51 protein-coding genes (1 of these 51 running past the window's edge) are annotated in these 57,671 nt (G+C 63.7%); 27 read left to right on the forward strand and 24 right to left on the reverse strand.

The genetic code is table 11. The features are described 5' to 3' along the window. The 5 genes from polA to ACH196_RS25850 all read left to right on the forward strand — a co-directional run. Positions 1-2,005: DNA polymerase I (gene polA, locus ACH196_RS25830; RefSeq protein ID WP_396649798.1), on the forward strand; the 2,005-nt coding region annotated here is incomplete at its 5' end. A gap of 1 nt (position 2,006) precedes the next feature. Then, a complete protein-coding gene (locus ACH196_RS25835; protein ID WP_396649799.1) occupies positions 2,007-2,621 on the forward strand; it encodes a LysE family translocator in 615 nt (204 codons plus the stop codon). Between the two features lie 178 nt (positions 2,622-2,799). Then, positions 2,800-2,961: a cysteine rich repeat-containing protein gene (locus ACH196_RS25840; RefSeq protein ID WP_396649800.1), complete on the forward strand. Its 162-nt coding sequence runs from the start codon at positions 2,800-2,802 to the stop codon at positions 2,959-2,961. 36 nt (positions 2,962-2,997) lie between these two features. Next, positions 2,998-3,249, forward strand: coding sequence for a hypothetical protein (locus ACH196_RS25845; protein WP_396649801.1), 252 nt, complete (start codon positions 2,998-3,000; stop codon positions 3,247-3,249). A 188-nt stretch (positions 3,250-3,437) separates the two neighbouring features. Next, on the forward strand, positions 3,438-3,668 hold the full coding sequence (locus ACH196_RS25850; protein ID WP_396649802.1) for a hypothetical protein: 231 nt from the start codon (positions 3,438-3,440) through the stop codon (positions 3,666-3,668). Here ACH196_RS25850 and gcvA read toward each other — a convergent pair. Beyond that, positions 3,665-4,627: a transcriptional regulator GcvA gene (gene gcvA / locus ACH196_RS25855; protein WP_396649856.1), complete on the reverse strand. Its 963-nt coding sequence runs from the start codon at positions 4,625-4,627 to the stop codon at positions 3,665-3,667. The two genes, ACH196_RS25850 and gcvA, sit on opposite strands and share 4 nt — an antisense overlap. Before the next feature lie 250 nt (positions 4,628-4,877). On the opposite strand from gcvA, the gene gntF reads away from it, so the two are divergent. Next, complete coding sequence (gene gntF, locus ACH196_RS25860) at positions 4,878-6,173, forward strand: guanitoxin biosynthesis pre-guanitoxin forming N-methyltransferase GntF (RefSeq protein ID WP_396649803.1); 1,296 nt, start codon at positions 4,878-4,880, stop codon at positions 6,171-6,173. A 93-nt stretch (positions 6,174-6,266) separates the two neighbouring features. On the opposite strand, the gene ACH196_RS25865 is transcribed toward gntF, so the two are convergent. From ACH196_RS25865 to ACH196_RS25900, 8 genes are all read right to left on the reverse strand, one after another. Continuing rightward, entirely contained in the window at positions 6,267-7,877 is a 1,611-nt protein-coding gene (locus tag ACH196_RS25865; protein ID WP_396649804.1) for a glycoside hydrolase family 43 protein, read from the reverse strand. Positions 7,878-7,882: 5 nt separating this feature from the next. Then, entirely contained in the window at positions 7,883-8,929 is a 1,047-nt protein-coding gene (gene mgrA / locus ACH196_RS25870) for an L-glyceraldehyde 3-phosphate reductase (RefSeq protein ID WP_396649805.1), read from the reverse strand. Positions 8,930-9,262: 333 nt separating this feature from the next. Next, the gene (locus ACH196_RS25875; RefSeq protein ID WP_396649806.1) at positions 9,263-10,405 is read right to left on the reverse strand and encodes a Gfo/Idh/MocA family protein; all 1,143 of its coding nucleotides are present in this window, start codon (positions 10,403-10,405) and stop codon (positions 9,263-9,265) included. A gap of 13 nt (positions 10,406-10,418) precedes the next feature. Further along, the gene (locus ACH196_RS25880) at positions 10,419-11,162 is read right to left on the reverse strand and encodes a sugar phosphate isomerase/epimerase family protein (protein WP_396649807.1); all 744 of its coding nucleotides are present in this window, start codon (positions 11,160-11,162) and stop codon (positions 10,419-10,421) included. A gap of 37 nt (positions 11,163-11,199) precedes the next feature. Next, on the reverse strand, positions 11,200-12,285 hold the full coding sequence (locus ACH196_RS25885) for an ABC transporter ATP-binding protein (protein WP_396649808.1): 1,086 nt from the start codon (positions 12,283-12,285) through the stop codon (positions 11,200-11,202). 4 nt (positions 12,286-12,289) lie between these two features. Then, positions 12,290-13,231 (reverse strand): carbohydrate ABC transporter permease, encoded by a 942-nt coding sequence (locus tag ACH196_RS25890; protein WP_396649809.1) that lies wholly within the window; start codon positions 13,229-13,231, stop codon positions 12,290-12,292. A 1-nt stretch (position 13,232) separates the two neighbouring features. Continuing rightward, on the reverse strand, positions 13,233-14,135 hold the full coding sequence (locus ACH196_RS25895; RefSeq protein ID WP_396649810.1) for a carbohydrate ABC transporter permease: 903 nt from the start codon (positions 14,133-14,135) through the stop codon (positions 13,233-13,235). Between the two features lie 68 nt (positions 14,136-14,203). Next, positions 14,204-15,442: an ABC transporter substrate-binding protein gene (locus ACH196_RS25900; RefSeq protein ID WP_396649811.1), complete on the reverse strand. Its 1,239-nt coding sequence runs from the start codon at positions 15,440-15,442 to the stop codon at positions 14,204-14,206. Positions 15,443-15,836: 394 nt separating this feature from the next. Here ACH196_RS25900 and ACH196_RS25905 point away from each other — a divergent pair, with 394 nt between their 5' ends. The 5 genes from ACH196_RS25905 to ACH196_RS25925 all read left to right on the forward strand — a co-directional run bounded on the left by ACH196_RS25905 (position 15,837) and on the right by ACH196_RS25925 (position 19,704). Continuing rightward, entirely contained in the window at positions 15,837-16,880 is a 1,044-nt protein-coding gene (locus tag ACH196_RS25905; protein ID WP_396649812.1) for a LacI family transcriptional regulator, read from the forward strand. Between the two features lie 181 nt (positions 16,881-17,061). Beyond that, positions 17,062-17,547, forward strand: a complete 486-nt coding sequence (locus tag ACH196_RS25910) for a hypothetical protein (RefSeq protein WP_396649813.1) — start codon at positions 17,062-17,064, stop codon at positions 17,545-17,547. Next, positions 17,544-18,776, forward strand: a complete 1,233-nt coding sequence (locus ACH196_RS25915; RefSeq protein ID WP_396649814.1) for a hypothetical protein — start codon at positions 17,544-17,546, stop codon at positions 18,774-18,776. Before ACH196_RS25910 ends, ACH196_RS25915 begins: the two co-directional genes overlap by 4 nt. Beyond that, positions 18,776-19,261, forward strand: a complete 486-nt coding sequence (locus ACH196_RS25920; RefSeq protein ID WP_396649815.1) for a hypothetical protein — start codon at positions 18,776-18,778, stop codon at positions 19,259-19,261. Before ACH196_RS25915 ends, ACH196_RS25920 begins: the two co-directional genes overlap by 1 nt. Beyond that, on the forward strand, positions 19,258-19,704 hold the full coding sequence (locus tag ACH196_RS25925; RefSeq protein WP_396649816.1) for a hypothetical protein: 447 nt from the start codon (positions 19,258-19,260) through the stop codon (positions 19,702-19,704). The genes ACH196_RS25920 and ACH196_RS25925 overlap by 4 nt, the downstream gene beginning before the upstream one ends. Before the next feature lie 222 nt (positions 19,705-19,926). Here the strand turns inward: ACH196_RS25925 and gndA are convergent, their stop codons facing one another. Then, the gene (gene gndA / locus ACH196_RS25930) at positions 19,927-21,363 is read right to left on the reverse strand and encodes an NADP-dependent phosphogluconate dehydrogenase (protein WP_396649817.1); all 1,437 of its coding nucleotides are present in this window, start codon (positions 21,361-21,363) and stop codon (positions 19,927-19,929) included. Between the two features lie 104 nt (positions 21,364-21,467). Continuing rightward, positions 21,468-21,923 carry a manganese-binding transcriptional regulator MntR gene (mntR, locus tag ACH196_RS25935; protein ID WP_396649818.1) on the reverse strand — a complete coding sequence of 152 codons (456 nt, stop codon included), beginning with the start codon at positions 21,921-21,923 and terminating at the stop codon, positions 21,468-21,470. Positions 21,924-22,147: 224 nt separating this feature from the next. Here mntR and ACH196_RS25940 point away from each other — a divergent pair, with 224 nt between their 5' ends. Together ACH196_RS25940 and ACH196_RS25945 are read left to right on the forward strand one after the other, a co-directional pair. After that, positions 22,148-23,506: an Nramp family divalent metal transporter gene (locus ACH196_RS25940; RefSeq protein WP_396649819.1), complete on the forward strand. Its 1,359-nt coding sequence runs from the start codon at positions 22,148-22,150 to the stop codon at positions 23,504-23,506. Positions 23,507-23,591: 85 nt separating this feature from the next. Beyond that, a complete protein-coding gene (locus ACH196_RS25945) occupies positions 23,592-25,523 on the forward strand; it encodes an adenylate/guanylate cyclase domain-containing protein (RefSeq protein WP_396649820.1) in 1,932 nt (643 codons plus the stop codon). A gap of 90 nt (positions 25,524-25,613) precedes the next feature. On the opposite strand, the gene ACH196_RS25950 is transcribed toward ACH196_RS25945, so the two are convergent. The 5 genes from ACH196_RS25950 to ACH196_RS25970 all read right to left on the reverse strand — a co-directional run bounded on the left by ACH196_RS25950 (position 25,614) and on the right by ACH196_RS25970 (position 32,515). Continuing rightward, complete coding sequence (locus ACH196_RS25950) at positions 25,614-26,723, reverse strand: ABC transporter ATP-binding protein (RefSeq protein ID WP_396649821.1); 1,110 nt, start codon at positions 26,721-26,723, stop codon at positions 25,614-25,616. Between the two features lie 30 nt (positions 26,724-26,753). After that, positions 26,754-28,421: an alpha-glucosidase gene (locus ACH196_RS25955; RefSeq protein ID WP_396649822.1), complete on the reverse strand. Its 1,668-nt coding sequence runs from the start codon at positions 28,419-28,421 to the stop codon at positions 26,754-26,756. A 3-nt stretch (positions 28,422-28,424) separates the two neighbouring features. Continuing rightward, a complete protein-coding gene (locus tag ACH196_RS25960) occupies positions 28,425-29,591 on the reverse strand; it encodes a carbohydrate ABC transporter permease (RefSeq protein WP_396649823.1) in 1,167 nt (388 codons plus the stop codon). A gap of 270 nt (positions 29,592-29,861) precedes the next feature. Then, a complete protein-coding gene (locus ACH196_RS25965) occupies positions 29,862-30,875 on the reverse strand; it encodes a carbohydrate ABC transporter permease (RefSeq protein WP_396649824.1) in 1,014 nt (337 codons plus the stop codon). A 284-nt stretch (positions 30,876-31,159) separates the two neighbouring features. Beyond that, positions 31,160-32,515, reverse strand: coding sequence for an ABC transporter substrate-binding protein (locus tag ACH196_RS25970; protein ID WP_396649825.1), 1,356 nt, complete (start codon positions 32,513-32,515; stop codon positions 31,160-31,162). A 364-nt stretch (positions 32,516-32,879) separates the two neighbouring features. On the opposite strand from ACH196_RS25970, the gene ACH196_RS25975 reads away from it, so the two are divergent. Beyond that, positions 32,880-33,902 carry a substrate-binding domain-containing protein gene (locus tag ACH196_RS25975; protein ID WP_396649826.1) on the forward strand — a complete coding sequence of 341 codons (1,023 nt, stop codon included), beginning with the start codon at positions 32,880-32,882 and terminating at the stop codon, positions 33,900-33,902. A 6-nt stretch (positions 33,903-33,908) separates the two neighbouring features. Here the strand turns inward: ACH196_RS25975 and ACH196_RS25980 are convergent, their stop codons facing one another. Next, positions 33,909-34,214, reverse strand: coding sequence for a DUF982 domain-containing protein (locus tag ACH196_RS25980; protein ID WP_396649827.1), 306 nt, complete (start codon positions 34,212-34,214; stop codon positions 33,909-33,911). Positions 34,215-34,318: 104 nt separating this feature from the next. Further along, positions 34,319-35,209: an FCD domain-containing protein gene (locus ACH196_RS25985; RefSeq protein WP_396649828.1), complete on the reverse strand. Its 891-nt coding sequence runs from the start codon at positions 35,207-35,209 to the stop codon at positions 34,319-34,321. Positions 35,210-35,422: 213 nt separating this feature from the next. On the opposite strand from ACH196_RS25985, the gene ACH196_RS25990 reads away from it, so the two are divergent. Next, positions 35,423-36,928, forward strand: a complete 1,506-nt coding sequence (locus ACH196_RS25990) for a UxaA family hydrolase (protein ID WP_396649829.1) — start codon at positions 35,423-35,425, stop codon at positions 36,926-36,928. 49 nt (positions 36,929-36,977) lie between these two features. Here ACH196_RS25990 and rhaI read toward each other — a convergent pair whose 3' ends face one another. Beyond that, complete coding sequence (rhaI, locus tag ACH196_RS25995) at positions 36,978-38,270, reverse strand: L-rhamnose catabolism isomerase (RefSeq protein WP_396649830.1); 1,293 nt, start codon at positions 38,268-38,270, stop codon at positions 36,978-36,980. Between the two features lie 185 nt (positions 38,271-38,455). Further along, entirely contained in the window at positions 38,456-40,546 is a 2,091-nt protein-coding gene (locus ACH196_RS26000; RefSeq protein ID WP_396649831.1) for a bifunctional rhamnulose-1-phosphate aldolase/short-chain dehydrogenase, read from the reverse strand. Positions 40,547-40,702: 156 nt separating this feature from the next. Between ACH196_RS26000 and ACH196_RS26005 the strand changes: the two genes are divergently transcribed. The 7 genes from ACH196_RS26005 to ACH196_RS26035 all read left to right on the forward strand — a co-directional run bounded on the left by ACH196_RS26005 (position 40,703) and on the right by ACH196_RS26035 (position 48,012). After that, the gene (locus ACH196_RS26005; protein WP_396649832.1) at positions 40,703-41,536 is read left to right on the forward strand and encodes a DeoR/GlpR family DNA-binding transcription regulator; all 834 of its coding nucleotides are present in this window, start codon (positions 40,703-40,705) and stop codon (positions 41,534-41,536) included. Positions 41,537-41,609: 73 nt separating this feature from the next. Beyond that, the gene (gene rhaS / locus ACH196_RS26010; protein ID WP_396649833.1) at positions 41,610-42,626 is read left to right on the forward strand and encodes a rhamnose ABC transporter substrate-binding protein; all 1,017 of its coding nucleotides are present in this window, start codon (positions 41,610-41,612) and stop codon (positions 42,624-42,626) included. Between the two features lie 159 nt (positions 42,627-42,785). Next, positions 42,786-44,288 (forward strand): sugar ABC transporter ATP-binding protein, encoded by a 1,503-nt coding sequence (locus ACH196_RS26015; RefSeq protein WP_396649834.1) that lies wholly within the window; start codon positions 42,786-42,788, stop codon positions 44,286-44,288. Next, the gene (locus ACH196_RS26020; RefSeq protein ID WP_396649835.1) at positions 44,285-45,277 is read left to right on the forward strand and encodes an ABC transporter permease; all 993 of its coding nucleotides are present in this window, start codon (positions 44,285-44,287) and stop codon (positions 45,275-45,277) included. The genes ACH196_RS26015 and ACH196_RS26020 overlap by 4 nt, the downstream gene beginning before the upstream one ends. Positions 45,278-45,282: 5 nt before the next feature. Further along, positions 45,283-46,320 (forward strand): ABC transporter permease, encoded by a 1,038-nt coding sequence (locus ACH196_RS26025; protein WP_396649857.1) that lies wholly within the window; start codon positions 45,283-45,285, stop codon positions 46,318-46,320. 4 nt (positions 46,321-46,324) lie between these two features. Beyond that, positions 46,325-46,639 carry an L-rhamnose mutarotase gene (gene rhaM, locus ACH196_RS26030; protein WP_396649836.1) on the forward strand — a complete coding sequence of 105 codons (315 nt, stop codon included), beginning with the start codon at positions 46,325-46,327 and terminating at the stop codon, positions 46,637-46,639. A 5-nt stretch (positions 46,640-46,644) separates the two neighbouring features. Next, positions 46,645-48,012: an FGGY-family carbohydrate kinase gene (locus ACH196_RS26035; RefSeq protein ID WP_396649837.1), complete on the forward strand. Its 1,368-nt coding sequence runs from the start codon at positions 46,645-46,647 to the stop codon at positions 48,010-48,012. Positions 48,013-48,339: 327 nt separating this feature from the next. Here ACH196_RS26035 and hemE read toward each other — a convergent pair whose 3' ends face one another. Then, entirely contained in the window at positions 48,340-49,371 is a 1,032-nt protein-coding gene (gene hemE, locus ACH196_RS26040; protein WP_396649838.1) for a uroporphyrinogen decarboxylase, read from the reverse strand. 202 nt (positions 49,372-49,573) lie between these two features. Beyond that, positions 49,574-51,799 (reverse strand): calcium-binding protein, encoded by a 2,226-nt coding sequence (locus ACH196_RS26045; protein ID WP_396649839.1) that lies wholly within the window; start codon positions 51,797-51,799, stop codon positions 49,574-49,576. Positions 51,800-52,028: 229 nt separating this feature from the next. Between ACH196_RS26045 and ACH196_RS26050 the strand changes: the two genes are divergently transcribed. Next, positions 52,029-53,003 carry an AraC family transcriptional regulator gene (locus ACH196_RS26050; protein ID WP_396649840.1) on the forward strand — a complete coding sequence of 325 codons (975 nt, stop codon included), beginning with the start codon at positions 52,029-52,031 and terminating at the stop codon, positions 53,001-53,003. 14 nt (positions 53,004-53,017) lie between these two features. On the opposite strand, the gene ACH196_RS26055 is transcribed toward ACH196_RS26050, so the two are convergent. Continuing rightward, positions 53,018-53,152: a hypothetical protein gene (locus ACH196_RS26055; RefSeq protein WP_396649858.1), complete on the reverse strand. Its 135-nt coding sequence runs from the start codon at positions 53,150-53,152 to the stop codon at positions 53,018-53,020. 174 nt (positions 53,153-53,326) lie between these two features. On the opposite strand from ACH196_RS26055, the gene ACH196_RS26060 reads away from it, so the two are divergent. The 4 genes from ACH196_RS26060 to ACH196_RS26075 all read left to right on the forward strand — a co-directional run bounded on the left by ACH196_RS26060 (position 53,327) and on the right by ACH196_RS26075 (position 56,513). After that, complete coding sequence (locus tag ACH196_RS26060) at positions 53,327-54,265, forward strand: helix-turn-helix domain-containing protein (protein WP_396649841.1); 939 nt, start codon at positions 53,327-53,329, stop codon at positions 54,263-54,265. A gap of 406 nt (positions 54,266-54,671) precedes the next feature. Next, on the forward strand, positions 54,672-55,073 hold the full coding sequence (locus ACH196_RS26065) for a heme-binding protein (RefSeq protein WP_396649842.1): 402 nt from the start codon (positions 54,672-54,674) through the stop codon (positions 55,071-55,073). Positions 55,074-55,116: 43 nt separating this feature from the next. Next, positions 55,117-55,926: an SDR family oxidoreductase gene (locus tag ACH196_RS26070; protein WP_396649843.1), complete on the forward strand. Its 810-nt coding sequence runs from the start codon at positions 55,117-55,119 to the stop codon at positions 55,924-55,926. A gap of 161 nt (positions 55,927-56,087) precedes the next feature. Next, entirely contained in the window at positions 56,088-56,513 is a 426-nt protein-coding gene (locus tag ACH196_RS26075; protein WP_396649844.1) for a nuclear transport factor 2 family protein, read from the forward strand. A 126-nt stretch (positions 56,514-56,639) separates the two neighbouring features. Here the strand turns inward: ACH196_RS26075 and hemA are convergent, their stop codons facing one another. Beyond that, positions 56,640-57,671: the 3' portion of a 5-aminolevulinate synthase gene (hemA, locus tag ACH196_RS26080; protein ID WP_396649845.1), read on the reverse strand. Its footprint extends 183 nt past the window's final position; 1,032 of the gene's 1,215 nt are visible here — the last part of the coding sequence; its start codon lies off the right edge, out of view — the gene reads right to left on this strand; the stop codon is at positions 56,640-56,642.

Genomic DNA, 57,671 nt, shown 5'->3' on the forward strand with positions numbered 1-57,671 from the left:
GCCGGGCATCTCCCCTTCAAGGGGGGAGATTGGCCAGTCGCCGACCTCGAAGCTGCCGATCTCCCCCCTTGAGGGGGAGATGCCCGGCAGGGCAGAGGGGTGTGCGACACCAAAAACCCTCGCCGCTTTGCGCACCGAAGCGGCCGCGGCGCAAAAGATCGACACGACCGCCTATACCTGCATCCGCGACGCCGACATTTTGCGCGCCTGGGTGGCGGAGGCGCAGGCGGCGGGCGTCGTCGCGGTCGATACGGAATCGACCTCGCTCGACCCGATGCAGGCTGAGCTTGTCGGCTTCTCGCTGGCGATCCGGCCGGGTTATGCGGCCTACATACCGCTGATCCACAAGTCCGGCTCCGGCGACCTGCTCGGCGGCGGCATGGTGGAAGGCCAGATTCCCGTGCGCGAGGCGATGGCGATCATCAAGCCGCTGATGGAGGACCGCTCGGTCCTGAAAGTGCTGCAGAACGTCAAATACGATCTCGTCATCCTGCAGCGCTACGGCGTCGACATTGCGCCCTATGACGACACGATGCTGATGTCCTATGTGCTCGACGCCGGCGTCGCCAACCACAATATGGACGCGCTGGCGGAGCGGCTGCTCGGCCACAAGACGATCTCGTTCAAGGAGGTGACCGGCAGCGGCAAGGCGCAGGTGACCTTCGACTATGTGCCGCTCGACCGCGCCACGGCCTACGCCGCCGAGGACGCCGACGTTACGCTGCGCTTCTGGCTTGCGCTGAAGCCACGGCTTGTCGCCGAAGGCATGGTGTCGGTCTACGAGCGGCTGGAGCGGCCGCTGGTGCGGGTTCTGGCGCGCATGGAACAGCACGGCATCTCGATCGACCGGCAGATCCTGTCACGGCTCTCGGGCGAACTGGCGCAGCGCGCCGCGGCGATCGAGGACGAGATCTACCAGCTCGCCGGCGAGCGCTTCACCATCGGCTCGCCCAAACAGCTCGGCGACATCCTGTTCGGCCGCATGGGTTTTGCTGGCGGCTCGAAGACCAAGACCGGGCAATGGTCGACCTCCGCGCAGGTGCTGGAAGACCTCGCAGCCGAAGGCCACGAACTGCCGCGAAAGATCGTCGACTGGCGGCAATTGACCAAGCTGAAATCCACCTACACCGACGCCCTGCCCGGCTATGTGCATCCCGACACCAAGCGCGTCCACACGTCCTACGCGATGGCGGCAACCACGACTGGGCGGCTCTCATCGTCGGAACCCAATCTCCAGAACATCCCGATCCGCACCGCGGAGGGGCGAAAGATCCGCACCGCCTTCATCGCCGACAAGGGCAACAAGCTGATCTCGGCGGACTATTCGCAGATCGAGCTGCGCGTGCTTGCGCATGTCGCCGACATCCCGCAACTCAGGCAGGCGTTCGCCGACGGCATCGATATCCACGCGATGACGGCGTCGGAAATGTTCAACGTGCCGGTGGAAGGCATGCCGTCCGAAGTGCGGCGGCGCGCCAAGGCGATCAATTTCGGCATCATCTACGGCATCTCGGCCTTCGGCCTCGCCAACCAACTGTCGATCCCGCGCGAGGAGGCCGGAGACTATATACGCAAATATTTCGAGCGCTTCCCCGGCATCAAGGGCTATATGGATTCCACAAAGGCCTTCTGCCGCGACAAGGGTTATGTCGAGACGATTTTTGGGCGGAAGGCGCATTATCCCGAAATCCGGTCGCCGAACCCGTCGGTGCGCGCCTTCAACGAGCGGGCGTCGATCAACGCGCCGATCCAGGGCTCTGCGGCAGACATCATCCGCCGCGCCATGGTGCGCATGGACGACGCGCTGGAAAAGGCCGGGCTGTCGGCCCGTATGCTGCTGCAAGTGCATGACGAACTGATCTTCGAGACCGCCGACGAAGAGGTGGCCCGCACGCTGCCGGTGATCCAGCATGTGATGGAGCAAGCGGCGATGCCGGCCGTGTCGCTGGCCGTGCCGCTGAAGGTCGATGCGCGCGCGGCGGACAATTGGGACGAGGCGCATTGAGTTGCCGGTCGACCTGCCGACGCTGCTCTCCTTCACTCTCGCCTCTTTCCTGATCGAGCTGACGCCCGGTCCCAACATGACCTATCTGGCGTTGGTGGCGGCGAGCGACGGACGGCGCGCCGGCTTCGCTACTGTGGCCGGAGTGGCGCTCGGGCTCGGCATTGTCGGGCTGGTGGCGGCGTTCGGTGTGGCGGAGATCATCCAGGCCTCGACGCTGCTTTACGAGGGACTGCGCTGGGCGGGGGTGTTGTTCCTGCTGTATCTCGCCTGGGAAGGCTGGACCTCCGGCACAGACGTCGTAGCGGCCGGGCAGGACCATGGCCGCTATTTCCGGCGAGGGCTAACAACCAATCTGCTCAACCCCAAGGCGGCCGTCTTCTATGTCGCCGTGCTGCGGACTTTCATCGACGCGGCAAAACCGCTGCTGCCGCAGACCTTGACGCTGACAGCCGTCTATGTGGCCGTGGCGACGGCGGTGCATGCGGCGATCGTGCTTCTGGCCGGCACGCTGGAGCCGTTCCTCAACGATCTGCGCCGCGAACGCGTCGCCCGACGGGTACTCTCGGCACTGCTGGCGGCTGTCGCCATCTGGTTCGGTTGGTCGACCGCGCGGTAGAACGCCTCGAGTGGATAACCTACGGCTTCGAAGAAAAACAACGGTGGCGGGACAGAGACGCTTTAACTTGACTGGCCGTTGTTTTGGCAGTCAAGTAAAACGACTTTCTCGGGGTGGATCGATGCGCGCCGCAAAAATTGCCGCTATCGTTTTGTTTGCAATGGCCGCCGGCGATGTCATGGCCCAGACCGCCGCCGAACAGGCCGCCTGCAAGGCCGACTACCAGAAATTCTGCTCCGGCGTCATGCCCGGCGGCGGGCGCGTGCTGGAGTGCCTGGCCAAGCAGAAGGACAAGCTGTCGCCCGCCTGCCAAAAGGTCATCGAAACCCACCAGAAATAGGCTCAGCTCGATATCCGGCGGCTGCCGGCAAGGGGAATGAATATGGGACATCGCGTCTATCGCTGGCTCTGCGCCGCAGGCTTCGGGTTTGCCCTCATCGCAGCCGACATCAGCGGACTGCCGCTGGTCACCGAGGCACAGGCGGCGGTGGTGCGCACCACCACTTACGTCACGACGCTGCCCAAGGGTTGCGTGCGTACCAGGGTTGGAGGCGTCACCGTATGGCGCTGCGGCACGACCTACTATCAGTATTACAAGAAGCGTTACGTCGTCGTCATCATCAAGTGACGGCCGGTTGCCCGCTGCTGCTTCGCGCCTGATCGGCAGGACGGCCGTGCGGGTGGGGACTGGCGCAAGGCTGATGCGGCGGCCTCGGCGACGAAAAACATCGTTTTCCGTTAAAATTGCCATGGCCGCGTTCGCAGGAAAGTGACGGGACGGCTTTATGGTGCCGCGCATTGTCCGGAGGACCGATCATGATCCGCGCCGCTGCTATTTGCGCCCTGCTCGCCTGCCTGAGCCTGCCGGCCTTCGCCGAGGACGTGCCGGCGGTGTCCTGCGAAGGCCAGAACTGCATGCAGGACCAGGGCCGGGAGACGAAGGAATGCGAGGGTGAGGACTGCGCCCCGCCCGCCCCTGCGCAGGCAGAGATTGAATGTGTCGGACAGGACTGCGCGCCGATACAGGACCAGAACCAGTCCAACTAGGATGCCGGAACGGTTCGGATCGCGAGATAGCTCGACGGCGATATGGAAAGTTTGTGCGCCGAAAAAAGCGCGATGGTATCCTCCACCTCGCTGATCAGCCACTGCTGGAACGCCTGGGATCGGCGGGTTGCCGGCATGTCCCTGGCATGGACGAGGTAATAGCCCCACTCTTCCTTCTGCTCCAACGCGAACGGGCGGACGAGACGGCCGGCGACCAGGGCGTCGGTCACCAGCATGAAATCTCCCAGGGCAAAACCCTGCCCCGCCTCCGCGGCCTCGATCGCGAGATGGGCCTCGAACACGGTCACGTTCCAGTCCGTGATGCGTGCCAGACCGGCGCCGGCCAGCCAATCGATCCACCATTGCTTGTTGCGCTCCACAAGCAGCGGACACGACGCCATATCAAACGGCCGGCCGGGTTCGTAAGCGGCCAGGAAGCTCGGCGCGCAGACGGGGAAGCTCCATGAATCCGTGAGCTTGACGGCCTCGACACCCGCCCAGGCACCCGGCCCGTAGCGGATGCCGAAATCCGCTTCCCCGGCGGCGAAGTCGACCAGTTCGGTGCTTGGCACGATGGCAAGCTCGACATCCGGATACCGGTCCTTGAAGCGGCCGAGCCGCGGGACCAGCCAGCGAGAGGCAATGGCGGGCTCGACCGAAATCCTGAGGCCTTTCGACTGGCTGCCTTTCCCGACATCCTTCAGGGCGACCGCGATCCTGTCGAAGGGTTGCACCAACGCCTCGCCCAACCGCCTGCCTTCCGGCGTCAAGGCAACGCCGCGTGCGCCGCGCGTGAACAGATCGGTGCCGAGCCATTCCTCCAGCGCGCGGACATGCCGGCTCACGGACGCGTGCGTGACGGACAGCTCGTTCGCGGCGGCGGTGAGGCTTTGATGGCGTGCGGCCGCTTCGAACGCCTTGAGCGCATTGAGCGACGGAAGTCGGCGGCTCATCAACACCCGCCCCAACGTGAAGTCATGCTCAGCCTAACATAACGGCAATTGTTCCCCAGGCGAGGAAAATCTACCGTCCGGGAACGTCCCTCGCCGCTCACGCCCAGACCTTCTTCGTCCGCGAAGCCAATCGCGGAGGATTGCACGCGCTCGGGCCGAGCTATGCCGGTGAGCGCGCGCGAACAAACCGCACGGCGCGAGGGTGCGGAGGCGAACCGGCCGGATCTTCGGCCGGCGACAGGAGAGCGCGTCAGAATTGATCTTCCTCAGAATCCCGGCGGGCTACGCCCGGACCAAAAGCTGGCTGATTTCGGGCCTGGCGACCGTGGCCTCGACCTACGCCCTTGACGTGCTCGCCACGGTCGCCGGGGCGAGCCTGCTCGTGTCCGGCATGTTGGCCGGCGCGAATCGCATTCAGCTCATCGTCTTCCTCGCGCTGACCTATCTGGTCTGGGGTGCGGGATTGCGGGTCAATCTTGCGGCGAACTGGCGGCTGATACGCGAGACCGGCACGAGTTCCAGCATCCTGTCGAAGGCCGTGCACGACCTTGTGGCAGCAAGAAGCGACAGCCGGCTCGCCCGCAGGATCGCAGCCGATACGGGTTATGTCTGCTTCGAACTCGCCAAGGAGGCGCCTTATTATGTCGGAGCGTTCGGCGCGGCCATCCTGACCGAGACCATCTCGTCCAACGAAGCGATCATATTCCTGGGCGGCGCCAACCTCGGCGCGGCCGCCTATGAATACGGCCTGGCGCGGCTGGTGAGGACTTTTTTCCTGCAGGCGGACGAGCCTGCCTATGCCTCGTTCGACGCCGACTGGAGACCGGATGCATATCTCGAGGAGTATTATGATTGCATCGCGCAGGACGAACGGGAGACCATCGCGTTCTTCGTCGAGGCAATGGGCGGGTCGAAATCTTACGAACCGATCCTGTTCTTTGGGGTCGGTCCCGCCCTGCATCACGTCTTCCTGGCGGGCGAGGCCGCTTCGGAGATTCACCTCGGCGAGTATCTGGAAGCAAATCTCGACGAGATCCGCCGCTGGCTGCGCCAGGAGGATGGCGCGCATGACTGGCGGCCTTTCGTCAGATACACGCTGCAATGCGAAGGCATTGTGCGACCGACCGACGCCGATATCGACATGCGAGAATGGCTGGTCCGGCAAAAGACGCGCAAGCTGTTTCGCTGCGACCTTCGTCAGGCGAACCCGCTCGGCAGACATTTGCGCCGGCAATACGGCATGGTCGTAAGCGCCTACTGCGCGGATTCGGCTACGGGATCGAAAGACCAATGGTTCACCTTTATGCAGCGCATCATCGGACTCGTGCGGCCGGGCGGCACATTGATGACGGCAGCGCTCTGGAACTGTCATGGCTATCTGGTCGGCGGGCAGACCTTTCCCAGCCCGCGCATCGGGGAAGAAGACCTGCGCGCGGCGCTCAAATCGGCATTCGATGAGGGTGACATGACCATCAGGATGCATGAGCTCGGCGACACATCGACGAAAGGCTATCCGGGCATTCTGCTCGCCTGTGCAAGATGCAGGAAGTGAAACCGAGCATGAGACGGGCATCCAAAGCCGGCTAAAGAGATGCACAGCCGCTTTGCGACGGCTGCCATGGCCTGCCGTTTCCGGTCTCGATATTCAGGCCGGCAAATAGTGGAAATAATCGAAATCAGCCGGCATCCCGGCGCCGCTGGTGTCGAAGGCCATCATGCCGACGAAGGCGCCGGTGAAGGAGCCGTGCTCGCCGCGCCCGGCCTCGTCGGAAACGATGCTGGCGTCGAGTTCCGGCGCAAGCGTCTTCCAGCCATCGCCGGCATCGTAGGAAAAGACCAGCCGCGCATGATCGACGTCGGCGGCGAGGCGCACCGGCGTCCCGCCCGGAAGCGGGATCGGCTCGGCGAGCGAAAAAGTCAGCCGACCGTCTGGCCAGTCGCCAAGACAGCTCATGACCATCAGCACCCTGCCCTGCTTCGGGACGTGCGTCACGGCGAGGAAGTGGAACTTGTGTCGATTGTAGTAGAGCACCAAGCCCGCCGCTTGCTGAAAGGTTGTCGGCTGGAACTCGACCGACGTTTCGGCGCGGAAGGCAAAATGCTCGTGACGGCGAGCGACCAGCGCCTGCTCGAAAAAACTGCCGATCGATTCGCGGGCGAACAGCCTGAGATGTCCGGGACGCTCGGTGAGCGAAAAGATGCGCTCCGGATAGGGTGTGCGCAACCACTGGAACTCGATCGGCAGGTTTGTTTCATCGAAGTCGCGGCGGGGCGGCGACGGCTCGGGCGCGGACAGAGCGACGCCGGCCGGCGCCGGCACCTCGACCTCCGGCACTTGGCCGCCCTGTTCCAGCCGCAGCCAGCCGTCATCGCCCCAGACGCATTTCTGGATCGCCGTCTCGCGGCCCAGCGGCGAGCGGCGCAGCCCGGCAAGCGGCCGCGAGGTAAGATGCGTGTGAAAAACTTCGCCGTCGGGCGTCTCGACGATCTGGCCGTGACCGGCGCGCTGCAGTGCCGCCTGCGAGGCATCCTTGGAGGTGATCAGATGCGTGTCGGGATGCAACTCGTAAGGGCCGTGCAACGACCGCGACCGCGCCATGGTGACGGCATGATCGTAGCCGGTGCCGCCCTCGGCGGTCGTCAGATAATACCAACCGTTGCGCTTAAAGAGATGCGGCCCCTCGACCAGCCCGTGCGGGCTGCCGAGAAAAATGTTCTCGACCGGGCCAACCAGTTTTCCCGCCTTGGCGTCATATTCCTGGCTCAGGATGCCGGCGAAGGACGGATGTTTCGGCTGCCCGCCGACGCCGTGCGAGACGTGGTTCCACACCATGTTGAGGAACCATTTTTTTCCGTCGTCGTCATGGAACAGCGACGGATCGAAGCCGCTCGAATTGACGTAGACCGGATCGGACCACGGCCCTTCGATCGCGGGCGCAGTGACTATGTAGTTGTGCGTGTCCTTAAAATTGCCGTCGAGCCGCTTGACGTCGGTGTAGACCAGCCAGAACAAACCGTCGGCGTAGGACAGGCACGGCGCCCAGATGCCGCCGGAATCCGGATTGCCGCGCATGTCGAGCTGGCTGGCGCGCTCCAGCGGCCGCTTCACCAGCCGCCAGTTCACGAGATCGGTCGAGTGATGGATCTGGACGCCGGGATACCACTCGAAGGTGGAGGTTGCGATGTAATAGTCCGATCCGACCCGGCAGATCGACGGATCGGGATTGAAGCCGGGCAGTATCGGATTTTTAATCATCAAGCTTACTTCCTCGCCGGCCCTTTTCGCTCCGCCGACGTGGCCCACAGGTTGATGTCGGCGTCCCTGGCGTAGCTGTCGATCTCGGCAAGTTCCGCGTCGGTGAAATCGAGATTGTTCAGCGCGCCGACGCAATCCTCGACCTGCTCGGGCCGGCTGGCACCGATCAGCGCCGTGGTCACCCGGCCGCCGCGTAGCACCCAGGCCAGCGCCATATGCGCCAGCGTCTGGCCGCGCTTCTCGGCGATGCCGTTCAGCGCGCGGATGTTGGTTACCGTCTGCTCGTTGATGAAGGACGGGCGAAGCGACTTGCCCTGGCTGGCGCGGCTGCCCTCCGGGATGCCGTCCAGATATTTGGTCGTCAGCATGCCTTGCGCCAGCGGCGAGAAGACGATGGAGCCGACGCCCAGCCCGTCGAGCGTATCAAGCAGGCCGTCTTCCTCGACCCAGCGATTGATCATCGAATAGCTGGGCTGGTGGATGAGCAGCGGCGTGCCGAGTTCGCGCAGGATGCTTGCCGCCTCGCGGGTGCGCTGCGAATTATAGGACGAGATGCCGGCGTAGAGGGCCTTGCCGGAGCGGACGGCATGGTCCAGCGCCATCATCGTCTCTTCCAGCGGCGTCTCCGGGTCGAAGCGGTGCGAGTAAAAAATGTCGACATAGTCGAGGCCCATGCGCTTCAGGCTCTGGTCGAGGCTGGCCAGCACGTATTTGCGGCTGCCCCACTCGCCATACGGCCCCGGCCACATGTCGTAGCCGGCCTTGGTCGAGATGATCATCTGGTCGCGCAGGCCGGAAAAGTCGCTGCGCAGTATCTCGCCGAAGGCGACCTCGGCGGAACCGGGAGGCGGGCCGTAATTGTTGGCGAGGTCGAAATGCGTGATGCCGAGGTCGAAGGCCTTGTGGCAGATGGCGCGCTTGGTCTTCATCGGCGTATCGTCGCCGAAATTGTGCCAGAGGCCGAGCGAGATCGCCGGCAGTTTTAGGCCGGATTTTCCGCAGCGGTTGTAGCGCATGGATTTGTAACGGTCGGCGGCGGGGGAATAAGCCATGGAGAATCCTCAACAGTCAGAATTATCGGTGCGTCCTTCGAGGCTCGCCCGCCAAGGTTTGCAGCCAGCTTTCTCCCGATGGTGCGGGCTCGCACCTCAGGATGAGGACCGATGGCGCCGACCACCGGTCGGCAAGGCCGGTTCCGACCGCCTGGCCGAATAAACTCAAGCTCGACGTCTCAAATCGAGCGAGTTTCACCGACGGTCCTCATCCTGAGGTGCGAGCCCGCACGATCGTCGAAAGTGTCCGCTAACCTGTGCAGGCGAGCCTCGAAGGACGCACCTTATTAGCCGATCGCGACGCGTTGAATAACCCGTCGCGATCGGCCAAAACTATTTCTTCTTCGCCATCAGCGCCTTTGCGTCCTTCGGCCCGAGCGCTTCCGGCCGTTCGCAGGTCGTCGTCATCTCGACGAATTTTCCGATCTCGCCGGCCTTCAGGATGCCGGTCATCACCTCGACCGCATGCAGCGCCAGTTCCATCGAGCAGCGGTGCGGGCGGCCCTCTTCGATTGCCACCGCCATGTCGGCCAGGCCGATGGTCCGGTAGTTGGCCATCATGCCCATCGAATGCTTCTGATTGGGCACGCCGAGCGGATGCTCCCATTTCGGCATCTTCTTCACAGCCGACGACTGTTTTGTATAGGTGACGTTGCCGCCGAAGAAGTTGGGATCGGGCACGTGGATCGTGCCTTCCTCGCCATAAAGCTCCATCGGCTGGTGACTGTGATTCCACACATCCCAACTGGCGTTCAGCGTGATCACCGCGCCGCTTGCGAATTCCAGCAGCGCGTGGATCGTGGTCGGCGTCTCCACCTTTACCTTCTCGCCGAAACGCGGTTTCGAAGTGATGGTGCGCTCGGGCGCCGGCGTCGAAGAGATGGCGGCGACACGCTTCACCGGGCCGATCAACTGGATCAGGTTGGTGACGTAATACGGCCCGACATCCAGCACCGGGCCCGCGCCCGGCTGGAAGAAGAAGTCGGGGTTGGGATGCCAGTGCTCCATGCCGTGGCTCATCACGTAAGCGGTGCCGCTGGTGATTTTTCCGACCTTGCCGGTGTCGATGATGTTGCGGACAAGCTGGTGCGAACCGCCGAGGAACGTGTCCGGCGCCGAGCCGATGCGCAAATTCTTCTTGGCGGCGCGGGCCTTCAGGTCCTGCCCTTCCTTCAGCGTCAGCACGAAGGGCTTTTCCGAATAGACATGCTTGCCGGCGTCGAGGATCTCGCTCGACACCGCGTGGTGCACGGCGGGGATCGTCAGGTTGACGATGATGTCGATGTCGTCGGCCTTGAGCAGGTTCTCGACCGTCTCGGCGCGAACGTCGAACTCCTTTGCGCGCGCATTCGCGGCGTCCATGTTGATGTCGGCGCAGGCCTTCATCTTGATGCCGCGGAAGAGCGGCGCGAGCGAGAAATAGGCGGCGGAGATGTTCCCGCAGCCGATCACCCCTACTCCCAGTCTCTTTGCCATTTCCAAAGTTCCCTCAATATGCCTTCGCCGAGGCGATCGACCTGCTGGCGAAGCGCCGGAAATCGCTCGGATTGTCGTGTTCCATCACATAAAACTTCGCCGGCGTCTTGGCCTTCAGCGTCGAGACAAGTCCCTTCCAGTCGACCGTTCCATGCCCGACATCGGCCCAGCCGTCCTCATTGGCGTTCTGGCTAGCGGGTGCGATGTCCTTGACGTGGACGGCAACGATCCGGTCGGCATAGTCGGCGATCCACTTCTGCGGGTCGGCGCCACCGCGGATTACCCAGGCAACGTCCATCTCCCAGCCGATGCCGGGCGCGGCCTCCAGGATGTGGGTCATGGGCAGCGAGCCGTCGGCCAGCGGCTGGAATTCGAAGTCGTGATTGTGCCAGGCGAAGGCTATGCCGTCGTTCTGGAACGGCTTTCCAGCCGCGGCCAGCCGCTCGCCGAAGGCGCGCCAGCCGGCGGCATCGTTCGGGCGCCGGTCGGCCGCGATGTGCGGGCAGGCGACGAGCTGCATATCGAGATTGCGCGCCACACGGAAGGAAAAGCCATAATCCTCAAGCTGGTCGAGCGAAAAATGCCCGCTCGGCATGGCGAGGCCGACCTTGTCGAGTTCGCTGCGCAAGCCGAGTGAGTTCTCGTAGAGGCCGCCAAAGCCCTCGACATTCTTGTAGCCGAGGTCGGCCAGCGCTTTGAGTACGTCCGGCCAAGGCTGAAAATTGCGGGCGCTGTAGAGTTGGAAAGACCAAGTCATAGATGTTTTCCCATGATGTAGAGACAATTCCGGAGGGTCAGAGCCGCACTCCGCTCACCTGGTCGAAGATCGAGGCGCGCAGCGGGTCGAAGCCGATGGTCACCTGGTCGCCGGTCGCGGGCGCTCGCTCGGAGGTGACCCGCACCGTGAAATTCTGGCCGCCGAGCCGCGTCCACACCAGCGTGTCCGAACCCATCGGCTCGACCACCTCGACCGTGGCCTTGGCGCTGAAGGGCCAGTCGGCGCCGGAATTCATCCCCACATGCTCCGGCCGCATGCCGAACACCGCGGGTCGCGGCTCGAAGCCGCCGGGTTCGAAGGCATAGGTGGCGAGCGGGATGGCGATGCCATCAGCGGCGAACCACGGCTTGCCGTCACGGGCTTCCAGCCGGCCGTCAACGAAATTCATGCCCGGCGAGCCGATGAAGCCGGCGACGAACCGGTTCACCGGCTTGGTGTAGATCGCCTGCGGCCGGTCAAGCTGCTGGATCAGGCCGTTTCGCATTACCGCGATGCGGTCGGCCAGCGTCATAGCCTCGATCTGGTCGTGGGTGACGTAGATCATCGTATTGCCGAGCGTCTGGTGCAGCCGCTTGATCTCGACCCGCAGTTCCGAGCGCAATTTTGCGTCCAGGTTCGACAACGGCTCATCGAACAGGAACACATCGACGTCGCGCACCAGGGCACGGCCGATGGCGACGCGCTGGCGCTGGCCGCCGGACAGCGCCGAGGGCCTGCGCTGCAAAAGCGGTTCGATCTGCAGGATGGAGGCGGCGCGCGCGATGCGCTTGGCGATCTCGTCCTTCGGCAGGCCGGCATTCTTCAGGCCGAAGGAGAGGTTCCCCTCGACCGACATCTGCGGATAGAGCGCATAGGACTGGAACACCATGCCGATGCCGCGGTCCTTCGGTTCCTCCCAGGTGACGTTCTTGCCATTGATGAAGATCTGCCCGGCCGACACGTCGAGCAGGCCGGCGATGCAATTGAGCAGCGTGGATTTTCCGCAGCCGGACGGCCCGAGCAGCACGATGAACTCGCCCTCGGCCACGTCGAGATTGAGCGCCTTCAGCACCTCGACAGCGCCGAAGTTGAGCGTAACGTCCTTGACTAGAACACTCGTCATCGCCTCAGCCTTTCACCGCGCCGGCGGCGATGCCGCGCACGAACAGTTTTCCAGAGACGAAATAGACGATCAGCGGCACCAGGCCGGTGATGAGTGTCGCTGCCATATTGACGTTGTACTCCTTCACGCCCTGGACCGAGTTGACGATGTTGTTGAGCTGGACGGTCATCGGATAGGTGTCCGGCTTGGTGTAGACCACGCCGAACAGAAAATCGTTCCAGATGCCGGTGACCTGAAGGATCATGGCCACCACGAAGATCGGCAGCGACATCGGCATCATGATCTTTAAGTAGATGCCCCAGAAACCGGCGCCGTCGACGCGGGCAGCCTTGAACAGCTCCTCCGGCAGCGAGGCGAAATAGTTGCGGAAGAGCAGCGTCAGGATCGGCATGCCGAAGATCGAATGGACGATGACCAGGCCGCTGAGCGAGCCGTAGAGACCGATCTCGCGCAGCACGATGACGATCGGATAGATCATCACCTGATAGGGGATGAAGGCACCGACGATAAGGATGGTGAAGAAGATGTCGGCGCCCTTGAAGCGCCAATTCGCCAGCGCGTATCCGTTCACCGAGGCGATGGCGATCGACACGATCACCGACGGCACGGTGATGCGCACCGAATTCCAGAAGCCCCTGCTGAGGCCGTCGCAGTTCAAACCGGTGCAAGCCGTCGCCCAGGCTTTGACCCAGGGCTCGAAGGTGACCTCGAGCGGCGGCGCGAAGACATTGCCGACACGGATTTCCGGCATGCCCTTCAGCGAGGTGACGATCATCACATAGAGCGGCAGCAGATAGTAAAGCGCCACGACGGTCAGCGTGCCGTAGATGATGATGTTGCGCCGGGAAAAAGTGACGCGCGGGCGAGGACCGTGCGGGCCGCTGAGGCTGCCGGCGACGGCATCCGCTCCGGCGACGGCCGCGGCAAGCGTGGCGGGGTTCGACATGTTACCGCCTCCGTCCGAATTCGAGATAGGCCCACGGTACGATGATGATGCCGACCGTCACCAGCATCATGGTCGAGGCGGCAAAACCCTGGCCGAGATTCTGCGCGGCGAACATGTAGTCGTAGACATATTTCGCCGGCACCTCGGAGGCGTGGCCGGGACCGCCGCTGGTCTGCGCGACAACAAGGTCGTAGAGGCGCACAATGCCGGAGGCGATGATGACCAGCGTGGTGATGAAGACCGGCCGCATCATCGGGATGACGATGAACAGGTAGGTCTTCCACATCGGAATGCCGTCGACGCGCGCGGCCTTCCAGATGTCCTCGTCGATGCCGCGCAGGCCGGCCAGCATCAGGCACATGACGAGGCCCGTGCCCTGCCACAGCCCGGCGATCAGGATGCCGTAGATGACGATGTCCTGATCGTAGAGCGGATTGAAGACGAAGCTTTCCCAGCCGAGGCTGCGCACGATGTGCTGCACACCAAAGTCGGGATTGAGAATCCACTGCCAGATCAGGCCGGTGACGATGAAGGACAGCGCGAAGGGGTAAAGGAAGATCGTCCGGAAGGCGTTTTCGAAGCGGATCTTCTGGTCGAGCAGCGCCGCGAGCAGGAATCCGATCGTCAGCGAGAAGACCAGCGAAAGCACACCATAAGTGATGAGGTTCTCGATCGAAGTCAGCCAGCGCGGCGTCGACCACAGCCGCTCATACTGGTCGAGCCCGACAAAATTGAGCCGCGGCAGCAGCTTGGAATTGGTGAAGGAGTAGAGGACGGTCCAGAGTGTGCCGCCGACAAAAATGACCAGCGCGGTCAGGATCATCGGTATCGACGCGATCTTGGCGTTGAGATTCCTGAACAACTGACTGGGACGGCGCGCGACCGCGCTCTCGCTTATGCTCATCTCGTGCTCCGGCTGCGCGAAGGCGGACCGGCCCGCGTCACGGACCGGTCCGCCGGATTCGGTTTCGACTAGTCGGCAGCCTCGATGATGGCGACGTAACGCTTCTGCGCTTCCTCGGGCGTCAGCGACGGCGTCTTGAAGAACTCGACGAACAGGTCGTTGAGCTGGTTGTTGGTGTCCTCGGTGTTCAACTGGTTGACAGCGGGGATGACGTTGCCCTTGGCCAGGATGTCGAGGCCCTTCTTCATGCAGTCGTTGGCGGCGGCGAGATCGACGTCGCCGCGCACCGGCACGGAGCCCTTCTTCAGGTTGAAGGCAACCTGCACCTGCGGGTTGAGCATGGTCGACGCGAGCACTTCCTGCGCCTTGCTCTTCTCCTCATCGTCGAGCTTCGGGAAGTAGAATGCGTCGCCGTCGGTCGAGATCAGCTCGTTGACGCCGAGGCCCGGTAGACAAGTATAGTCCTTGCCGGCGACCTGGCCGGCGACCTGGAACTCGCCCTGCGCCCAGTCGCCCATGATCTGGCCGCCGGCCTGGCCGGTGATGACGAGATTGGTCGCCTGGTTCCAGTCCTGGATGTTCGACTTCGCGGCCATCTTGCGGGCGTCGTCGGCGGCCTTGAACACCTTGGCGATCTCCGGCCCGGCCGCAACCGTCGCATCTTTGTCCTGGTAGACCTTCAGGAAGACTTCCTTGCCGGCGATGGCCGGGATCAGCACGTTGAAGGCGCCGGAGTTCTGCCAGGGCTGGCCGCCGACGGCGAGCGGGATGATTCCGACCTTTTCGAGCGCCGGCGCGGCGGCGACGAACTCGTCCCAGTTTTTCGGAACGGGAACCCCGGCCTTCTCGAAAGCCGCATTGGAAAGCCACAGCCACTGCCAGGAGTGGATGTTGATCGGCGCGCAATAGATCTTGCCATCGAGCGTGCAGCCGTCGAGCAGGCTCTTGGGGCGGACGATCTCAGCCCATTTCTCCTTGGTGGCGAGATCGGTGAGGTCGCGCATCAGGCCCGCCTCGACGAGTTCCTCCGCCTGGCGGCCATGGTTGAACTGAGTAGCGGCCATCGGGTCGCCGCCGGTGATGCGGCTCACCATGACCGGACGCGCGGTGTTGCCGCCCCCGGCGATGGCGCCGTCGACCCATTTGTTGCCGGTGGCGTCGAACGCCTTGGCGAATTCGGCGACCGCGGCCGCCTCGCCGCCCGAAGTCCACCAGTGGGTGACTTCGAGATCGGTGGCCGAGGCCGGGGCAATTGCGAAAAGTGCGGCGCCGGCCGTCAGCGCGGCTCGGTAAAGTCCATAACGCATCGGCATTCCTCCCTGAACTGAAACGTTACAGTTTTTCAATATGGGATTTATCCGGACGGCGCAACCCATGACAGCCGCGCCAGTGCATTTTTTTCGATCTTCGAATTATTTCGTGTCCTGAGGGGTGGTGGTGCATCGCCGCATTTACGTGCTGCACCGCACTATCATAGCTTTTTTCCGCCTCTTCGGAGCGAGGGAGGACCCCGCACGGCATTCGCTTGTGTCCTCGCGACCGATCGGCGCCGGCAGCTAAACCCCTGGTATCTCGTCGCCATTTGTATGAGTGTTGAAAACTGTAACGTTTCAGTTTATCGAACGCCGTCGGTTGCCGGAGAGGCTTCCGGCGGAGTGCGCGGCAATTGTCGTTTGGCCGCCGGGCTGATAGGCGGGCTCGATGGACGGGGATGACAGGCAGAGGCGAGCGGAGGAACGGGCGGGCGAGGCTTCTCGCCCGACGCTGAAGACCATCGCCTTCATGACCGGGCTGGGTGTCACCACCGTGTCGCGCGCCCTGAAGGACGCGCCCGACATCGGCGAGGAGACCAAGAAGCGCGTGCGCCTGGTCGCGCGGCAGGTCGGCTACCGGCCGAACCGCGCCGGCGTTCGCCTGCGCACCGGCAAGACCAATGTCATCAGCCTGGTGCTGGACACCGACCAGCAGATCATGAGCTTCGTCTCGGACATCATCTACGGCATTTCCGAAGTGATCGCCGACACGCCCTACCACCTGATCGTCACGCCCTATTCACGCAGCAACGATTCGCTGGAGCCGGTACGCTACGTGGTGGAGACCGGATCCGCCGACGGGCTCATCATCTCGCGCACCGAACCCAACGACGCGCGCGCCCGCTACCTGCTCGAACACGGCATGCCGTTCGCAACGCATGGCCGCACCGACATGGGGCTGGTGCACCCGTATCACGATTTCGACAACCACGCCTTCGCGGCGATCGCCGTGCGCCGGCTGGCCGCCAACGGCCGCCGCAGGCTGGCCCTGCTGGCGCCACCGCTTGGCCTGACGTATCACCGCCACGCCGTGAACGGCTTCGTCGATGCCGTCAACGAGGTCGGGGCCACGGAAGTGCCGTTCAACACCGTGTCTATCGACAACACCTTGGATCAGATCAGGACCCGGACCGCCCAGATCATGCGGCGCAGCGACCGGCCTGACGGGTTCGTGAGCAGCGCCGCGGCCGCGACGCTGGCAATCGTCGCCGGCATCGAGGACGCCGGCCTGACGCTCGGCCGCGACGTCGACGTCGTGTCGAAGCAGTCATCCGACCTGCTGCACCTGTTCCGGCCGCAACTGCTGGTGGTCAATGAGAATTTCCGCCTGGCCGGCGCGGAACTCGCCCGCTCCGTCCTCGGCTGGATCGGCGGCGCCGCCCCGGGATCGCTGCAGACGCTGGCGGTGCCGACGACGGTGGAGGCGCGGTAGCGGCCGCACGCGTCATTCCGCGCCCCGTCACGACCAACGTGGCGGCCGTGTCCGGTATACTGAAAGCGCGACACTCCAGAAGATCGCGGGTCCCCGCAAGCTCCTGTCGAAATGACTTCTCTATTGCGTCGCCAGCCACTCGGTGAAATACTTCTGTACAGAAATAAAAGGGAGCAATCCTATGGATTTCGTCGAGATACCCAGAATTACCACCGACCTGACGCTTCAGGATGCGCTGCAAGCCATGACCAGAGGCGGTCGCTCGGCGCTTCTGGTCGATTTCGCGGGTAGCGCGAAGGTTATCGATGCCGATACATTGGTAGAGGCGATCAGGGGTGGGCAAAACAAGACTATCAGCGAAGTTTCTCCGTCCTACGAAACTGTCAGACTCGAAGGTGATGATGGGTCCGGCGCGGCAATCGCCACGGTGCGCGACTTCACCGAAGCCGAAAAAGTCCTGGCCGATGCGCATGCTGCCTTCGCCGTCCTGACGATCTCCCACTATGGCGAAACCGCCCTGATCCTGACCGATGCCGAATCGCGAGCCGGGCCACTTCGCGCCGGGGCAAGCGTGCACGTATGCAGGAAGAACAAGACCCACGCCTGGTACACATACCAGCTTAGAAAGGGCCGATGCCCGACCGATAACAGCCAAGTCGACCCGTGACGTCGATGTTCAATTCCATACTCACAACGGTCCAAGGCTACTTTTCGCGTTCGTTCTGGTTCGCGAGTTTCCTCCCTGTCGCCCTGGTCGCCGCGGTGCATCTCATCGTCACGTCGCTCGCCTACCCCGGGCGCTTCGCGATCAAGGATTGGGTAACGGAAAGCCTCAGCCAGACTGCGTCGCTGACCATGGTGGCGTTCTTCGGCTTGATCGTGTTCGCCTACACGGTTTCGCCCTTCACACAGATGGTGCGCGACCTGCTCGATGGAAGCGCGCTTCCAGACTGGCTGCACGATCTGCTCAGGATGGATCGGGAGACCGAATGGCGGGCATATGCCGGCAAGCTGGAGAGCATAAAGTTGATGCGCAACAGCTTCGAGCAGATGGAGAATGAGAAGATCGATGCGATCCACACGGCCGCAGACTCAGGAAACGCCCTCGCCCCTCCGTCCGCGGGGCGGAAGGATCTGATTGACGACGCCGTATCGAAGCTGAACGCGCTGTCGGGGCTCTGGCCGAACGTCGACAAGGCCCAAACTGCCATCGACTCCATGATCGAGGCTCTCAAGAAGAACGCCACCGACTTGCCCGACGGCCACGCGGAGAAGGCGAACAGCGTTGCGCTGGAGAAAGCAAAGGCCGAATTGATCTTCAAGATCCAGGCTGTCCGGCTGGAAGCGGAGTATCGGTTCCGGCGCTTGACCTCGCGCGGCCACCGCATCGACCTGCTGCCTACCAGCGTGGGCGATGCAAGACGCAACGTCGAGCGCTACAGCGAGGATGTCTACGGCGTGGACTTCGACTACCTTTGGACGCGCATCCAGCTGGTAATGCCCGAGAGGGAAGGTGCGTTCATGCAAGGTCTCGGCGACGCCCAGTCTCAGGTGAACTTTGCCGCTTTGACCTTCGTCCTGGCTCTGAGCATTCCGCTTGTCTGGCTGCCGCTGCTCGCCCTGGAGGGCAACGCGCCGTGGCTGTTCCTCGCGATCGGACTCCTGTCGCCGCCGGTGCTGTACTTCCTGTACAATCTGGTCGTCCAAAGTCAGCTTGTGTTCGGCGAGATGGTCAGGGCGGCAATCGACATGTATCACATAGACGCGCTCACGAAAGTCATGCGCCAGCCGAAGCCGGCAACACTTCAGGCCGAGCGGGCGCTCTGGGAGGGCCTCAAGCTGGCGAGCCAACCGCTGAATACCGCCAGCGTCTACTACGAGCACCCCAAAGCCTAATGATACGGCTGCTCGCCCTCGGACTCTATTTGGCCGCTGTCATTATCGGCGCGGTCTGCGTCGCCGCATCGCTCCCCCGCACTGAACTGGAGGCGATACGCGACATCAAGTACGGTGAAGCGCTCAAGGCCGGCGATCTGGTGCTGCCGGTGGATGACAACGCCCTGGCATATCTGCCGAAAGCCGTCGTCAAGGGTGAAGAAGTCAAGGATTCGGATGTCATCAAGCTCACCGGCAAGGAATTGGAAGCCGGCAAATCGCCCGTGTCACTCGTTATCGACAGACGGCAGGTCGGCGGGGAGACGATCGCCGTCGGCGAGTCCCGTGCCATCTGCGACGGCAAGACGGTTGTCGTTGCGTCGGTGAGAATACTGGGCTCATTCTGCCCGGCCGCCGGGGACAACTGCCTGGTCGTGGTCGAACTGGCGGAGGCCGACGCCGGAAAGGTTAAGCCCAAGGTGGGCCTGATGAGGCAATGCAAATGAACTGGGTCGTACTGCACGAGTTCAAGAAAGACGACGTAGAGCTCGATGCACCCTGGCTGTGCGCGCTGGATTCGGTGGCCGATGCCACGCATCTCAAGTTCGAGGCGACAGGCGAATGGAAGACTCTGGACAGCGTCTTGCCCGCCTGCAAGCCCGACGGCCTAGCCGGTGCGACGGTACCCGCTACTTCACTGATCCTGGCGACGTGCCGCCCCGGCGCATTGATCGGCAAGTTCGGCGGCAGTTCGGCGGCGCATAAGGAACTCGCGTCGCCGCCAGCCGAGTTGGTGGAGAACGAGCCGTTTCCGATCGGGTCGCTCTGCGTTGTCAAGTTGCCCGCAGCGATGCTCGGTCCAGTTTTCATCGGGTTCAACACCACTTCACGGCCGCTCTCCGTCAAGACTATTTCCGTGAAGATTTCCGGCGGGCGCGCCGGTTCATGACAGCCGCGATACACGTCGTGGCCGTCAAGCTTATCGACGCCAAACCGACTCTCGACGGCAAAAAAGTGTTACCGGGCGCGAGCCTGCTCGCTCCCTGCTAGGCACAATCAAGGGCAAGGACGCGAAAGGCGTGCGGAGCCTGGCCGTGCCGGCCGAGGCCGAGGCGCTACGCTCGACACCTCGATCGGCGGTTGGCAGCCTACTTCCCGGATAAAGCGAATCTCACGCGAAATCGGCAAGCCCGCTGCCCCACGGCCCATGATGCTTGTCGACACCGTCCACGCGGTCAAAGCCGTGCGCGCCAAAAAAGTCGCGCTGCGCCTGGATGAGGTTGGCCGTGCCGCGGCCGCGGCGATAGCTGTCGAAATAGCCGAGCGCCGAGGCGAGTGCCGGCACCGCCAGGCCATTGAGAACGGCAGCCGACACGGTGCGGCGAAGCGCTCCGTCGGTTTCCTTGAGCCGCTCCGCGAATGCCGGCGTGATCACCAGATTGTCGGCATCGGGTGCTGCGCGGAACGCCGAGGTGATGTCGTCGAGGAACTGCGAACGGATGATGCAGCCGGCGCGCCAGATCTGGGCGATGGTCGGCATCGGCAGGTTCCAGCCGAACTCCTTCGACGCCTCCGCCATCACCGCGAAACCCTGCGCATAGGCGCCGATCTTGCCGGCGAGCAGCGCCAGTTCGAGATCGGCGATCAGTTGCTTGCGGTCCAGCGACTTGATCTGGCCGGCGGCGGGCAGCCCAAGAATCGTCTCGGCCTTTTCGCGTTGCGCCTTGAAAGACGACAGGCTGCGCGCGGCCACTGCCGCCTCGATGCCGGTGGCCGGCACGCCCATGTTCTGCGCCTCGATCACCGACCACTTGCCGGTGCCTTTCTGCCCGGCCTTGTCGACGATCATGTCGACCATCGGCTTGCCGGTGATCGGATCGGTCGCACCGAGCACGATGCCGGAAATCTCGATCAGGTAGGATTCCAGCCTGCCCTTGTTCCAGGTCTTGAAGATCTCGCTGCACTCGCCGGCCGACAGGCCCAGCCCATCGCGGAAAATGCCGTAGATCTCGGCGATCATCTGCATGTCGGCATATTCGATGCCGTTGTGGATGGTTTTCACGAAATGTCCGGCGCCGTTCGGCCCGAGCCAGGCCGCGCAGGGTTCGCCCTTGTACTTGGCCGAAATGTCGAGCAGCACTTTTTCGATGCGCTTGAAGGATTGCTCCGTGCCGCCGGCCATGATGGACGGGCCGTGGCGCGCGCCCTCCTCGCCGCCTGACACGCCCATGCCGATGAAAGTCAGGCCGGTGCCGTCCAACTCGTTGAAGCGGCGCATCGTATCGCGGAAATTGGCGTTGCCGGCGTCGATGATGATGTCGTTCGCCGACAGCACGCCGCGCAGCAGCGCGATCTGCTCGTCCACCGGCTTGCCGGCCTGGGTCATGATGATCACCGGGCGGGGCGGCTCTATCGCTTCGGCCAGCGCCTCGATCGTGTCGCAGGGCACGACCATGTCGCGGAGCGGCCCGGCTTCTTCAGCGAATTCGTGGGTGCGTGACGTCGTCCGGTTGTAGACGGCGATGCGATGGCCCTTCTCGGCGATGTTGAGCGCCAAGTTCGATCCCATGACGCCAAGGCCGATCAGGCCGATTTCGGCTTTCTGCATGTCGCGCTTCCGCCCTTGCTGCTTGTTGGCTCCGCCCTTCCGTGGACGGTGGCGGATGTTTGACGCCGCGCGCCGGCTTCGTCAACCGGCGTCGGCGGACCTGCTCAACGCGATTTCGCCAGCGCCTTGCGAAAGGCTTCCAGCGTCTCGGCGCTGACATGGTGCTCGATGCCCTCGGCGTCGATGCGGGCGGTCTCGGCGCTGACGCCGAGCGAACACAGGAAGGCCTCGACCGTCTCGTGGCGGGCGCGGCTGTCCTGCGCGATCTTGCGGCCGACTTCGGTCAGGAACACGCCGCGATATGGTTTTCGCGTCACCAGGCCCTCGGCCGAGAGCCGCGCTAGCATTTTTGCGACCGTCGGCTGGGCGACGCCGAGCCGCGCCGCGATGTCGACCTGCCGGGCTTCATTGCCGTCCTCGATCAGGTCGGCGATCAGTTCGACATAGTCCTCGACCAGCGAAGAGCGGCGCGCTTCGCGCGATTGACGAAAACCCTCGGAATGCGCTTCGGCGTCGGGCAGCGGCTGCTGACGTGGTCTCGGGCGGCGTCTTTCCGGCAATCGTCGATTCTCCGTCGGCGTTCGTTTTCAGAACTTTGAATCATAGCACAGACTTTCATTTTCGGTCGGGCGGAATATTGCGCGCCGCCGATCTTTCCCCAGACCGCCATCCGGCCCGCGATGCGAGGGCGTAGCCTGATAAATGTAATATAGCCTATTGCATAATGTTGAGACTTGACACAGATAAGGGACGGCAAGCGCCATCTCTGCGGCAAGGGTTCGAAATGACCGATATCACGACGAATAACGACCTCCTCCCGGCGCCGGCCTGGGGGTATGCGCGGGTCGCGGACAGGGCGAGCCTGCCGGAGGTGAATTCGTCGATCGCCGTGCCCATCGGCGGCTCGTGGATGCGCAAGCTCCTGGCGTTTGCCGGCCCGGGCTACATGGTATCGGTCGGCTACATGGACCCCGGCAACTGGGCGACCGACCTCGCCGGCGGTTCGCAGTTCGGCTACACGCTGCTCTGCGTCATCCTGATTTCGAACCTGATGGCGATCCTCTTGCAGGCGCTAGCCGCGCGCCTCGGCATCGTTACCGGCCGCGACCTCGCACAGGCCTGCCGGGACAGTTTCCCGAGGCCCGTCAACTACGCGCTGTGGTTTGCCTGCGAACTCGCCATCATCGCTTGCGACCTTGCCGAAGTCATCGGCACGGCAATCGCGCTGCAGCTTCTGTTCGGCATCCCGCTGATCGGCGGCGCGCTGATCGCGGCACTCGACGCCTTCCTGCTGCTGCTCCTGATGAACCGCGGCTTCCGCTACCTCGAAGCCTTCGTCATCGCCCTGCTGATCGTCATTGCCGTCTGTTTCCTCGTGCAGATCGTCGCCGCCGCGCCGCCCGTCGCGGCGGTCCTGCGCGGCTTCATCCCGTCGTCGGAAGTCGTCACCAATCCGGCAATGCTCTACATCGCCATCGGCATCCTCGGTGCCACCGTCATGCCGCACAATCTCTACCTGCACTCCTCGATCGTGCAGACCCGCGCCTATCCGCGCACCGACGCGGGCAAGCGCGACGCCATCAAATGGGCGACCACCGATTCCACCATCGCCCTGATGCTGGCGCTGTTCATCAACGCCGCGATCCTGATCGTGGCGGCCGCCGTCTTCCACGAGAACGGCCGCACCGACATCGCCGAAATCGGCCAGGCGCACGAGCTTCTGTCGCCGATGCTGGGCCTCGGCATCGCCTCGACGCTGTTCGCGGTGGCATTGCTGGCGTCGGGCCTCAATTCGACGATCACGGCGACGCTCGCCGGCCAGATCGTCATGGAAGGCTTTTTGCGGCTGCGCCTGCCGCATCTGGCGCGGCGGCTCTTGACGCGCGGCATCGCCATCGTCCCGGTGGTGATCGTCACGGCGCTCTACGGCGAGAGCGGCACCGCCCATCTGCTGGTGCTCAGCCAGGTGATCCTGTCGATGCAGCTTCCCTTCGCCGTCATCCCGCTGGTCTACTTCGTCGCCGACCGCAACAAGATGGGCATCTTCACCGTCCCCGCCTGGGTGTCCATACTGGCCTGGATCGTAGCGGCGATCATCGTGGTGCTGAACCTGAAGCTGCTCTACGACACATTCCTCGGCTGATCCGCGGCCCTCCCCCGTTGGCTGATTTCCGCCGCCTTCGGGTGGCGGACTTGCATTTGCCTGTTTCATGACGACATTGACGCGTATGAGCACCTCGACTCAACCGGTACGCCTGCAGCGTCCCACGGACCGGCGGCGGCGCGTCTCCGTCTCCGTCATCATGGCGCTGAGTTTTGGCACGCTGATCCTGCTGTCGATCGGCGGCGTGCTGGCGCTGACCGTCGGCGCCAATGTCCGCAACACCTTCGACCTGCTCGGCGCGCAGTCGACGCTGCTCGTCGACGCCATGGAGGATTCGCTGCGCACCGAGATGGGCCGCCCAGAAAGCGCGGTCGACGGGATCGCCCAGCTCTACGCGCAGGGCGAGTTCCGGATCGACGACGAGGATGCGACGGCGGCGGCACTCGCCGGGGCGCTTTCGGCCACGCCGCAAGCCACAGCCATGCTGATCTGCACGCCGGACATGGTCTGCCGGGGTGTCTCGCGCAGCATGGGCGGTGACGCGCCGGGGACGATCCGGCGATTTGCCCCCGAGGCCGAGAAGGCGCCGCAGACACTGGCCGCGCTGGAGCAGCGCCGCAAGGTCGACGGCCGCCGCTGGGGCGCTTTCGTGAACAACGAGCACGGCCTGTTCGCCCAGGTATCGGTGCCGTTGTCCCGGGACGGCGCGACGCAGGGCTGGGTGATCGCGGCGGTGGAACTGCAAAAACTTTCCGAGATCACGCAGCAGCTTTCCACCCGCTTCGGCACGCATGCCTTCATCCTCGACGGCGACGACCGCGTCCTGGCCGACCCGCGGCTGGCCGATCCCGCCACGCCGAAAGGCGGCATCATGCCGCTGATGCCGCTAGCCGCCTTCGGCGACCCGGTACTGGCCGCCTATCCCAAGCGCAAGGTGGAGGACCAGTTCGACGCGCGCCGCACCCGCGACGTGGAACTGGCGGAGATCGACCTGGACGGCGACCGGGATTCGTCCGAATGGTGGACCGACGAATCCACCTATATCGCCATCACCCGCGAGATTACCGGCTATGGCGAGCGGCCCTGGACGATCGGCGCGTATTTCAGGTCCAGCCAGATCGGCAGCGAGATCGAGCGCGTCGTCGGGTCCGCGATGCTGGGACTGGCCGCGATGGCGGCGGCGGTCATCGTCGCGATCCTGCTCGGCAGGCGACTATCCCGCCCCATCAAGGCGATCGCCGGCCAGGCGACGCGCGTTGCCAACTTCGACCTCGACGGGCTGACGCCGCTGCCGCGCAGCCGGGTGCTGGAAATCGACGACCAGGCCTCGGCCTTCAACGCCATGCTGATCGGCCTGCGCGCTTTCTCAACGTATATCCCGCGCTCGCTCGTCGCAAAACTCGTCCGCAGCGGCGAGATCGGCGTCGTCGAATCGCGCGAAGCGATGGTCACCGTCATGTTCACCGATATCGCCGACTTCACGGCGCTCTCGGAGCGCATGGGCGCGGCCGAGGCGGCGAAACTGCTCAACCGCCATTTCGCCATCCTGTGCCGCGCCGTCGACGCCGAAGGCGGCACGGTCGACAAGTTTTTGGGCGACGGCATGATGGCCTTCTTCGGCGCGCCCGACCATCTGAAGGGACATGCGGCAGCGGCCGTGCGCGCCGCCGCCGTGATCCGCGAGGAACTGGAGGCAGACAACCGGCTGGCGGCGGCGGAAGGCCGGACGGCGCTCAGGGTGCGCATCGGCATCCATACGGGCTCCGTCATCGTCGGCAATATCGGCGCCTCCGACCGCGTCAACTACACGATCATCGGCGACACGGTGAATGTCAGCCAGAGGCTGCAAGGGCTGGGCAAGGTGCTCACGCCCAATGCCACGACGGCCATCGCCATTTCCGCCGAGACGGCGTCGCGGCTCGACGAGCGCTTCGAAACGATCCCTTCAGGGACGCACATGCTGCGCGGCCGTGGCGAAGCCATGGAGGTCTTTCTGGTCGGCGAGGTCCATGCCGTCACGCCGGCCATCGGCGGGCGCGAGGCGAGCGCGGCTTAAAAAAACAGCCTCCATTGCCGGACCAACGGCAAATAGCAGGCGGGCTCCCTCTCGGGAGCCCGCCGCAAAGGCGCCAGACGGGAGGAGGGGTCAGGCAGCCTTCGCCTCGACGCGCGGACGCGCGAAAGACAAACCACTGGCGTCGAAGATATGCAGGTCGCCGGGGTCGGCGGAAAGCCTGAGCGTCGAGCCGCGCTTGATGTCGGCATTGCCGGGCAGCTTCGCCACGATCGGTTCGTTCGGACGGCCGATGTCGAGATAGACCAGTTGCACCTCGCCAAGCTGCTCGATGTAATCGACCAGGCCCTCGAACAGGAAACTGTCGCCGGCCGCCTGCGAAAGATCCTCCGGGCGCACCCCGAAGCTGATGGTGGAGCCGACACTCTCGGCGGGCGTCGACACCGGCACGCTGATCTTGCGGCCGAAGACGTCGACCTGCGACGGCAGGCCCGGCTTGCTCAGCGTCGCCGGCAGGATGTTCATGGCAGGCGAGCCGATGAACTGGGCGACGAACAGGTTGCCGGGGTGTTTGTAGAGCTCCATCGGTGTGCCGACCTGCTCGATGCGCCCCTCCTTGAGCACGACGATGCGGTCGGCCAGCGTCATCGCCTCGACCTGGTCGTGGGTAACGTAGATCATCGTCGTGTTCGGCATCGATTCCTTGAGCTTGGCGATCTCGATGCGGGTGGCGACGCGCAGGGCGGCGTCGAGATTCGACAGCGGCTCGTCGAACAGGAAGACTTTCGGGTTGCGCACGATTGCGCGGCCGATGGCGACGCGCTGGCGCTGGCCGCCGGACATCGCCTTGGGCAGGCGGTCGAGCAGCTTGGTCAGTTGCAGGATCTCGGCGGCGTTCTTGACGCGCTTGTCGATCTCCTCCTTGCTTTCGCGGGCGATGCGCATGGAGAAGGCCATGTTGTCGTAGACGGTCATGTGTGGATAGAGCGCGTAGGACTGGAACACCATGGCGATGCCGCGCTTCGACGGCGGCACGTCGTTGACGACTTCGCCCGCGATCTTCAGTTCTCCCGAGGTGATCTCCTCCAGTCCAGCTATGGTGCGCAGCAGCGTGGACTTGCCGCAGCCGGACGGTCCGACGAAGACGATGAACTCGCCGGACTGGATGTCGAGGTCGATGCCGTGAAGCGTGTAGAGGTTGCCGTAAGCCTTCTTGACGTTCCTGAGGGTGAGATCAGCCATGTTGTCCTCCCTTGTTTTTCTCCGACGCGATCAGGCCAGACGCCCGAACCACGCCCCATATCCGTCGAGGCGGATCGCGCCGCCGTCCAACGCACCTGAAAATCCATGCCCGGCGAGCGGCTGCACGATGCGCCCGCCGCCGAGGTCGACCGTTGCCGGTCCTGACCCCAGATTGAAGGCGCAGACTATCTCCTCGTTGCCGTAGCGGCGGCTGAAGGCGACCGCGTCACCATCGGCGGAGACGAATTCGATCTCGCCCTTGGCGAAGGCCGGATAGGTCTTTCTGAAGGCCAGGAAGCGCCGGTAGTGTTCGAGCAGCGACGCGGCATCGCCCCTCTGGGTATCGACGGCCAGCCCAAGATGTTCGGCCGGAACGGGCAGCCACGGTTTTTCCGTCGAGAACCCGCCATTGTTGGCTTTCGAATCCCAAACCATTGGCGTGCGGCAGCCGTCGCGGCCCTTGAATTCCGGCCAGAAGCGGATGCCGTAGGGGTCCTGCAGATCCTCGAAGGCGAGATCGGCCTCGGTCAGGCCGAGTTCCTCCCCCTGATAGATACAGACCGAGCCCCGCAGCGACATCAGCAGCGCAGAGATCACTTTCAGATAGGCGGTGCGGTCGGCCTCACCCTCGCCCCAGCGAGAGGCGTGGCGCTTCACGTCGTGATTGGAGAAGGCCCAGCAGGCCCAGCCGTCACTGGCAACGCGGCCGAAATCCTCCAGCACCGTTTTCACTTTCGGCGCGCTGATCTTCTCCGGCGCGAGGAAATCAAAGGCGTAGCACATCTGAACGCGGTCGCCGCCGCCGGTGTAGTCGGCAACGACCTGCAATCCGCGTTGCGAATCGCCGACCTCGCCGACCGCTGCGGCCGCAGGATATTCGTCGAGCAGCGCGCGGAAGCGCCGGAGGAACTCGATATTCTCCGGCCGGCTCTTGTCGTAGATATGGTCCTGGTAGTTGTAGGGATTGACCGAGGGCGCGGTCTGGTCGTTGCGCTCGGAGGGAGGCAGCGCCGGATTGTCCTCCAGCCCCTGGCTGTGGAAATAGAAGTTGATCGTATCCAGCCGGAACCCGTCGACGCCACGTTCCAGCCAGAACCGGGTGACGTCGAGCAACGCGTCCTGGACTTCCCGGTTGTGGAAGTTGAGGTCCGGCTGCTCCGACAGGAAGTTGTGCATAAAATATTGCTGACGGCGCGTATCCCACGCCCAGGCCGAGCCGCCGAAGATCGACAGCCAGTTGTTGGGCGGCGTGCCGTCCGGTTTTGCATCGGCCCAGACATACCAGTCGGCCTTGGGATTGGTGCGGCTGGAGCGGCTTTCCTTGAACCATGGATGCACGTCGGCGGTGTGGGAGATCACCTCGTCCATCATCACCTTGAGGCCGAGCCGGTGCGCCTCGGCGATCAGCGCGTCGAAATCCGAAAGCGTGCCGAACATCGGGTCGACGTCGCAATAGTCCGACACGTCGTAGCCGAAATCCTTCATCGGCGACTTGCAGAACGGCGATATCCAGATCGCGTCCGCGCCGAGGTCGGCGATGTAGGGCAAGCGGCGGATGATACCCCTCAGATCGCCGATGCCGTCGCCGTTGGAGTCCTGGTAGCTGCGCGGATAGATCTGGTAGATCACTGCGCCGCGCCACCAGTCGCGGTCCGGCGCGGTCTCGGGCCGCTCGACCCTGCGTGCTGCCGATTGCATCGATCAACCTCCCTTGACGGAGCCCGCGAGCAGGCCGCGGACGAAATAGCGCTGTAGCGAGAAGAACACGATCAGCGGCACGATGATGGTGACGAAGGCCGAGGTCGTGAGGATCTCCCAGTCGCCGCCGCGCGAGCCGAGCAGGGCGTTCAACCTCGCGGTCAGCACAAGCTGGTCGGCGTCTGTCCGCAGGAAAACCATCGCCACCAGCAGATCGTTCCACACCCACAGGAACTGGAAGATTGCGAAGGAGGCGAGCACCGGGAAGGACAGCGGCAGCACGATCTTGATAAATATCTCGAAGTCGCTGGCGCCGTCGATGCGGGCCGATTCCATCAGCTCGCGCGGCAGGCCGGCCATGTAGCTCCTGAGCAGATAGATGGCGAAGGGCAGGCCGAAGCCGGTATGTGCCAGCCAGATGCCAAGATAGGTCTTGGCCGGAACGCCGAAGAAGGCGCCGACGCCGTTGTAGAGCTTCAAGAGTGGGATGAGCGACATCTGCAGCGGCACGACGAGCAGGCCGATGATGACGGCGATCAGCAGCGCGCGGCCGGGGAAGCGCATCCAGGCAAGCGCATAGGCGGCGAAGGCGGCGATCAGGATAGGGATGATGGTCGCCGGGATGGTCACCGTCAGCGAGTTGATGAAGGAGCGGCCGATGCCTTCGGAAAACAGCACCGTCTCGTAGTTCTCGGTGGTGAAGCGCGGCGGCGCCGAGGAGGCGAAATAGACACGCTGGCCGCGCTCGCCCTCGAAGGCCTTGGGCGATGCCATGACGAAGCTGCCGTTGGCATTGAGCTGCAGCGTGACGCCGTCGCCGAGATCGGCGGCGGTGCCGGCTTTGTGCTCGGTTGGTGCTGCCGCCTTGGTGCCGAAGGCGCTGATGTCGCGGGGCGTAGCGTCGCCGAAGATGTTGCCCTCGATGACGAATTTTCCGTCCTTCTCGGTCTGCGCCGAGGCGGCCGGCAGCCGGCCCGCCTCGGTCTGGCTGGAGCTTGCGAAGGAACTCCACCAGCCCGACGCGATGATCTGGTCCTTGTCACGCAGCGACGAGACGAGGATGCCGAGCGTCGGGATCGTCCAGACGACGACGAAGAAGAGCACGGCGATGTGGACGCCGAAGCGGCCGAAGAAGGATTTGCCGGCCGATTTGCCGCTAGCCTGCGCCATCAGACCATGACCTCCCTATCTGAACCCGTTCTGCCGGTGGGAATTTGTTCCAAGGTCGAGGGCTTCGCCGAGGGTCGTGGTGGCGCCACGACCGAGTCGAAGACCGAAGGATTTGGGGCAAATTCACCCGGCCCCACGGGTTTCCGGGCGGCGGGCGCCCACTTTGTCGGCTCGCATGGCCGATGTCCCATATCGGCCTGTGCGACCCTCCGCGTGGGTCGCCTCGCCGTCCGAGAAACAGAACTGGTTCCAGATAGGGAGGTCATGGTCTCAGTGCCCTCCCGTTTCCTTGTTCGCCTGGCGGATGTTCCAGATCATGATCGGCAGCACGGCGATCATGATGATGATCGCAATCGTGGCGCCGCGGCCGAAATCGCCGCCGCCGCGGAACATCCAGTCGAACATCAGGTTGGCCAGAACCTGGCTGTTCCACTGACCGTTGGTCATGGTCAGCACGATGTCGAAGACCTTCAGCACCAGGATGGTGATGGTGGTCCAGACCACCATGATGGTGCCCCAGATCTGCGGGATCATGATCTTCCAGAAGATCTGGAACGGCGTGGCGCCGTCGATGACCGCGGCTTCGATCGTCTCTTCCGGAATGCCGCGCAGCGCGGAGGACAGGATGACCATGGCGAAGCCGGTCTGGATCCAGATCAGGATGATCATCAGGAAGAAGTTGTTCCAGAAGGGCAGCGATATCCAGACCTGAGGCTCGCCGCCGAGGCCCTGGATGATGGCGTTGAGGATGCCGATCTGCGTCTGGCCTTCACCCTTGTACTCGTAGACGAACTTCCAGATGACGCTGGCGCCGACGAAGGAGATGGCGAGCGGCAGGAAGATCAGGCTCTTGGCGATCGTGCCCCACCATATCTTGTCGGTGAGCACCGCGATCACCAGCCCGAGGAAGGTGCAGGCAGCAGGCACGACGATCAGCCACCACAGATTGTTGACGATCGAATTCAGGAACTCGCGGTCGCCGAACGCCCATGCGTAGTTGGCGAAGCCGACGAAATGGTCGTCGCCCTTGTCGCGGAACGACAGGATCAGCGTCGCGACCACCGGATAGATCAGGTAGATCGTCATGATGATCAGCGCCGGCCCGATGAACAGCCAGGGCCGGATCACACCCTGCCGTCGCAGATTGTCGATCGCCGCAGCGCCACTGACCCCACGCGACGGGAAGACCAGGTCGAGGGCTTTGTTGGCGCCCCAGAAATAGGCGACGCAACCGCCGACGCCGATGATGATGACCAGAATTGCCGAGAACAACTGGGTAGCCATGGATTCCTCCCCTCTATGAGGACCGATGCCTTTAGCTTTGCTCGCGTGCTCGAACGCCGGAAACCGGCGGATGCCGATGGAGCCGGCAGGCGGACGTTGCCCCTCGCCCGCCTGCCGACGCCCCCTACCCACATGGAGAGGGCGGAAGTTGTGCCGGCCTTCGCCACCCGCAAGGTTTGGCGACAGGCCAAAGGGCTTGCGGAAGCCCTCTCCCTCCTACGGGAAGAGGGCGGCCGGTAAGGGCAGCGATGCCGGGCGGGCAGGCGCTGCCATTGAGCGGAGGTCTACTTAATGGCGTCCCAGCTCTTCTGGATGTCGCCCGCCACGTCGGCCGCCGGCTTGCCGCCGACGAGATCGATCATACCGGTCCAGAAGGCGCCGGCGCCGATCTTGCCGGGCATCAGGTCTGACCCGTCGAAGCGGAAAGTCGTGGCGTTCACCAGGATCTCGCCTTGCTTCTTCAGCGCGTCGTTGGCGTAAGCTTCCGGGTTGGCCGACTTGAGCGGGGTGAGAAGACCCGACTGTGCCATCCAGATCTCGTGCGCCAGCGGCATCTCGATGAACTTGATGAACGCGCGCGCGGCCTTGGAGTCCTTGGTGATGGTGAAGAATGTGCCGCCGCCCAGCACGGGCTTGCCGAGGTCAGGCTTGGCGGCCATCGGCGGCAGATAGAAGAAGTCCGCGTCCTCACCGAGTTTCGTACCCTCCGGGAAGAAGGAGGAGATGAAGGACGCCTGGCGGTGCATGTAGCACTTCGGCGGGATGCCGAAGAGGCCTTTCGGGCTGTCCCGGAAGTCGGTGGCCGCGACCGCGGCCTTGCCGCCGTCGACATATTTGTCGTTGGTGGCGATGTCGGCGAATATCTGCATGGCGCCGACGACCGCCGGATCGTTGAATGGAATCTCGTTCTTCGTCCACTTGTCATAGACGTCCGGCGACTGGGTGCGCAGCATGATGTCCTCGACCCAGTCGGTCGCTGGCCAGCCGGTCGCGCCGCCGGAGCCGAGGCCGATGCACCACGGAACGCCGCCATCCTCGACGATCTTGTCCGACAGTTTCATCATGTCTTCCCAGGTCGTCGGCACCTCGTAGCCGGCTTCCTCGAAATTCTCCGGAACGTACCAGACAAGAGACTTCAGGTCGGCCTTGTAGGGGAAGCCAAAGAACTTCTCGGTCCCGTCCTTGTCCTTGTAGGTGCCGAGCGCGGCCCACGATTCGCCGGCGCCATAATTGTCCTTGACGAACTGCGCGTCGCTGGCATCGAGTGGCGTCAAAAGACCTTTCGAGGCGAGATCCTGGATCAGGCCCGGCTGCGGCAGGATCGCTATGTTGGGCGGGCTGCCGGCCTGGGTGTCGATGACGATCTGCTGCTCGTAGTTTTCCGACGAGGAATAGTTGATCTCTGCGCCGGTCGCCTCGGTGAAATAGGCCAGCACGGTGCGGACGAGCGCCTCGTCCTCGCCGCGCCACGGTCCGAAGATCGTCAGCGTCTCGCCCTTCAGATCGACCTTCTTGAGGTCATCGAAATTGGACCATGTGAAACGAGCGTCCTCGCCGGGCGCGAATTTCAGTTCGGCCGCCGCCGGCCAGCTCAATACGAGCGCCGTAAGAGCGACGCCGAGAAACAGACTTTTCCTCATCGGATTTCCTCCCTTTGGATTCTGCTGGTGGACGGAACCTCCATTCCATCCCGCCGACGCTACCCTGAACCCGTCCGCAACCTGAGTCCACACGCATCCTCGCGACAACCCGATCCGAACCGATTTCCAAAGCGCTTTGGCTATCTACCATCTACTTGTCAAACCGCATCGAAGTCAAGCCTCTTCCGTCACTAATCGATTTAAATCTAAATTTTTCGCGATGCAGCACGATTTTCCTGCGCCGCAATGTGGTTTTCGGCTTCAAATGGGGATGTATCCATGCCTACTGTACCCGTTGCGGTCTGTCTCAAGCGTGAGGGTGAGGAAGGCGGCATTTTTAAAGCGCTTTGAAGAAATATCGACCATGAACCTGAAGCAGCTCGCCCGCATGCTCGACCTGTCGCAGACGACGGTAAGCCGCGCCCTCAACGGCTATCCCGAGGTCAACGAGGAGACGCGCCGCCGCGTCATGGACGCCGCCAAGCGGCATGGCTACCGGCCCAACCCGAGCGCGAGAAGGCTGGCCACCGGCAAGGCCGGCATGATCGGCTATGTGCTGCCAACCGGATCGAACGTCGATATCGACCCGCATTTCGTCGAGTTCCTGTCCGGCCTGGGCGACTATGCGCGCTCGCACGAGCTCGACCTCGTGCTCAGCCCGGCCGAGGCCGGCGACGAGGAGACGACCTATCGCCGCGTCGCGGCCAACAAGCAGGTCGATGCCGTCTACGTGTCTTCGCCCAAGCCACAGGACCGGCGCATAACACTGCTCCGCCAGCTCGGCCTGCCCTTCCTGGTACATGGCCGCTCCGAAGGGCTGGACTTTCCATACCCGCATCTCGACATCGACAATGAAGGGGCGTTTCACGAGGCCGGCCGCCTGCTGGTGCAGCTCGGTCATCGGCGGATCGGGCTGATCAATGGCGACGACCGCGAGACTTTTGCGATCTTCCGCGAGAGGGGCCTGCGGCGGGCGCTGGCGGCTTCCGGCATCGAGCTTATGCCCACCATGATCCGCTCCGTCGTGATGACAGAGGAAAACGGCTATCGCGCCGCCCGCAGCCTGCTCGGACAGGAAGCGGCGCCCACCGCCATTTTGTGTTCAAGCCTGATCATGTCACTGGGGGTCGTCCGCGCGCTTCGCGACCTTGGCCTTTCGGTGCCGAAGGACGTTTCGCTGGTCGCCCATGACGACGTCTTTCCCTGGCTGAAACCGGAGAATTTTCCCGTACCGCTTTCCACCACGCGGTCGTCCATCCGGCTCGCCGGCGCCCGCATCGCCGAACGTCTCGCCGCCCGCATTTCGGGACTGGAGGACGATCCCCGCGGCGAGGTGTGGCCTGTCGATCTGGTGGTCAGGGGCTCGGTTGCCGGCGCCCCGGTCTGACGACTATCAGTGGTGGGCGGCGACCAGCGAGGACGGGACGCGAGCTGCGGCCGCCGGATCGGGCGCAAAGGTCCGCGCTCCGAGGATTCCGGTAATCCTCGCAAAACTCTCAAACGCCTTGCGGGCATCCTCGGCCCTCACGGCGCCGGCAAGTGCGGCCTCGCAGCTTTTCATCGCACAGGCATAAACCGGGCCTCGCCTCGCGCCGGGCCAGTCGCGCAGGAAGGTTACCGCATTCTGAAGAGAGTCGATTTCAACCGGTGTGCCATCGATATTCAATCTCAGAGGCACACGAAACAGGATCGCGTCCATGCCGTTCCTCCACGGATTCAAGGGGGAGTCTGGTGTTCAATGCACTAAAGTAGCAAAGGTTCCATAACATCGCAGAAAATTCAGCGGACGAACAGATCGATTGTTCAGGCGACAACGCCCGGCAGGGACCTCAGCAAAGTGGTGCGGGCAGAGTCGAGGTGCGCCCGGCAGGCGGCCTGCAAGCGCACCCTGTCGCGCGATTTGAGTGCGTCGATATAGGCGAGGTGTTCGGTCACCGCGACTGCGTTGCGCTCGCGCCCGCCCGCCTTGTTCCATTGGTAGTGGTAGTGGAAGATCATGGCGATCACGTCGTAGAAATCGACGATGAAGCGGTTGCGCGAGGCGTTGTGGATGAGCCGGTGGAAGCGCTCGTCGAGTTCCGAAAAATCCACGTAGTGCCGCGCTATGGCGTCGGCGAAACCGTGATGCTCGGCCTCCATGGCGTCGAGCGCCGTCCATGCCGGATTGGCTTCCGCGAGTTCGATGAAGGCGAATGCCGAGCGGAGTTCGAACATCTCGCGGATCTCGGTCAATTCCAGCGCGAACTCTCGGGTAAACCCCTTGAACATCCAGCGGCTGTTCGGGCGTTTCTCGATCAGGCCGAAGCGGCTGAAACGGATCAGGAATTCCCGCAGGCTGCTGGTTCCGACCCCGATCTCGCGCGCCAGCTCGACTTCGGTGATCTGGGTCCCGGGCTCGACCCCTTGCGCCAGAAGCAGCCGCATGAAGCTGCGCTCGATGATCTCGGCCGGCGAATCCGTTTCCTCGGCCGGGTAGAAGTCGGCATCCACCGGAGCCCGCAGCCTGACCTTGCTGCGCTTGTCCCAGGCGATGACGCCGGCCTCCGCCAGATGCGTCAGGATGGCGCGAACGGTGGTGCGGCTGACGCCGAGCGCCAGCCCCAGCTCCGGCTCCGACGGCAGGCAGTCACGCGCGGCAAGCAGGCTCAGGCAGCGGTTGTAGGCTTGCTTGAAAACCGTGCTGGTCTTCGACATCGGGGAATTCCATCCCTCTTCGGCAGCGCCTTACCGGCAAAAACCAATTGCACTCAAATGTTTTTTTAAGATAAAAGACAATACGTCCCTCCGAGGGGAGTCAACCCAATTCAGCACGCTTTGCGTCTCTGATCCATCAAAACCGGCGACCATGCGCCGACCTTCAGCCGGACCATCCTCAGCCATTATCCCGAACAGCCAGGGAAACGACCCGTGACCGCCGCCAAAAGCATCGTTCTTTCACCCTCCGACAACGTCGCCGTCGCCAATGGCCGTATAGAGGCCGGGGAAACGCTGCCCGGCGGGGCCGTAGCACTCGCCACGATCGATCCCGGGCACAAGGTGGCTATCCGCCCGATCGCGGCTGGCGAGGCGGTGGTGAAATATGCGCAGGCGATCGGCAAGGCGACGGCCGACATTCCAGCTGGGGCGCATGTGCATTCGCACAACCTCGTCTTCGAGGCTGGCCGTATGCCCGTGGTGCCGCCGACTGCTCCGGTCGAGGCGACCGAGGAAGAGCGCGCCCGCACCTTCATGGGCTATCGCCGCGCCGACGGCCGCGCCGGCACGCGCAACTTCATCGGCATCATTGCCAGCGTCAACTGTTCCGCCACCGTCTGCCATGCCATCGCCGACGCGGCCAACACGCTGCTGAAGCCGAAATATCCCGGCATCGACGGTTTTGTGCCGATCGTCCACGGCCAAGGCTGCGGCATGAGCGCTACCGGCGACGGCATGATGGTGCTGCACCGCACGCTGGCGGGTTATGCAAGGCATCCGAACTTCGGCGGCGCGCTGATGGTCGGTCTCGGCTGCGAGGTCAACCAGCTGACGCTCTACGGCCGCAAGGGTGCCGCCGCCGGCAAGCGGCACTTCAACATCCAGGATTCCGGCGGCTCGCGCAAATCGGTCGAGAAGGCGATGGGCGTGCTGGAGGAAATCTGCGAGGAGGTCGGCAATCTCAAGCGCGAGCCGATCCCGGTGTCGGAAATCGTCGTTGGCCTGCAATGCGGTGGCTCGGACGGCATGTCCGGCATCACCGCCAATCCGGCCCTGGGGGCCGCCGTCGACATATTGGCGGCGGCCGGCGGCATCGGCATCCTGTCCGAGACCACCGAGATCTATGGTGCCGAACATCTGCTCGCCTACCGCGCTGCCTCGCCGGAAATCGCCGAAAAGCTCGACGGCTACATAAAATGGTGGGAGGACCACACCGCCAAGCACGGAGCGTCGATCGACAACAACCCGTCGCCCGGCAACAAGCGCGGCGGCCTGACCACCATCCTCGAAAAATCGCTGGGCGCGGTGGCCAAGGGCGGCCAGACGCCGCTCAACGGCGTGTTCGCCTATGCCGAGAAGGTTTCAGGCCACGGCCTCGTCTTCATGGACACGCCCGGCTACGACCCGGTCTCGGCGACCGGCCAGGTGGCGGGCGGCGCCAACGTCATCGTCTTCACCACCGGCCGCGGTTCCTGCTTCGGCAGCCACCCGACCCCGTCGATCAAGGTCGCGACCAACACCGCCCTCTACAATTCAATGGAAGAGGACATGGACGTCAATTGCGGCGTCATCGCCTCGGGCGACAAGACCATCCCGCAGATGGGCCGCGAGATTTTCGAGCTGATCGTCGAGACGGCGTCGGGCAAGAAGACCAAGAGCGAGGAATTCGGCTACGGCGACAACGAGTTCGTGCCCTGGCATCTCGGCGCGACGCTGTAGGCGGGGCTGACGCGTCCTTCCAGGTTCGCCCTCGAAGGACGCACCAAACTCACACGATCCCGCCGCCACCCGAACTGACCGCCGGCCGCTCCGCGGCAACCTTCTGCCGGTAACCGGCGGCGCGGTAGGCGCCGACCGGGTCGACGGCGCCGCCGGCATTCAGCCGCGCCATGGCGAGGATCGGTTCGACGTCCGTCCGGAACGCCGTCTTCAGCGTCTGCGTGGCCATCAGCGCATCGTTGTCCGCCTGATAGCTCTCCAGCCCCTGACGGTCGACCAGCAGCGCCGCCGCATAGGCGCGCTGCACCTCGACCGCCGACAGCATCAGGCTCTCGATCGGGTCGGTGACGTTGTGGCTCTGGTCGAGCATATGCGCGGGGTAGAAGCCTTTCGCGCCCCGCAATTCCGCGTCGACCAGTTCGTTGAAGACGAGGAACAGGCGGTAGGGGTCGATCGAGCCGGCATCGAGGTCGTCGTCGCCATATTTGGAATCGTTGAAATGGAAGCCGCCGAGTTTCCCGAACTGGATCAGCCGCGCCACGATCATCTCGATGTTGACGTTGGGCGCGTGGTGGCCGAGGTCGACAAGGCAATAGGCGTTTGGCCCGAGTTCCCGAGCGATCAGGTAGTTCGTGCCCCAGTCCTGCACGACCGTGGAATAAAAGGCCGGCTCGTACATCTTGTGCTCGGAGAAAAGCTTCCAGCCCTCCGGCAATGCGTCATAGATTTCGCGCATGGCGTCGAGATAACGCTCGAACGCTTTTGTGAAATTCACCTGCCCGGGGAAGTTCGAACCGTCGCCGATCCACACCGTCAGCGCCTTTGAGCCGACCGTCTTGCCGATCTCGATGCATTCCAGATTGTGCTCGACCGCCTGACGACGCACGGCGGCGTCGGCATGGCTGAGCGAACCGAACTTGTAGGAGAGCCTTTGGTCCCTGGCATCGGAAAACGTGTTGGAGTTCATGGCGTCGAAACCGAGGCCGAAGCGCGAGGCGGCCTGCTTCAGCCGCTTCGGGTCGGCCTTGTCCCACGGAATGTGCAGCGACACGGTCGGCGTGGCGCGCGTCAGTTGCTGGATGACGGCGCAGTCCTCGATCTTGTCGAAGACATTGCAAGGCTCGCCCTCTCCGGGAAAACGGGCGAAGCGCGTGCCGCCTGTGCCGACACCCCAGGACGGGATGGCGACTCCGAAGCTTTCCACCTTCTCGCGGATCGCGTCTATCTTGATGCCGCGCCGGGCGAGCTGTTCGCCGAGGTGATCGTAGTCACGGCGCAGGTCTTCTTCGCGCGCTCTGTTGTGGTCGGCAACGGTGTCGGCGGCGATGATGGATTCGGTCATGTGTCCTCCTAAGTGGTGCGCCCACCCTCCCCCTCGTGGGGAGGGTCGCGAGGCATGCCGCGCAACGGCGATGCGTAGCGGGGCGGGGGCAACAATGCTTGCTCTTCACCCCCACCCCGCCTCGCCAACTCCACTTCGTTGCGTTGGCTCGTCGACCCTCCCCTCAAGGGGAGGGTTAGGGCGCGCTACCGCGTAAAACTCTGCGCGTTGCCTGCGTCGACGTTCAAAATATTCCCCGTCGACTTCGCCGACAGGTCGGAAGCGAAGAACCAGACCGCCTCAGCAACATCTTCCGGGTACACGCCGAGCTTCAGCATGGAGCGCTTGCGGTAGTGCTCCTCGAGTTCGTCCGGCTTCATGTTGTAGGCGGCGGCGCGCTGTTCGCGCCATTCGCCCTTCCAGATGTTGGAGCCGCGCAGCACGGCGTCGGGGTTCACCGTGTTGACGCGGATGCCGGCATCCGCGCCTTCCAGCGCCAGACAGCGGGCGAGATGGATTTCGGCAGCCTTGGCCGTGCAATAGGCCGAGGCGTTGGGCGAGGCGGCAAGCCCGTTCTTGGAGGCGATGAAGACGATGTTGCCGCCCGCCTTCTGCCGCTTCATCAGCCGGAACGCCTCGCGCGCCACCAGGAAATAGCCGGTGGCGAGGATATCGATGTTGCGGGTCCACAGCGACAGCTCCGTGTCCTCGACCGGCGAGGCCGACGAGATGCCGGCATTGGAGACAAGAATGTCGAGTCCGCCGAATTCCTTAGCCGCGAAAACAAAGGCTTCCGCAACTTCCGCTTCCCTGGTCACGTCCAGCTTTACGCCGCGCACCACATCGGCCGAATGGCGTTTGGCGAACTCTGTTTCAGCGGTTTCCAGCGAGCCGGCGTCGATGTCGGCAAGCACCACGCAGGCGCCGTCAGCCATCAACCGGTCGGCGATCGCCCGGCCGATGCCGCCCGCCCCGCCTGTCACCAGCGCGACGCGGCCGGCCAGCGGTTTCGGCTTGGGCATACGCTGCAGCTTGGCCTCCTCGAGAACCCAGTATTCGATGTCGAAGGCTTCCTGCTCGGGCAGGCCCATATAGTCCGAGACGGTCGAGGCGCCGCGCATGACATTGATGGCGTTGACGTAAAATTCGCCGGATATGCGGGCGGTCGCCTTGTCCTTGGCGAAGGTGATCATGCCGACACCGGGGACGAGATAGACCACCGCGTTGGGATCGCGCATCGGTGGGCTTACCGGCCGCTTGCAGCGCTCGTAGTAGGCGGCGTGGCCCTGCCGGTAGACTTCCAGCGATGCCGGCAGGCCGGCAAGCGTCTTGTCTATATCCGGGTTGGCCGGGTCGAAATCCACCACCAGCGGACTGATTTTTGTGCGCAGGAAATGGTCGGGGCAGCTTGTGCCGAGTGCGGCCAGTTTTTCCATATCGCGCGCTGCGATGAATTCCAGCACCGCCGGCTGGTCGTCGAAATGCCCGACCTTGCGCTCCTTGGCCGAGATCATGCCGCGCAGCGCCGGCATCAGTTTCGCCGCGATGGCCCGCCGCTCCTCAGCCGGCAAAGTTTTGCGCACTTCTCCGCCAAAGGCAGCCTTGCCCTTGCCTTCAGCCGCGAAGAATTCCATCGCCTTGTTGATGATGCGGATGGTGACGTCGTAGCATTCCTTCGCCGTGTCACCCCAGGTGAACAGGCCGTGGCTTTCCAGAACCACGCCAAGCGCCTTGGGGTTCTCCTTGCAGAACTTTTCCAGCCACAGGCCGAGTTCGAAGCCTGGCCGCTTCCACGGCAGCCAGCCGATCTCGTCGCCGTAAATCTTCTGCGTCAGCGCCTTGCTGTCCCTGGCCGCGGCAATCGCGATCACCGCGTCGGGATGCATGTGGTCGACATGCTTTCGCGGCACGAAGGCGTGCAGCGGGGTGTCGATCGAGGCGGCACGAGGATTGAGGTTGAAGGTGCAGTGCGGCAGGTAGCCGACCATCTCGTCTTCATGCGCGAGGCCGCGATAAAGACCCTTCAGCGCCTCCAGCTTCTCCATGTAGAGGCTGGCCAAGCCGTCCATCTTCATGGTGCCGAGGTCGCCACCCGAACCCTTCACCCACAGCACCTCGACCTGCCCGCCAGTCAGCGGGTCCTTCTCCATCGCCTGGGCCGAGGTATTGCCGCCGCCATAGTTGGTGATGCGTTTGTCCGAGCCGAGCAGGTTGGAGCGGTAGACGAGCAGTTCCGCCTCGCTCATGCCGGCGGCCTTGGCGTCGTCCCAGAGATCGGCAAGTCCTTGCGTAGCCATGTTTCCGCCCTTTCGAGATTTTTGGCGGAAGTTATGAGCCTATTCGCTCATGGTCAATCGTGATTCGCTTCAAATTTGAGCGTTTGCGATGCAAAATGGAATTGGTGCGATGCAATACGCTCACTCTTCTTGACGATTGTGAGCGAGCGTGCATTCATGATGATCGATTTAGTTCGAGGCAACCGCATCGACATGCGTGAGGTGGACCGCCGATCGGCGATACTGGGAGCGATGGCCGGAAGGCCGGTCGTGCCCGTGCGCGAGTTGGTCGATCTCACCGGCGCCTCCAGCGCGACCTTGCGCCGGGATCTGGCAAGACTGGAAGAGGAAGGTCTGGTGCGGCGCGTGCATGGCGGCATCTCCGCGCCGACGCCGGCCTTTCCTGCGACGCTCGGCGCCCCAACCTTCAACTCGCAGCGCATCAAGAACGCCGACAGGAAGAGCGCCATCGCAGCACTCGCCTGCGGCCTGGTCGAGGACGGCGAGTCGATCATTATCAATGCCGGCACGACGACCTTCGCCATGGTCGATTTCCTGCGCGACCGGCGGCTGAATATCCTCACCAACTCGTTCCCGATTGCCGAGGCGCTGATCCGCGGCAGCGACAACCGTATCACCCTGCCGGGCGGTGAGGTCTATCGCGAGCAGGGCATCATCCTGTCGCCCTTCGAGGACGACACGATCCAGACCCTGCATGCAACGACGATGTTCATGAGTGCCGCGGCGATCACGCCGCTCGGTGTGGTCGAGGCCGACCCGCTGGTGGCGCGCGCCGAAGCGAAACTGCTCCGCCGCGCGGAGCGGCTGATCGTGCTCGCCGATTCGACCAAGTTCGAACCAAGGGGTAGCCTCGTCGTGTGCCCGCTGTCGCGCGTCTCCGTGCTGGTGACGGATGACGGGATCAGCGAGGCGGCGCTGGCGATGATGGAGAATGCCGGGCTCGATGTAAGGATCGCGCCCGTTGCCAAGGAGATCGCTTCCGCCGCATAGAGCGGTGGACGGTGGGACCGGCAGCGGCCGGTCCGGATGGACGTCAACAGGAATTGGCAGGGAGGAATTTGCCATGAAGACTACACGTCGTACCGTATTGCAGCTTGCCGGCGCCGCCGGTGCTGCGCTGGCAATGCCGGCGATCATCACGAAACGGGCCTTTGCTGCCGACAAGCGCATCGCCATGATCGTGAAGAATCTCGGCAACAGCTATTTCGACGCCTGCGCCAACGGCGCCAAGGAAGCGGCCAAGGAACTCGGCGGCATCGAGATCATCTACACCGCCTCGGCCAAGCCGACGGCGGAAGAGCAGATCGCCGTCATCGACGCGCAGATCGCCCAGAAGGTCGACGGCATCATCGTTTCGGCAAACGACGCCGACGCGCTGGTTCCGGTCGGCAAGAAGGCGATGGAGCGCGGCATCAAGGTGATGAGCTTCGACTCGGCCATCGCGCCGGCTGGCCGCATCGTCCACCTCTCCGCCTCGTCCACCCCGCTGATCGGCGCCAAGCAGGTGCAGATGATCGCCAAGACGCTGGGCGGCAAGGGCGAAGTCGCCATCCTTTCCGCTGCCTCCACCATGACCAACCAGAACTCCTGGATCGAGGCCATGAAGGAAGAGTGGAAGAAGCCGGAATACAAGGACATGCCGCTGGTGGCGACCGTCTATGGCGACGACCAGGACGACAAGAGCTACCGCGAGATGCAGGGCCTGGTGAAGGCCTATCCGAACCTCAAGGGCGTTATCTCGCCGACCACCATCGGCATCCGCTCGGGGGCCAAGGCGATCGTCGACGGCGGCCTGACCGGCAAAGTGTTCATCACCGGCCTCGGCCTGCCTTCGGAAATGAAGGATTATGTGTTGAAGGGCGCCTGCGACACCTTCGCCATCTGGAACCCGGTGGAATACGGCTATTCCTCGACCATGATCATGGCCGACATCCTGGCTGGAAAACCCACCGCCGAAGGCGACAAGCTTTCCATGGGCAAGAAGGGCGAGACCACCGTCGGCAAGGACGGCGAATGCGTCATGGGCGAGCCCTTCGAGTTCAACAAGACCAACGTCGAGGAATTCGCCAAGATCTTCTGATCTGGCGGAGGTTCTTACCCTCCCCCTTGTGGGGAGGGTCGCGCCGAAGGCGCGGGGTGGGGGTCGCTACCACGGCACCCCCCACCCCGCTTCGCAGTTTCCGCTGCGCTTCAACTGCTCATCGACCCTCCCCACAAGGGGGAGGGTTAAGAGGTTCCCTTGTCCGATCCCATCCTCACCCTTACCGGCGTCTCGAAAAGCTTTCCCGGCGTCAGGGCGCTGCACGACATCAGCCTGTCGCTGCAGCCCGGCCGCGTCACCGCGATCATAGGCGAGAACGGCGCCGGCAAATCCACCATCGTCAAGCTGCTGACCGGCATCTACCGGCTTGAAACCGGCGAAATCCGCGTCGGCGGTGAGCCGAAATCCTTCTCCTCGCCGCGCGACTCCTGGGCCGCTGGCATCGCCGCGATCCACCAGGAAACGGTGATGTTCGACGAGCTATCGGTGGCCGAGAACATTTTCATGGGCCACATGCCGACGGCGTCGACACGTCTCGTCGACTGGACCGAGATGCGGACGAAATCGGCTGAGTTGCTGAAGCGCATCGACGCGCCCATCCCACCCGAATTCAAGCTGAAGCGCCTGTCGGTGGCACAAAAACACCTGGTGGAAATCGCCCGCGCGCTGTCGCACGAGGCTCGCGTCGTCATCATGGACGAGCCGACCGCGGCCCTCTCGGCCAACGAGATCGACGACCTTTTCCGCATCGTCGAGCAACTGAAGGCGGAAGGCCACGCCATCGTTTTCATCAGCCACAAGTTCGATGAAATCTTCCGCATCGCCGACGATTTCGTCTGCCTGCGCGACGGCGAGAAGGTCGGCGAAGGCCCGATCTCTTCCGTCACGGAGGCGCAGCTTGTACGCATGATGGTCGGCCGCCCGGTTGACCAGGTGTTTCCGAAACGCGATGTGCCGATCGGCGAGGTCGTGCTATCAGTCAAAGGTCTGTCGAACGCCACAGAATATGCCGACGTCTCCTTCGACCTGCGCAAGGGGGAGATTCTCGGCCTCTACGGGCTGGTCGGGGCGGGCCGGACGGAGGCCATGCAGGGCCTGTTCGGCATCACGCCGGTGACACGCGGAACAGTCTCGTTAGACGGCAAACAGCTTGCGATCAACGCACCGTCGGACGCCATTGCCGCCGGCATTTCCTACGTGCCAGAGGACCGGCAGGATCAGGGCGCGATCCTTTCCCTCGGCATCCGGGAGAACGTGACGCTGGCCAACCTGTCGAAATATGTGCGCGGCCTGTTCCTGTCGCGTTCCGCCGAACAGGAAGCGACGCGCTCGCTCGGGCGGCGGCTGGCGGTCAAGGCGGCGAGTTGGGAGCAGAAGCTGGGTGAGCTTTCCGGCGGTAACCAGCAGAAGGTGGCGATCGCCAAATGGCTGGCGACGCGGCCGAAGGTGATCGTGCTGGACGAGCCGACGAAAGGCATCGACGTCGGTTCCAAGGCGGCCGTGCATGATTTCATCGGCGAACTGGCGCAGGATGGTCTCGCCGTTGTGCTGATCAGCTCGGAACTGCCAGAGGTCATGGGACTGGCGGACCGCGTCATCGTCATGAAGGAAGGCCGCATGGTCGACGAGTTCAAGCGCGGTGCCTGGAGCGCCGAGCAGATCGTCGGCGCGGCCACCGGCGCCGCGAAGGAGGCCGCGTGAAAGGCATCTTCAACTATCGCGAGCTTGCGCTCGGGCTGATCCTGATCGTCGGTGTCGCGGTCATCGGCGCCTACCAGCCGGTGTTCCTGGCCTGGGAGAACATCAGTGACCTGCTCACCGAGACCTCCGTTCTGTTCATGATGGCGCTGGCGCAGATGGTGGTCATCCTGACGCGCGGCATCGACCTGTCGGTCGCCGCCAACCTCGCGCTGTCGGGCATGATCGCCGCCCTCGTCAGCCAGTACTATCCCGACACGCCGCTGTTGCTGATGATTCTTGCCGGCGTGATCACCGGGCTGGTGCTTGGCTTGATCAATGGCGGCCTGATCGCCTTTCTCGGCATCCCGCCAATCGTGGTGACACTAGGCACGCTCGCGGTCTATCGCGGCATGATCATCATCATCGCCAAGGGCGACCAGGTGAATGCTTCCGAAATGGGCGTGGAATTCCAAGCATTCCCCAAACACATGTTCCTCGGCCTGACAAGTCCGGTCTGGATCGCCATTGGCGTGTCCGTCCTATTCTGGGTCTTCCTCAACCTGACAAGGGCCGGCCGCGGCCTCTACGCCGTCGGCGGCAATCCGGTCGCGGCGCGCTACTGCGGCATCGATCAGCGCAAGCAGGAACTGCTGGCCTATGCAATCTCCGGCGCAGTGGCGGGACTTTGCGGCTACCTCTGGGTCGCCCGCTACGGCGTCGCCTATTCGGAGATCGCCAATGGCTACGAACTGACGGTCATCGCCGCCTGCGTCATCGGCGGCGTCTCGATCGGCGGCGGCGTCGGTTCGGTCGCCGGCACACTGCTCGGCGCGCTGTTCCTCGGCATCGTCATGACAGCGCTGCCGGTCCTGCAGATCTCGCCTTTCTGGCAGATGGCGATCTCCGGCGCGGTCATTCTCGCCGCCGTGGTCATCAATGCGCGCGCCGAGCGGCGGCCTGAAAAACTCATCCTGCCGGAAGCGCGGCGCATCGGACGGGTGCGGGCATGAACGCGATGCCGCCCTCCGAAAGCCGTTACACGGTGCTGGACGCCGCACCGCGCCGAGCGCGCGATGTGCTGTTACGCTGGGAAGTGATCCTGGTCATCCTCCTGGTGCTGACCATCGTGGTCAATACCATCGTCTCGCCCTACTTCCTCGACGTTTTCAACCTGGCCGACGCCACTTTCAACTTTTCCGAAAAAGCGATCATCGCGCTGGCCATGGCGCTGCTGATCCTGGTGCGCCAGATCGACCTGTCGGTGGCAGCGATTGTGGCGCTGGCCGCCATGGGCATCGGTTACGCGGCCGAGGCCGGATTTGGACCGACCGGGCTGTTCGCCACCGGTATTGGCATCGGGATTTTATGCGGCGTTTTCAACGGCTTCCTCGTCACCTATGCCGGCCTGCCGTCGATCGTGGTGACTATCGGCACCATGTCGTTGTTCCGCGGCTTCACACAGGTGATCCTGGGCGACCAGGCGAAGACGAAATATCCGCCGGAGTTTTTGGAACTCGGTCAGAGCTATTTCATCAAGATGAAGGAGACCGGCATCCCCTGGCTATTCGTTCCGCCGATCCCCTTGTCTTTCCTCATCTTTCTGGTGCTGACCGTTGTCTTCGGCATCGTCCTGCATAAGACCGCGACCGGCCGGAAACTCTTCGCCATCGGCTCCAACCCGGTCGCGGCGCGGTTCTCCGGCATTCCGGTCGATCGGCTAACTTTTTTGCTCTTCGTCGTGTCCGGCCTGCTGTCGGGATTGGCCGCAGCCCTGCTGACGGCGCGGCTGGGGTCGATGCGCTCCAACATCGCCATCGGCTGGGAACTGGACATCGTCACCATGGTCATCCTCGGCGGCGTGTCGATTGCCGGCGGCGTCGGCTCCATCCTTGGTGTCTTCCTGGCCGTTCTGACGCTAGGGCTTGTCACCTTCGGTATGTCGCTGAACAATATTCCGGGGCAGGTGGTCAGCGTCTATATCGGCCTGCTGCTGATCGCGGTGATCGCTATTCCGCGCATCGCCGACAAGCTCGGGCTGAGAACAAGCAGGTGATCTGATGGAGAAATTTGCCTTCCGGATGCGGCTGAAACCCGGCATGACGGCCGAATACAAACGCCGCCACGACGAGATCTGGCCGGAACTGGTTGAACTGCTGAAAGAAGCAGGAGTTTCGGACTATTCCATTCATTTCGATTCCGAAACGAACCAGCTTTTCGGGGTGCTTTGGCGCCGCGACGACCACACGATGGACGATCTGCCGAAGCATCCGGTGATGCGCCGCTGGTGGGATTTCATGTCCGACATCATGGAATACAACGCCGCAGGCGAACCGGTCGCGGTGCCGCTCGAGACCGTCTTCCACATGGAGTGAGCGGCTTGTCGAAAGTCCGCATTGTCGCCGTCATCGATATCGGCAAGAGCAACGCCAAGGTGGCATTGGTAGACCTCTCCACGCTGGAGGAAACGGTCGTCGCGCGCACGGCGAATTCCGTCGACAATTCAGACCCTTATCCACATTTCGACACCGACCGGCTGTGGGCAGTCATGCTCGACGGACTGGCCGAGCTTGGCAGGCTGACGCGGCCCGATGCGATTGTTGTGACCACCCACGGCGCATCGGGCGTTCTGCTGGCGGCCGACGGCAGCCTTGCCTTGCCGATGCTCGACTATGAACATTCCGGACCCGAAACGACCCTTGCAGACTATGATCTTTTGCGACCGAACTTTGCCGAGACTGGCTCACCACGTCTGCCCGGCGGGCTCAATCTCGGAGCGCAATTCTTCTGGCAATCGCGGGCATTTCCGGCGGATTTTCAACGGGTTGCGACGATCCTGACGTATCCGCAATACTGGGCGTTCCGGCTGTGCGGAGCGGCGGCCAACGAGGCGACGTCGCTGGGTGCCCACACCGATCTCTGGAACCCGCAAAAGCGGGATTTTTCCGGCCTGGTCGACCGGCTGGACTGGCGCAAAAAGTTGGCGCCGGTACGCAAGGCCGGTGACCGGCTGGGCGGCTTACTGCCTGAAATCGCTGAGAAAACCGGCCTTGCCGCCGACACGCCCGTCTATTGCGGCATCCATGATTCCAATGCCTCGCTTTATCCCCACCTGTTGTCGAGAAAAGCGCCGTTGACGGTGGTATCGACCGGCACCTGGATTATCGTCATGTCAGTCGGCGGCGAGCGGCAAGTGCTTGATCCGGCTCGCGATACGCTGATCAACGTCAATGCCTTCGGCGATCCGGTGCCGTCGGCGCGCTTCATGGGCGGGCGGGAGTTTTCGCTGCTGATCGGCGACAAGGGCGTCGACCCGAGCCAGGCGGAAATCGAGACCGTGTTGAAGACGCCGGTGCTCCTGACACCGTCCATCGATCGGGGGTCCGGTCCCTTCCAGCATCGCAAGGCCGAATGGTTGCCGGCCGAGCCCTCCAGTCCCGGCGCACGCTTCGCGGCTGTCTCCTTCTATCTGGCGATGATGACGGCGTCCTGCCTGGACTTGATCGGTGCGCAGGGCGACACGATCGTAGAAGGACCATTTGGCCAAAACCGCTGTTTTATCAGGATGCTGGCGAGCGCCAGCGGGCGGCGCGTGGTGGCGTCGAAAGGCAGCACCGGCACCAGCATCGGCGCGGCGTTGCTCTGCGCGGGACCGGATTTCAAGCCTACCGACGGCATGGAAACAGTGATCGTTCCGGAACCGAAATGGTTGTCTTATCCCGCGCACTGGCGTCAGGCGGTCGGGTAACGCTGGTGAGTGGGATTTTCAGGTCATGTCTCGAATATCATTTTAGAACAATGGCTTGCGCGCGATGTCAGTAGGAAATGCCGTAACAGACCGGACGGCAAGCCGTTTTGACGCGACAAGAACCGGGTTTTAAGCCGATCGAACCTGACGGTGGTCTCGTGTTGAGGTGAACAGGCCTGACGTGGCAGATGAGATGCATTGCGGCCATCGGAACTCATATCATCTGCTGTCGACTTCGATCGCACGCGCCGTCAGAGCAGTCCGAAGGACGGGCGGCGTTGACGGCCATAGTAAATGACCCCTGGCACGAGCCGGCCGCAACGAACTTCACCCTTGCACCGCACGCACCCGCTTGACCATCCTGTCCACATTCTCGACAGGGCAGTCCGGGGTGATGCCGTGCCCGAGGTTGAAGACCAGCGGACCGTTACCCAGTGCGTCCAGAATGAGATCGACGCCTTCGTCCAGCGCCCGCCCACCTGCCACCAGCCGCAGTGGGTCGAGGTTGCCCTGCACCGCGCCGCCGACCTGAAGGGCACGGGCCTGCGAAAGCGGCACCGACCAGTCGAGGCCGAGCGCGGTAACGCCGGTCCGTTCGCGGTAGCCGGCGTACAGGCTGCCGGCGCCGCGCGGAAAGCCGATGATCGGCGTGGCCGGATGTTTTTCGCGTACCCGCCGGACGATCTCGGCAACCGGTTCGACGCACCAGGCCTCGAAGGAGGCTTCGTCGAGCACGCCCGCCCAGGAGTCGAAAATCTGCACCGCATCGGCGCCGGCGTCGATCTGGCGGATGAGATAGTCGGCGGAGACCTTCGCCAGTTTCGAAAGCAAGGCGGCCATGGCTTTGGGCTCGCGATAACCGAACAGCCGCGACGGCCCTTGGTCCGGCGTGCCGCGGCCGGCGATCATATAGGTGGCAACCGTCCACGGGGCGCCGCAGAAGCCGATCAGCGCAGTCTCCTGCGGCAGTTCGGCGCGCAGTCGGGAGACGGTCTCGTAGACCGGCGCCAGATGTGCATGGAAGTTATTCACCTCGCCGAGGCGGGGGATTTCGGCGGCCTCGATCGGGGTCAGGCGCGGGCCCTCACCCTCGACGAAGCGCAGGTCGCGGCCGAGCGCATGCGGCACGACGAGGATGTCCGAAAAAAGGATCGCCGCGTCGAAATTAAAACGGCGGATCGGCTGCAGCGTCACCTCGACGGCGAAATCCGGATTGTAGCAGAGGTCGAGGAAGGAGCCGGCCTTTTCGCGCACCGCGCGGTATTCGGGGAGATAGCGCCCTGCCTGCCGCATCATCCACAGCGGCGGCGGGAACACGGTCTCGCCGCCCAGTACCCTCAGCAGCTTTTTGTCCTGCACCCTGACGTCTCCGGTTTGCCGGGAGCTATGTCATGTGGGCGCGCGCGGGGCAATCGGGGGAGGATCGATCCGCCGTCATAAGGATGGAGATCACAGCGCGCTTTTATCTGTTGCAGTTTCCGCGGAGATATTTTGACCTCGCTGAAAAAACCGGCGCGCGACAGGATCGCGCGCCGGTGAACTGTCGTGGGCGATGGGCTCCTCAGAGGATGAAGTCCCCAGCGGAGAGCAGGCTGGTCTGGCCGACCAGCACCACCGACATCTCCGCCGTCGCGTCGGCGTCGACGTTGAAGTCGAGGACGAGGTTACCGCCGGACACCGTCTGGCGGATCTCGCCGGCAACGAAGGCGCCGCCGGCGTCGAGCTTGAAGGCGTTGTCCAAGCCGCCCGCGATGGCGTCGATGACGGCGACATCAATGCTGTCGCCGGCGGTGAAGTCGGTGATCTGGTCGGCCTTGGCCGTGCCGATGCCGGATTCCGTCAGAGCCAGGAACTCGAACGCGTCCTTGCCGCCGCCGCCTGTGAGCTTGTCAAAGCCTAGTCCGCCGGTGAGCGCGTCGGCTCCGTCGCCGCCCAGCAGCTTGTCGTTGCCGCCAAGGCCCCGTATCACGTCGTCGCCGCCGAGGCCGCGCAGCGTGTTGGCCCCGGCATTGCCGTCGATGTCCTGGTCAAAGCCGTTGCCAGTGAGGTCGATGGCGGTGGTGCCGCCATTGGACGTGGTCCTGAACTCATCGATCTGTGCCGCGGCGCCGAGTGTGTAGCTGACGGTGGTCGCGACAAGGTTCTCCTGGCCTTGAGTGTCTATGACGACGTCGCCGGAATTGTCGACAAAATAGATGTCGTTGCCGTCCAGGCCCTGCATGATGTCGGCGCCGCCGCCGCCCTTGATCACGTTGGCGCCGTTGTTGCCGATGATCGTCTGGGCGAAATTGTTGCCGATCAGCTCGATGGCCGAGATGCCGCTGTTGGAGGTCGTCCGCAGCGTCTCGACCTCGGCGCCGGCCGCAAGCACATAGCTGGCGCTGGTGGCGACGAGGTCATTGCCCTTGCCGGCTGCCTCGACGACGACGTCCTTGGCGTTGTCGACGAAATAGGTGTCGTTGCCGGCGGCACCCGCCATCCTGTCGGCGCCGCCCTTGCCGTTCAGCGTATCGGCGAAGCCGGTGCCCACCCAGTCGTCGGCCGCAGCGGTGCCGGTGAGGTTCACGGCCGCCGTGCGTGGATCGATGATCTGGGCGCGGACGTCGAAACTGGTGGCGCTGCCTTGCTGGCTTGCGTCCGTCCACGAGACCATGACCCGGCCATCGGCGAGCGCCGTCACCGACGGCTGGAACTGGTCGAACGGAACGGTCGTGTTGATGACGATTTCGTCGGTTTCGCCGCCCACGTCGCTGCCGTCGACGCCGCTGATGACCTTGCCGCGAATGTGGGCTCCGGATCCGTCGCTCTCGCCGGCGCTGCCTGCGTCCCGCCAGGCGACGAACAGATTGCCGTCCGAAAGGGCAGTCATCGACACGTTGTCTTCGTTGGTATTGACGTCGTCGTCGATGAAGACATCCCGGGTCTGCGGCAGGCCGTTGGCATTGAAGATGCGCAGGACCGCGTCCGTGTCGTTGTCGTCGAAAGTATGGGTCCATGCGACCGCGAAGCCGCCATTGGCCAGCGCCACAACCGTCGGGTCGAACTGGTTGTCGGTGACCGAGAAATTGACGACGAACTCGCCGCCGACGCTCGTGCCGCTGGCATCGAAAATCTCGGCGCGGATATGCGAGCCGAACCCATCGGTCTCGCCGTCGCCGCCGGAGTCGGTCCAGACGGTGACGAAACCACCGCCGGCGAGACCGGCGGTCGTCGAGTTCAGCTCGAGCCCGGGACTGCCGTCGATGAACACCTCAACGCTGCTGCGCGGCGTCCCGTCGGCATTGAAGACACGGCCGCGGATGTCCAGGTCGACATTGCCGGAATCATGACCCCAGGAGGCGGCGAAGCCGCCATCGGCCAGCGCCGAGATCGAGACGTCGCCCTGATTGAGCTGCGTCGTCACGTTGAGGATGAACTCGTCGGTGTCAGGCGTGCCGTTTTCGTTGAAGATGCGCGCCTTGACGCTCGACCCGGAACCGTCGCCCGTATCGTTGGGCGCGAGTTGGGTCCAAGCGATCACATAGCGGCCGTCGGCGAGCACGGTCACGGACGGCTGGGCGGAATCGGTATTCTCGTTGCCGTTGACGGCGGTCTCGTCGCCGAGCTTGCTGCCGTCGGCATTGAATAGCTGCGTGCGGATGCTGGTGAAGCCGGTGGCGTCGGCCTCGTCCTGCCATGTGACGACGAACTTGCCGTTGGCAAGACCGGCGACGGAGGGGTTCTGCTGAAAGCCCGCCGTGGTCGTGTTGACCACGAATTCGAAACCAGAAAAAGAAGGGGTAGCCATGGCTGTAACTCCTGAGTGTTGCTTGATGACGAACCAGCGGTTCGATGGCGGCAAGTGCTACAGGCGATTCGGCTCCGGCTCTTGGACTGGCGCGAAGGAAGAGTAGGACTGCGGCGAAAGTCGCGACCGCCGGGCACTGCTTTCCAGACGGCTCGCCACGTGCTGGCGTTGTGGTATGCTCCGGACAGGTCGGGTGGGGTTTTCTGCGCCCGGATCGGTGAGGCGGGGATTGACCTCGGACGGCGACAGCGCGAATTCCTCGCGGCTCTCGACCAGCGACTGGCCGGAGAAGAACCGGCTGGCGCTGCTGCACGATGTCTATGGCGGCTTTCTGCAATGCGACATCGCGCCGGCCGACCGCGAATTGCCGGAGTTCGCCTCCAGCGTGCGACCCCTGCCCGGGCTCGATATCCTGTCGGTGGCCAGTTCGGGGCTTCGCGTCCGCCGCTCGCGGGCGCAGGTCGATCCCGACCATCTCTTCCTGACCATCAATCTCGCCGGCAGCCGCGAAGCGTTCCTCGGCGGCCGGGAGACGACATTCGGCGAAGGCGAGGCCGTTCTCATCTCAGGCGAGGCCGGCGGGCTCAACGTGCCGGCGGGCTCGCGCTTCATGACGCTGAAGATGGCCGTCAAGGCGATCGAGCCGCTGGTGCCCGACTTCGGCGATCGTCTCATCCGGCCCATTCCGCGCCAGTCGGAGGCGCTGCAACTGCTTTCAGGCTATCTCGGGACGGTGAACAAGGCCGAGATGCTGGCCAAGCCCGATCTGCAGCGCGTCGTGGCGTCCCATGTCCACGATCTCGCAGCGCTGGCGCTTGGCGCAACGCGCGATGCGGCGGAGCAGGCGCGCGCCCGCGGGGCGCGGGCAGCAAGGCTGCGGGCGATCAAGGACGATATCGCCGCCAATCTCGACGGCGACGTGTCGATCGACGCCATTGCCCGGCGGCATCGCGTGACGCCGCGCTCGGTGCAGATGGCATTCGAGGCGGAGGGGACGACGTTTACCGATTTCGTTCTCGGCCAAAGGCTTGCCCGCGCGCACCGAATGCTCACCGATCCGCTGCGCATCGGGCAAAAAATCAGCACTGTCGCCTTCGATGCCGGCTTCGGCGACCTGTCCTATTTCAACCGCGTCTTCCGCCGCCGTTTCGGCGCCATTCCCTCGGAAGTCCGCGAGGCGGCCCGCCAGGAATTTGGGGGTTGAGAGCCGTGGATTCCTTACGCCACAGCCCTTGCCAGCGCGCATTGCGACCACAGGTCCGACAGCGAGTGGATCGGGTGGTCGATGTCGGCGCCGGTGTGCAACGGCGAAGGCGGGATGCGCAGGCGCTCGGTCTTGCGCGCCAGCGGCATCTGGTTCCGCTGGACGGAATGTTCCCAAACCCTGCTTGTCGGGTCGGCGCGACCATTCTATCGATGCCGCTGAGAGAGGCTGTTCGCGGTACGCGCGGTCACCTTGATCTCTCCAGATCGACCGCTCGCACGGGATGCAGATCGGGACGGAAGCACTTGAGGGGGGTGCCAAGCATGGGCCGCAACGTCCACGCAAACGATCGTCCGGCCGCCGATTGCGCCAGCGCGCCCTCCGTGCAGCGCATGGCGCTGGACGCCTGCGTCGACGTGATTGCCGGCGTCGAACCCACCATCGCCGAGATTCCCGCGCATGAGACGCTGATCACCACGCGATGGCTGCATCCGGCGCTGCACGAAACCATGCCCGAAGTGCCCGTGCATGTCGTCGCGACCTATTATGGCGCGCCGGTGAAGCGGGCGTGGCGGTGCGGAAATTTTCGGCGCGAGGCGGTGGGCCGCCCCGGCACCACGGCGGTCATTCCGGCCAATTGGGGCGGCCGCTGGGATATCGAGGAGGAGGGGCGGCTGTCCTACGTGTTCCTGAGCAATACGCGGCTGAAGAGTTTCGCCGAACAGTGGCTGCCGGGGGGAAAGGCGATCGAGCTGGTGCCCAGCATCGGCGAGGAGGATGTCATCGGCTCGCATATCATGCGGATGCTCAACCGCTACGCCAGCAAGCCGGAGCAAGCTTCCAGCCTGTTCGCCGAGCAGGCGCTCGACCATCTCTGCCTTCATCTCATCCGAAATCATTCTTCGCTGGCGAAGCCGGCGGCGCCGGTGCCGGCGCGCGGCCTGCTCGCCTGGCAGGTGCGCAAGGTGACCGGCTATATGCGCGATCGGCTGGACCGCACCATAGGGCTGGACGAACTGGCGGCCGAGCTCAATCTCAGCCGCTTCCATTTCTGTACTGCCTTCCGGCTGGCAACGGGACGCACGCCCTACGAGTGGCTGACCCGCATGCGCATGGAGCGCGCCCGCGAGCTGCTGGCCGATCCACGCCATAGCATCACCGAGATCGCTCTGGCCGTCGGCTACAGGACGCCGTCGGCCTTTGCAGCGAGCTTCCGCAAGGTGACCGGAACGACGCCGTCGGAGTTCCGCCGGGGGATTTGAGGGGCGCCATCAGTTCCTCACCGCAAGACTCTTGCAACATATTTCGCGTGATTGGTTGCCAAGGCGAGCAACCTGTTTTCCCACCCTTCGAAGCGTCGCTTCGCCCCGGTCGAGTGCCGAGACGATCGGCGTCGCTCGCGTTTGAACTACGCAAACAGCAGATGACTTTCGTGTGAACAGCCAATCGCAAGATCGCGATAGTCGCCGCAATATCGCGATAGCGCGGCCGACGCCCACGGAATAGTTTCCCCTCATCCATCCCAAGGCAGGGAACGGGGCCGCCATGGCAGGATGCGCTGTCGGCGGCCTGTGCTGATGCATAGACGCATTGCACGCGCAGCTCATGCCGACGGCGTCCCATCGAAGCGCCGGCGTCCGCCGGTTGCCACCAATCCAGAGGTATTTCGTGCTCTCTCTCAACCAGGCCAAAACCGTCATTGCAGCAGGCGAGGCAAAGGCGACTGTCATCGGCGTGCCGGTCATCGTCGCAGTGCTCGACGCGGGAGCGCATCTGAAGGCATTCAGCCGCATGGACGGCGCGGTGCTGGGCTCGATCGACATCGCCCTGCGCAAGGCCCGCACCGCCGTGCTGTTCGAGACGAGCAGCGAGGCGGTCTGGGACTATTGCAAGCCGGGCGCGCCAGCGCATGCGCTGGAATTTTCCAATGGCGGGCTGGCGCCGTTCGCCGGCGGCATTCCGCTGCGCGATACCGCGGGCGCGATGATCGGCGCCGTCGGCGTGTCGGGCGGTGCGGTTGCGCAAGACCTGGAAATTGCTGAGGCCGCTGTTGCGGCACTCGGCGTTTGACCGTTTCCCAGAAGAAAATTCCCAAGCATTGAAAGGACTTTTCATGAGCAAGACCATTCTCGTCACCGGTGCGGGCTCCGGCTTCGGCAAGGCCGCTTCCATCGGCATGTCCAAGAACGGCCATTCGATCATCGCGACCACGCAGGTCTCGTCGCAGGTCACCCCGCTGCGCGAGGAAGCGGCGGCGCTTGGCTTGAAGAATTTCCGCGTGGAGCGGCTCGACCTCACCGATCCCTACGACATCCGGCAGGCACAGGGCTGGGACATCGACGTCCTGTGGAACAATGCCGGCATGGGCGAGGCAGGCCCCGTCTGGGAGATCCCGATCGATATCGTGCGCAAGAACTATGAGGTCAACGTCTTCCTGCCGCTGGTGCTGACCCAGGGGGTGGTCCAGCGCTGGGTGCGGGAGGGCAAGGCCAAGGGCAAGAAGGTCGTCTTCACCTCATCGATGGGCGGCCTGTTCACGCCGGCCAACTGGGGCACCTATGTCTCGACCAAGCACGCGCTGGAATCGTTTGCCGAGGCGATGCAGCAGGAACTGGCGTCCTACGGCATCAAGGTTCAGACCATCAATCCCGGCGCGTATTACACCGGCTACAACGAGACGATGGCCGACAACCCGTTCCGCTGGCTCGACGATTCCAAGAATTTTACCAAGCGCGCCGACCTGCGAAAGGGTTTTGACGACTTCTTCGCCACGCCGGAAGGCAAGATGGACCCGAAGGAGATGATCGACCGCATGATCGAGATCGTGCCGGCCGACGAGGGCAAATTCCGCAACGTCGTGCCGAAGGTCATCGAGGACATGCTGAAAGCGCATCAGTTGAAGGCGTGGGAGAACACGATCTGAGCCTGATCAAGGATCCATCAGGCCCGGCCTGACGGATTGAGCTCCCGACCCCCTGTCCAGCGCGAGCTCAGGCTCGCGCGTCGATCGATCGAGGAACGAATTCAATGCGCCGATACGCCCTGACACTGCTTTCCATCTTTGCCCTTTCCGGAGCCCCCGCCATGGCACAGTCCACGGACATCGAAGCAAACAACAAGGCGGCGCTCGCGGCAAAATTCGACGCCTGGGGGGCCGGCACCGGCAGCCCCTACGACCTGTTGGCGGACGATGCGAACTGGACCATCGTCGGCCGCTCGGCCGCCTCGAAGACCTATCCCAGCAAGGAGGCGTTCATCACGGAGGTGATCCGCCCGTTTAACGCGCGCATGAGCGTCGGCCTGAAGCCGACGATCCGCAACATGTATGCCGAGGGCGACACGGTGGTCGTATTCTTCGACGCCGCCGGCACGGCCCGAGACGGCCAGCCTTACAAGAACACCTATGCGTGGTTCCTCGACATGAAGGACGGCAAGGTGGTCAAGGCGCACGCCTTCTTCGACAGCGTCGAGTTCAACGAGTTTTGGGAGCGCGTGACGCCAGCGGAATAAGTTTATTTAGCCGGCTTGGCCGAGCGTAAAATCCGGGGACAGTTTACTTAATTCCGAACTCGGCCGGTGACGCGGCAAGGACGGTGATCGGAATTAAGTAAACTGTCCCCGGATTTCCTACGTTCGTCAGGCAACCTGCCGCGCCAGGGCGCATTGCGACCACAGATCCGACAGCGAGTGGATCAGATGGTCGATGTCGGCGTCGGTGTGCAGCGGCGACGGCGTGATGCGCAGGCGCTCGGTCTTGCGCGGCACGGTCGGATAGTTGATCGGCTGCACATAGACGCTGTAGCGGTCGAGCAGGATATCGCTGATCCACTTGCACTTGGCGGCGTCGCGGACCATCACCGGCACGATGTGGCTGGTGTTGGCCATGTAGGGGATGCCGATACGGTCGAGGCCGGCGCGCACTTTCCGCACGCGATCCTGGTGGCGGGCGCGCTCGAACGGGCTGGCCTTCAGGTGGCGGATCGAGGCCAGCGCGCCGGCCGCCACATGCGGCGGCAGGGCCGTGGTGAAGATGAAGCCGCTGGCGAAAGAGCGGATGAAGTCGATGAGTTTTGCCGAACCGGTGATGTAGCCGCCGACCACGCCGAACGCCTTGCCCAGCGTGCCCTCGATGATGGTGATGCGGTCCATCAGGCCGTCGCGCTCGGCGACGCCGCCGCCGCGCGCGCCATACATGCCGACCGCATGGACCTCGTCGAGATAGGTCATGGCGCCGTGCTTTTCGGCGATGGCGACGATCTCGGCGATCGGCGCGATGTCGCCGTCCATCGAATAGACGCTCTCGAAGGCGACGATCTTCGGCACGTCGGCACCATATTCGGAGAGTACGCGGTCGAGATCGGCCGGGTCATTGTGCTTCCAGATGCGCTTTTGCGCCTTGGAATGGCGAATGCCCTCGATCATCGAGGCGTGGTTGCCTTCGTCGGAGAAGATGACGCAGCCGGGAATGTTGGCGCCGAGCGTCGACAGCGTCGTCCAGTTGGAGACGTAGCCGGAGGTGAACAGCAGCGCGCCTTCCTTGCCGTGCAGGTCGGCGAGTTCGCGCTCGAGCAGGACATGGTAGTGATTGGTGCCGGAAATGTTGCGCGTGCCGCCGGCGCCGGCGCCGCATTTCTCCAGCGCTTCATGCATGGCGGCGAGTACGGCAGG

It is taken from the genome of Mesorhizobium sp. IMUNJ 23232 (genome assembly GCF_044326205.1).
Classification (GTDB): domain Bacteria; phylum Pseudomonadota; class Alphaproteobacteria; order Rhizobiales; family Rhizobiaceae; genus Kumtagia.

What these genes read in the sequence shown, in the direction of transcription:
- rhaM (WP_396649836.1), top strand. Translation starts at nt 46,325, where the DNA reads ATGGAGAAATTTGCCTTCCGGATGCGGCTGAAACCCGGCATGACGGCC.
- ACH196_RS25970 (WP_396649825.1), bottom strand. Translation starts at nt 32,515, where the DNA reads ATGAGGAAAAGTCTGTTTCTCGGCGTCGCTCTTACGGCGCTCGTATTG.
- ACH196_RS25885 (WP_396649808.1), bottom strand. Translation starts at nt 12,285, where the DNA reads ATGACGAGTGTTCTAGTCAAGGACGTTACGCTCAACTTCGGCGCTGTC.
- ACH196_RS25890 (WP_396649809.1), bottom strand. Translation starts at nt 13,231, where the DNA reads ATGTCGAACCCCGCCACGCTTGCCGCGGCCGTCGCCGGAGCGGATGCC.
- mgrA (WP_396649805.1), bottom strand. Translation starts at nt 8,929, where the DNA reads ATGGCTTATTCCCCCGCCGCCGACCGTTACAAATCCATGCGCTACAAC.
- ACH196_RS26060 (WP_396649841.1), top strand. Translation starts at nt 53,327, where the DNA reads ATGGGCCGCAACGTCCACGCAAACGATCGTCCGGCCGCCGATTGCGCC.
- ACH196_RS25865 (WP_396649804.1), bottom strand. Translation starts at nt 7,877, where the DNA reads ATGATTAAAAATCCGATACTGCCCGGCTTCAATCCCGATCCGTCGATC.
- ACH196_RS25960 (WP_396649823.1), bottom strand. Translation starts at nt 29,591, where the DNA reads ATGGCGCAGGCTAGCGGCAAATCGGCCGGCAAATCCTTCTTCGGCCGC.
- ACH196_RS26075 (WP_396649844.1), top strand. Translation starts at nt 56,088, where the DNA reads ATGGCACAGTCCACGGACATCGAAGCAAACAACAAGGCGGCGCTCGCG.
- ACH196_RS26025 (WP_396649857.1), top strand. Translation starts at nt 45,283, where the DNA reads ATGCCGCCCTCCGAAAGCCGTTACACGGTGCTGGACGCCGCACCGCGC.
- ACH196_RS25840 (WP_396649800.1), top strand. Translation starts at nt 2,800, where the DNA reads ATGGCCCAGACCGCCGCCGAACAGGCCGCCTGCAAGGCCGACTACCAG.
- ACH196_RS26070 (WP_396649843.1), top strand. Translation starts at nt 55,117, where the DNA reads ATGAGCAAGACCATTCTCGTCACCGGTGCGGGCTCCGGCTTCGGCAAG.
- ACH196_RS25980 (WP_396649827.1), bottom strand. Translation starts at nt 34,214, where the DNA reads ATGGACGCGATCCTGTTTCGTGTGCCTCTGAGATTGAATATCGATGGC.
- ACH196_RS26055 (WP_396649858.1), bottom strand. Translation starts at nt 53,152, where the DNA reads ATGCCGCTGGCGCGCAAGACCGAGCGCCTGCGCATCCCGCCTTCGCCG.
- ACH196_RS26045 (WP_396649839.1), bottom strand. Translation starts at nt 51,799, where the DNA reads ATGGCTACCCCTTCTTTTTCTGGTTTCGAATTCGTGGTCAACACGACC.
- ACH196_RS25965 (WP_396649824.1), bottom strand. Translation starts at nt 30,875, where the DNA reads ATGGCTACCCAGTTGTTCTCGGCAATTCTGGTCATCATCATCGGCGTC.
- ACH196_RS25955 (WP_396649822.1), bottom strand. Translation starts at nt 28,421, where the DNA reads ATGCAATCGGCAGCACGCAGGGTCGAGCGGCCCGAGACCGCGCCGGAC.
- ACH196_RS25845 (WP_396649801.1), top strand. Translation starts at nt 2,998, where the DNA reads ATGAATATGGGACATCGCGTCTATCGCTGGCTCTGCGCCGCAGGCTTC.
- ACH196_RS25925 (WP_396649816.1), top strand. Translation starts at nt 19,258, where the DNA reads ATGAACTGGGTCGTACTGCACGAGTTCAAGAAAGACGACGTAGAGCTC.
- ACH196_RS25940 (WP_396649819.1), top strand. Translation starts at nt 22,148, where the DNA reads ATGACCGATATCACGACGAATAACGACCTCCTCCCGGCGCCGGCCTGG.
- ACH196_RS25900 (WP_396649811.1), bottom strand. Translation starts at nt 15,442, where the DNA reads ATGCGTTATGGACTTTACCGAGCCGCGCTGACGGCCGGCGCCGCACTT.
- ACH196_RS25880 (WP_396649807.1), bottom strand. Translation starts at nt 11,162, where the DNA reads ATGACTTGGTCTTTCCAACTCTACAGCGCCCGCAATTTTCAGCCTTGG.
- ACH196_RS25895 (WP_396649810.1), bottom strand. Translation starts at nt 14,135, where the DNA reads ATGAGCATAAGCGAGAGCGCGGTCGCGCGCCGTCCCAGTCAGTTGTTC.
- ACH196_RS25985 (WP_396649828.1), bottom strand. Translation starts at nt 35,209, where the DNA reads ATGTCGAAGACCAGCACGGTTTTCAAGCAAGCCTACAACCGCTGCCTG.
- rhaS (WP_396649833.1), top strand. Translation starts at nt 41,610, where the DNA reads ATGAAGACTACACGTCGTACCGTATTGCAGCTTGCCGGCGCCGCCGGT.
- ACH196_RS25905 (WP_396649812.1), top strand. Translation starts at nt 15,837, where the DNA reads ATGGACGGGGATGACAGGCAGAGGCGAGCGGAGGAACGGGCGGGCGAG.
- ACH196_RS25910 (WP_396649813.1), top strand. Translation starts at nt 17,062, where the DNA reads ATGGATTTCGTCGAGATACCCAGAATTACCACCGACCTGACGCTTCAG.
- ACH196_RS25875 (WP_396649806.1), bottom strand. Translation starts at nt 10,405, where the DNA reads ATGGCAAAGAGACTGGGAGTAGGGGTGATCGGCTGCGGGAACATCTCC.
- rhaI (WP_396649830.1), bottom strand. Translation starts at nt 38,270, where the DNA reads ATGACCGAATCCATCATCGCCGCCGACACCGTTGCCGACCACAACAGA.
- ACH196_RS25945 (WP_396649820.1), top strand. Translation starts at nt 23,592, where the DNA reads ATGAGCACCTCGACTCAACCGGTACGCCTGCAGCGTCCCACGGACCGG.
- ACH196_RS25850 (WP_396649802.1), top strand. Translation starts at nt 3,438, where the DNA reads ATGATCCGCGCCGCTGCTATTTGCGCCCTGCTCGCCTGCCTGAGCCTG.
- ACH196_RS25950 (WP_396649821.1), bottom strand. Translation starts at nt 26,723, where the DNA reads ATGGCTGATCTCACCCTCAGGAACGTCAAGAAGGCTTACGGCAACCTC.
- ACH196_RS26005 (WP_396649832.1), top strand. Translation starts at nt 40,703, where the DNA reads ATGATGATCGATTTAGTTCGAGGCAACCGCATCGACATGCGTGAGGTG.
- ACH196_RS26000 (WP_396649831.1), bottom strand. Translation starts at nt 40,546, where the DNA reads ATGGCTACGCAAGGACTTGCCGATCTCTGGGACGACGCCAAGGCCGCC.
- ACH196_RS25920 (WP_396649815.1), top strand. Translation starts at nt 18,776, where the DNA reads ATGATACGGCTGCTCGCCCTCGGACTCTATTTGGCCGCTGTCATTATC.
- ACH196_RS25975 (WP_396649826.1), top strand. Translation starts at nt 32,880, where the DNA reads ATGAACCTGAAGCAGCTCGCCCGCATGCTCGACCTGTCGCAGACGACG.
- gndA (WP_396649817.1), bottom strand. Translation starts at nt 21,363, where the DNA reads ATGCAGAAAGCCGAAATCGGCCTGATCGGCCTTGGCGTCATGGGATCG.